This window comes from Citrobacter sp. XT1-2-2 (assembly GCF_023516235.1).
Classification (GTDB): domain Bacteria; phylum Pseudomonadota; class Gammaproteobacteria; order Enterobacterales; family Enterobacteriaceae; genus Citrobacter; species Citrobacter werkmanii.
In genome coordinates this window covers 3,330,168-3,387,838 of the sequence record NZ_CP097324.1, presented here as the reverse complement: position 1 = coordinate 3,387,838, position 57,671 = coordinate 3,330,168, and the positions used below count along the sequence as shown (strand labels likewise).

At 53.3% G+C, this 57,671-nt stretch carries 53 protein-coding genes and 1 pseudogene (2 of these 54 cut by a window edge); 25 read left to right on the top strand and 29 right to left on the bottom strand.

What is annotated here, in order from left to right; genetic code table 11:
* From M4I31_RS16215 to ybfF, 8 genes are all read right to left on the bottom strand, one after another.
* On the bottom strand, positions 1-695 hold the 5' portion of the coding sequence (locus tag M4I31_RS16215) for an MFS transporter (protein ID WP_038638812.1). 601 nt of this gene lie to the left of the window's left edge; the window shows 695 of its 1,296 coding nt (coding positions 1-695); it begins with the start codon at positions 693-695; its stop codon lies off the left edge, out of view.
* Positions 696-748: 53 nt separating this feature from the next.
* The gene (gene tcuB / locus M4I31_RS16210; RefSeq protein ID WP_085047507.1) at positions 749-1,888 is read right to left on the bottom strand and encodes a tricarballylate utilization 4Fe-4S protein TcuB; all 1,140 of its coding nucleotides are present in this window, start codon (positions 1,886-1,888) and stop codon (positions 749-751) included.
* Positions 1,875-3,278 carry an FAD-dependent tricarballylate dehydrogenase TcuA gene (tcuA, locus tag M4I31_RS16205; RefSeq protein ID WP_085047506.1) on the bottom strand — a complete coding sequence of 468 codons (1,404 nt, stop codon included), beginning with the start codon at positions 3,276-3,278 and terminating at the stop codon, positions 1,875-1,877. Before tcuA ends, tcuB begins: the two co-directional genes overlap by 14 nt.
* Positions 3,279-3,375: 97 nt before the next feature.
* Positions 3,376-4,302, bottom strand: coding sequence for a tricarballylate utilization LysR family transcriptional regulator TcuR (tcuR, locus tag M4I31_RS16200; RefSeq protein WP_069323165.1), 927 nt, complete (start codon positions 4,300-4,302; stop codon positions 3,376-3,378).
* Between the two features lie 127 nt (positions 4,303-4,429).
* Complete coding sequence (fur, locus tag M4I31_RS16195) at positions 4,430-4,876, bottom strand: ferric iron uptake transcriptional regulator (protein ID WP_003022836.1); 447 nt, start codon at positions 4,874-4,876, stop codon at positions 4,430-4,432.
* 289 nt (positions 4,877-5,165) lie between these two features.
* On the bottom strand, positions 5,166-5,696 hold the full coding sequence (gene fldA, locus M4I31_RS16190; protein ID WP_003022839.1) for a flavodoxin FldA: 531 nt from the start codon (positions 5,694-5,696) through the stop codon (positions 5,166-5,168).
* 155 nt (positions 5,697-5,851) lie between these two features.
* Positions 5,852-6,139 (bottom strand): LexA regulated protein, encoded by a 288-nt coding sequence (ybfE, locus tag M4I31_RS16185; RefSeq protein ID WP_042310165.1) that lies wholly within the window; start codon positions 6,137-6,139, stop codon positions 5,852-5,854.
* Positions 6,140-6,267: 128 nt separating this feature from the next.
* The gene (ybfF, locus tag M4I31_RS16180) at positions 6,268-7,041 is read right to left on the bottom strand and encodes an esterase (RefSeq protein WP_250856809.1); all 774 of its coding nucleotides are present in this window, start codon (positions 7,039-7,041) and stop codon (positions 6,268-6,270) included.
* Positions 7,042-7,234: 193 nt separating this feature from the next.
* On the opposite strand from ybfF, the gene seqA reads away from it, so the two are divergent.
* Both seqA and pgm read left to right on the top strand, forming a co-directional pair.
* Entirely contained in the window at positions 7,235-7,777 is a 543-nt protein-coding gene (gene seqA / locus M4I31_RS16175; RefSeq protein WP_038638828.1) for a replication initiation negative regulator SeqA, read from the top strand.
* 24 nt (positions 7,778-7,801) lie between these two features.
* Positions 7,802-9,442: a phosphoglucomutase (alpha-D-glucose-1,6-bisphosphate-dependent) gene (gene pgm / locus M4I31_RS16170; protein WP_139815544.1), complete on the top strand. Its 1,641-nt coding sequence runs from the start codon at positions 7,802-7,804 to the stop codon at positions 9,440-9,442.
* A gap of 95 nt (positions 9,443-9,537) precedes the next feature.
* Here the strand turns inward: pgm and kdpE are convergent, their stop codons facing one another.
* From kdpE to kdpF, 6 genes are read right to left on the bottom strand one after another with little or no spacing between them, the layout of a single operon-like run.
* Complete coding sequence (gene kdpE, locus M4I31_RS16165; RefSeq protein WP_006685492.1) at positions 9,538-10,215, bottom strand: two-component system response regulator KdpE; 678 nt, start codon at positions 10,213-10,215, stop codon at positions 9,538-9,540.
* On the bottom strand, positions 10,212-12,896 hold the full coding sequence (gene kdpD, locus M4I31_RS16160; protein WP_085047504.1) for a two-component system sensor histidine kinase KdpD: 2,685 nt from the start codon (positions 12,894-12,896) through the stop codon (positions 10,212-10,214). Before kdpD ends, kdpE begins: the two co-directional genes overlap by 4 nt.
* A gap of 10 nt (positions 12,897-12,906) precedes the next feature.
* A complete protein-coding gene (gene kdpC, locus M4I31_RS16155) occupies positions 12,907-13,473 on the bottom strand; it encodes a potassium-transporting ATPase subunit KdpC (protein WP_038638841.1) in 567 nt (188 codons plus the stop codon).
* 8 nt (positions 13,474-13,481) lie between these two features.
* On the bottom strand, positions 13,482-15,530 hold the full coding sequence (gene kdpB, locus M4I31_RS16150; RefSeq protein WP_085047503.1) for a potassium-transporting ATPase subunit KdpB: 2,049 nt from the start codon (positions 15,528-15,530) through the stop codon (positions 13,482-13,484).
* 20 nt (positions 15,531-15,550) lie between these two features.
* Positions 15,551-17,230: a potassium-transporting ATPase subunit KdpA gene (gene kdpA / locus M4I31_RS16145; protein ID WP_085047502.1), complete on the bottom strand. Its 1,680-nt coding sequence runs from the start codon at positions 17,228-17,230 to the stop codon at positions 15,551-15,553.
* Positions 17,230-17,319: a K(+)-transporting ATPase subunit F gene (kdpF, locus tag M4I31_RS16140; RefSeq protein ID WP_077949339.1), complete on the bottom strand. Its 90-nt coding sequence runs from the start codon at positions 17,317-17,319 to the stop codon at positions 17,230-17,232. The genes kdpA and kdpF overlap by 1 nt, the downstream gene beginning before the upstream one ends.
* A gap of 308 nt (positions 17,320-17,627) precedes the next feature.
* Here kdpF and M4I31_RS16135 point away from each other — a divergent pair, with 308 nt between their 5' ends.
* The 4 genes from M4I31_RS16135 to M4I31_RS16120 all read left to right on the top strand — a co-directional run bounded on the left by M4I31_RS16135 (position 17,628) and on the right by M4I31_RS16120 (position 20,868).
* On the top strand, positions 17,628-17,834 hold the full coding sequence (locus tag M4I31_RS16135; RefSeq protein ID WP_003022870.1) for a YbfA family protein: 207 nt from the start codon (positions 17,628-17,630) through the stop codon (positions 17,832-17,834).
* A gap of 87 nt (positions 17,835-17,921) precedes the next feature.
* Complete coding sequence (locus M4I31_RS16130) at positions 17,922-18,353, top strand: DUF523 and DUF1722 domain-containing protein (protein WP_085047501.1); 432 nt, start codon at positions 17,922-17,924, stop codon at positions 18,351-18,353.
* A 20-nt stretch (positions 18,354-18,373) separates the two neighbouring features.
* Positions 18,374-19,792, top strand: a complete 1,419-nt coding sequence (gene phrB, locus M4I31_RS16125; protein ID WP_085047500.1) for a deoxyribodipyrimidine photo-lyase — start codon at positions 18,374-18,376, stop codon at positions 19,790-19,792.
* A 161-nt stretch (positions 19,793-19,953) separates the two neighbouring features.
* Positions 19,954-20,868: an Rpn family recombination-promoting nuclease/putative transposase gene (locus M4I31_RS16120; protein WP_085047499.1), complete on the top strand. Its 915-nt coding sequence runs from the start codon at positions 19,954-19,956 to the stop codon at positions 20,866-20,868.
* A 50-nt stretch (positions 20,869-20,918) separates the two neighbouring features.
* Here the strand turns inward: M4I31_RS16120 and dtpD are convergent, their stop codons facing one another.
* Positions 20,919-22,400, bottom strand: coding sequence for a dipeptide permease DtpD (gene dtpD, locus M4I31_RS16115; RefSeq protein ID WP_085047498.1), 1,482 nt, complete (start codon positions 22,398-22,400; stop codon positions 20,919-20,921).
* A 289-nt stretch (positions 22,401-22,689) separates the two neighbouring features.
* Between dtpD and ybgI the strand changes: the two genes are divergently transcribed.
* The 8 genes from ybgI to nei are packed head-to-tail and all read left to right on the top strand — an operon-like array spanning position 22,690 to position 28,982.
* Positions 22,690-23,433 (top strand): radiation resistance protein YbgI, encoded by a 744-nt coding sequence (ybgI, locus tag M4I31_RS16110; protein WP_016152273.1) that lies wholly within the window; start codon positions 22,690-22,692, stop codon positions 23,431-23,433.
* 15 nt (positions 23,434-23,448) lie between these two features.
* Positions 23,449-24,105, top strand: coding sequence for a 5-oxoprolinase subunit PxpB (gene pxpB, locus M4I31_RS16105; protein ID WP_085047497.1), 657 nt, complete (start codon positions 23,449-23,451; stop codon positions 24,103-24,105).
* Positions 24,099-25,031: a 5-oxoprolinase subunit PxpC gene (gene pxpC / locus M4I31_RS16100; RefSeq protein WP_038638865.1), complete on the top strand. Its 933-nt coding sequence runs from the start codon at positions 24,099-24,101 to the stop codon at positions 25,029-25,031. Before pxpB ends, pxpC begins: the two co-directional genes overlap by 7 nt.
* A complete protein-coding gene (pxpA, locus tag M4I31_RS16095) occupies positions 25,021-25,755 on the top strand; it encodes a 5-oxoprolinase subunit PxpA (protein WP_085047496.1) in 735 nt (244 codons plus the stop codon). Before pxpC ends, pxpA begins: the two co-directional genes overlap by 11 nt.
* A gap of 52 nt (positions 25,756-25,807) precedes the next feature.
* Positions 25,808-26,530 (top strand): DUF969 domain-containing protein, encoded by a 723-nt coding sequence (locus M4I31_RS16090; RefSeq protein ID WP_003831395.1) that lies wholly within the window; start codon positions 25,808-25,810, stop codon positions 26,528-26,530.
* Positions 26,527-27,522 (top strand): DUF979 domain-containing protein, encoded by a 996-nt coding sequence (locus tag M4I31_RS16085; RefSeq protein WP_038638872.1) that lies wholly within the window; start codon positions 26,527-26,529, stop codon positions 27,520-27,522. The genes M4I31_RS16090 and M4I31_RS16085 overlap by 4 nt, the downstream gene beginning before the upstream one ends.
* Positions 27,523-27,531: 9 nt before the next feature.
* Positions 27,532-28,176, top strand: a complete 645-nt coding sequence (pcp, locus tag M4I31_RS16080; RefSeq protein ID WP_038638875.1) for a pyroglutamyl-peptidase I — start codon at positions 27,532-27,534, stop codon at positions 28,174-28,176.
* Positions 28,177-28,190: 14 nt separating this feature from the next.
* Entirely contained in the window at positions 28,191-28,982 is a 792-nt protein-coding gene (gene nei / locus M4I31_RS16075) for an endonuclease VIII (RefSeq protein WP_085047495.1), read from the top strand.
* Here the strand turns inward: nei and M4I31_RS16070 are convergent.
* From M4I31_RS16070 to M4I31_RS16060, 3 genes and pseudogenes are all read right to left on the bottom strand, one after another.
* The gene (locus tag M4I31_RS16070) at positions 28,979-30,025 is read right to left on the bottom strand and encodes an AbrB family transcriptional regulator (RefSeq protein WP_085047494.1); all 1,047 of its coding nucleotides are present in this window, start codon (positions 30,023-30,025) and stop codon (positions 28,979-28,981) included. The genes nei and M4I31_RS16070 overlap by 4 nt on opposite strands.
* Positions 30,026-30,199: 174 nt before the next feature.
* Entirely contained in the window at positions 30,200-31,483 is a 1,284-nt protein-coding gene (locus M4I31_RS16065) for a citrate synthase (RefSeq protein ID WP_006685463.1), read from the bottom strand.
* Between the two features lie 203 nt (positions 31,484-31,686).
* Positions 31,687-31,797, bottom strand: a pseudogene (locus tag M4I31_RS16060) (hypothetical protein).
* A 382-nt stretch (positions 31,798-32,179) separates the two neighbouring features.
* On the opposite strand from M4I31_RS16060, the gene sdhC reads away from it, so the two are divergent.
* The 9 genes from sdhC (at position 32,180) to M4I31_RS16015 (ending at position 42,967) form a co-directional block, all read left to right on the top strand.
* On the top strand, positions 32,180-32,584 hold the full coding sequence (sdhC, locus tag M4I31_RS16055; protein ID WP_042309715.1) for a succinate dehydrogenase cytochrome b556 subunit: 405 nt from the start codon (positions 32,180-32,182) through the stop codon (positions 32,582-32,584).
* Positions 32,578-32,925 carry a succinate dehydrogenase membrane anchor subunit gene (gene sdhD / locus M4I31_RS16050; protein WP_005122550.1) on the top strand — a complete coding sequence of 116 codons (348 nt, stop codon included), beginning with the start codon at positions 32,578-32,580 and terminating at the stop codon, positions 32,923-32,925. The genes sdhC and sdhD overlap by 7 nt, the downstream gene beginning before the upstream one ends.
* Positions 32,925-34,691: a succinate dehydrogenase flavoprotein subunit gene (gene sdhA, locus M4I31_RS16045; protein ID WP_038638885.1), complete on the top strand. Its 1,767-nt coding sequence runs from the start codon at positions 32,925-32,927 to the stop codon at positions 34,689-34,691. The genes sdhD and sdhA overlap by 1 nt, the downstream gene beginning before the upstream one ends.
* Positions 34,692-34,706: 15 nt before the next feature.
* A complete protein-coding gene (gene sdhB, locus M4I31_RS16040) occupies positions 34,707-35,423 on the top strand; it encodes a succinate dehydrogenase iron-sulfur subunit SdhB (RefSeq protein ID WP_038638888.1) in 717 nt (238 codons plus the stop codon).
* A gap of 260 nt (positions 35,424-35,683) precedes the next feature.
* Complete coding sequence (sucA, locus tag M4I31_RS16035; RefSeq protein ID WP_085047493.1) at positions 35,684-38,485, top strand: 2-oxoglutarate dehydrogenase E1 component; 2,802 nt, start codon at positions 35,684-35,686, stop codon at positions 38,483-38,485.
* A gap of 14 nt (positions 38,486-38,499) precedes the next feature.
* Positions 38,500-39,723: a 2-oxoglutarate dehydrogenase complex dihydrolipoyllysine-residue succinyltransferase gene (odhB, locus tag M4I31_RS16030; protein WP_038638894.1), complete on the top strand. Its 1,224-nt coding sequence runs from the start codon at positions 38,500-38,502 to the stop codon at positions 39,721-39,723.
* 91 nt (positions 39,724-39,814) lie between these two features.
* Positions 39,815-40,981, top strand: coding sequence for an ADP-forming succinate--CoA ligase subunit beta (gene sucC, locus M4I31_RS16025; RefSeq protein ID WP_038638897.1), 1,167 nt, complete (start codon positions 39,815-39,817; stop codon positions 40,979-40,981).
* The gene (gene sucD, locus M4I31_RS16020; protein ID WP_003022929.1) at positions 40,981-41,850 is read left to right on the top strand and encodes a succinate--CoA ligase subunit alpha; all 870 of its coding nucleotides are present in this window, start codon (positions 40,981-40,983) and stop codon (positions 41,848-41,850) included. The genes sucC and sucD overlap by 1 nt, the downstream gene beginning before the upstream one ends.
* A 226-nt stretch (positions 41,851-42,076) precedes the next feature.
* A complete protein-coding gene (locus M4I31_RS16015; protein WP_085047492.1) occupies positions 42,077-42,967 on the top strand; it encodes a PocR ligand-binding domain-containing protein in 891 nt (296 codons plus the stop codon).
* On the opposite strand, the gene cobA is transcribed toward M4I31_RS16015, so the two are convergent.
* A complete protein-coding gene (gene cobA, locus M4I31_RS16010; RefSeq protein ID WP_085047491.1) occupies positions 42,946-43,734 on the bottom strand; it encodes a uroporphyrinogen-III C-methyltransferase in 789 nt (262 codons plus the stop codon). The two genes, M4I31_RS16015 and cobA, sit on opposite strands and share 22 nt — an antisense overlap.
* A 405-nt stretch (positions 43,735-44,139) precedes the next feature.
* On the opposite strand from cobA, the gene M4I31_RS16005 reads away from it, so the two are divergent.
* Positions 44,140-45,042 carry a LysR family transcriptional regulator gene (locus M4I31_RS16005; RefSeq protein ID WP_038638907.1) on the top strand — a complete coding sequence of 301 codons (903 nt, stop codon included), beginning with the start codon at positions 44,140-44,142 and terminating at the stop codon, positions 45,040-45,042.
* 82 nt (positions 45,043-45,124) lie between these two features.
* On the opposite strand, the gene cobO is transcribed toward M4I31_RS16005, so the two are convergent.
* The 10 genes from cobO to glmS form a co-directional block, all read right to left on the bottom strand.
* The gene (gene cobO, locus M4I31_RS16000; protein ID WP_085047490.1) at positions 45,125-45,727 is read right to left on the bottom strand and encodes a cob(I)yrinic acid a,c-diamide adenosyltransferase; all 603 of its coding nucleotides are present in this window, start codon (positions 45,725-45,727) and stop codon (positions 45,125-45,127) included.
* A gap of 9 nt (positions 45,728-45,736) precedes the next feature.
* Positions 45,737-47,389, bottom strand: a complete 1,653-nt coding sequence (locus tag M4I31_RS15995; protein ID WP_085047489.1) for a class I fumarate hydratase — start codon at positions 47,387-47,389, stop codon at positions 45,737-45,739.
* 62 nt (positions 47,390-47,451) lie between these two features.
* Positions 47,452-48,453 (bottom strand): glutaminase A, encoded by a 1,002-nt coding sequence (gene glsA, locus M4I31_RS15990; protein ID WP_085047488.1) that lies wholly within the window; start codon positions 48,451-48,453, stop codon positions 47,452-47,454.
* A gap of 70 nt (positions 48,454-48,523) precedes the next feature.
* A complete protein-coding gene (locus M4I31_RS15985; RefSeq protein WP_038638921.1) occupies positions 48,524-49,831 on the bottom strand; it encodes a dicarboxylate/amino acid:cation symporter in 1,308 nt (435 codons plus the stop codon).
* Between the two features lie 168 nt (positions 49,832-49,999).
* Positions 50,000-50,317: a DUF4387 domain-containing protein gene (locus M4I31_RS15980; protein ID WP_006685446.1), complete on the bottom strand. Its 318-nt coding sequence runs from the start codon at positions 50,315-50,317 to the stop codon at positions 50,000-50,002.
* Entirely contained in the window at positions 50,314-51,684 is a 1,371-nt protein-coding gene (locus M4I31_RS15975) for an acyclic terpene utilization AtuA family protein (protein ID WP_038638923.1), read from the bottom strand. The genes M4I31_RS15980 and M4I31_RS15975 overlap by 4 nt, the downstream gene beginning before the upstream one ends.
* A gap of 3 nt (positions 51,685-51,687) precedes the next feature.
* The gene (locus M4I31_RS15970) at positions 51,688-52,929 is read right to left on the bottom strand and encodes a methylaspartate ammonia-lyase (protein WP_038638925.1); all 1,242 of its coding nucleotides are present in this window, start codon (positions 52,927-52,929) and stop codon (positions 51,688-51,690) included.
* The gene (locus M4I31_RS15965; RefSeq protein ID WP_038638927.1) at positions 52,929-54,374 is read right to left on the bottom strand and encodes a methylaspartate mutase subunit E; all 1,446 of its coding nucleotides are present in this window, start codon (positions 54,372-54,374) and stop codon (positions 52,929-52,931) included. Before M4I31_RS15965 ends, M4I31_RS15970 begins: the two co-directional genes overlap by 1 nt.
* Before the next feature lie 12 nt (positions 54,375-54,386).
* A complete protein-coding gene (gene glmL / locus M4I31_RS15960) occupies positions 54,387-55,781 on the bottom strand; it encodes a methylaspartate mutase accessory protein GlmL (protein WP_038638930.1) in 1,395 nt (464 codons plus the stop codon).
* Positions 55,781-56,230, bottom strand: coding sequence for a methylaspartate mutase subunit S (gene glmS / locus M4I31_RS15955; RefSeq protein ID WP_038638933.1), 450 nt, complete (start codon positions 56,228-56,230; stop codon positions 55,781-55,783). Before glmS ends, glmL begins: the two co-directional genes overlap by 1 nt.
* 1,219 nt (positions 56,231-57,449) lie before the next feature.
* On the opposite strand from glmS, the gene cydA reads away from it, so the two are divergent.
* A protein-coding gene (cydA, locus tag M4I31_RS15950; protein ID WP_038638936.1) for a cytochrome ubiquinol oxidase subunit I crosses the window boundary here: on the top strand, positions 57,450-57,671 show its 5' end (the start). It continues 1,347 nt past the right edge of the window; only the first 222 of its 1,569 coding nucleotides appear in the window; its start codon is at positions 57,450-57,452; its stop codon lies off the right edge, out of view.

Genomic DNA, 57,671 nt, shown 5'->3' with positions numbered 1-57,671 from the left:
TTGATGATAGTGGTGAAAATTTCCCTGGTGTCGGGACGGTGCGTACGTTGTAAAAATGCGTCTGTTTCCTGAAGCGAACGGCGCAGGACGAAGATCAACGGAATAATCATACAACCAATAAAAAACGGAATGCGCCAGCCCCATTCAGAGATCTCATCGTGCCCCAGTGTGGCATTCAGAGCGTAGCCAATCAGCGCCGCCACCACAATGGCGACCTGTTGGCTGGCGGACTGCCAACTGGTGTAGAAACCTTTATTGCCAGGCGTGGCGATTTCAGAAAGATAAACCGAAACGCCTCCCAGCTCTACGCCCGCAGAGAAGCCTTGCAATAATCGACCGACTAATACCAGCACAGGGGCCAGCAGGCCAATGCTTTGATAACCGGGAACCAGGGCAATCAGCAGGGTACCGCAGCCCATGATCGCCAGCGTCACCATCAGTCCTTTACGGCGACCAATTCTGTCGATGTAAGCACCCAGCACGATTGCGCCAACGGGCCGCATTAAAAAACCCGAACCGAAAACCGCAAAGGTCAACATGAGCCCGGCAAATTCACTCTCCGCGGGGAAGAACGTCTTTGCGATATAGGTGGCGTAAAACCCGAACAGAAAAAAGTCGAACTGTTCGAGAAAATTACCGCTGGTTACCCGCAGTATTGCGCCGAAAGTTCCGGCGCGCGATGGTTGTTGTGTCATTGGGTTTGCTCCACTGTCTTATCATAATATTTATAGAGGTAAGAGTTTGCGGGTTAGTCGCCTGTGACCCCCGCTTGTTTGCCGCGCCGTTTCTCAATCGCCCACTTGAGTAAGGCTGCGCAGCGGTAAAATCCGTGGGCAAATTTTCCGTAAGGAATGGTCAGAAAAAGCGCCATGACCACGCCGAGATGAATGGCCAGTAAAATAGCCATCCATGAGGTGTCTCTTCCCGCCAGCAGCGCCAGACCGGTCAGACTGGTCAGCAGCAGCAGCAAAATAAAACCGCGATCCATCGGTTTTTGCCGTGCGTCGCCGTGTAGCGGTGAGCGTTTAAGATTCAGCCATAGTAAGCCAGCCGGGCCGACAACCAGACCAATGCCGCCCAGCGTGCCCAGCATCACCGGAACGCTGAAGAACGGGTAGGGCGCTTCTATGCCTGCAAAGTAGTGATAGCCTGTTGCCACCACGGTGGCGGCAAAGCAGAGCATAAAACCGTAGAAGGTAAAGTGGTGGAAACGGCGGCGCATCAGGGTGAAAGCATCATCCGCTTCGTTACAACCTTTGCCGTGGCCACCATCGAGATATTTCAGCGTCAGCGCATCGTGTGAGGCTTCAGCAATCTCGGCGGAACGCGGCATACCCGGAGAGATCTCGCGCCAGAAGCGGATCACGCCCGCCATCAGCAAACCGATCGCCAGAATAAAGACCGAACCAAACATCCAGGCCAGCAGATTATGCGGGAAAATTTGATAGAAATCCCCGGCCAGCGGAGGATGGTATAGTGAACCTTTAAAAACTATAGCGAGGAGTAAAAACAGGATCAGACCGAAAACCAGCGCCAGCGTCACGGTTACGCCCGCGCGACGATAAAGCGCGCCAAAGGCGGCGGGTTGCGCATAATGCTGATAGGTTTCGAGCCGGACCTCCGCCATCGCCTTCGGTACGTTGATGGCAAATTCATGAGGCGGGGCATACTGACACGCGTGCAGGCAAGCGCCGCAGTTATGGCACAAGTTCGCCAGATAGTTGATATCCGCTTTACCGAATTCCAGACGTTGCGTCATCGCCGGGAATACGGCGCAAAAGCCTTCACAATAGCGACAGGCATTGCACACCTGCATCACACGTTCAACTTCAGCTTCCGGTTCGGTGATAATTTGCGCTTCGATGATCAGTTTCTCAAGCTGCTTCATGACGTGTCTCCTTACGTGCGGCCAGCGCGGCTTCTTTTCCGGCAATGCGGCCAAAGGTGGTGCCGATCGACATCCCCACGCCTGCGGTGTAGCCCTTGCCCAACACGTTGCCCGCCATCATCTCTCCGGCGACGAACAGGTTACGGCTTGGAAGCCCGGCAAAATGCACAGCGGCGTGTTCGTTCACTTTTAACCCAAGATAAGTGAAGGTGATCCCTGGCCGCAGGGCATAGCCGTAGAATGGCGGCTGGTCCAGTGGTCGCGCCCAGTGCGTTTTCGCGGGTAGCAAATCTTTGGTGGCGCAGTTATCCAGAACGGTGTGGTCGAACTGACCTGGCTGGCAGGCGTTGTTGTATTGCGTCACGGTGTGGGTAAAACGTTCGGCATCCAGTCCTAACTGAAGAGCCAGCTCTGCCAACGTATTGGCCTGCGCGCCGGGAAAAACCGGCGGCATAAAGTGGCCAATAGCTTTACTGTCGATGATGGAGTAGCCAATCTGCCCTGGCTGTTGAGCGACCAGACGTCCCCAGATGGCGTAGCGTTTGGGCCAGAAATCTTCACCTTCATCATAAAAGCGCTCAGCGTCCCGGTTCACCACTATACCGAGCGAGACGCAGTCCACGCGGGTGCAAATCCCGCCGTCATATAATGGCGCTCTGGCATCAATGGCCACGCAGTGTGACTGGGAAGGATCGCCGATAATGTCGGCTCCGGCATCCATCATAAATTTGAGCAGTACGCCCTGGTTAAAGCGCGTGCCGCGAATCAGGAAGTTATCCGCTGGCCATTCGCCGCGCTCGTTCTCTCCCCATGCTTCTCGTAGCCATTCGCGGTTAGACTCAAAACCGCCAGCGGCAAGCACGCAGGATTTAGCGGTGATGCGCTCTTCGCCTGCCAGCGCCGCCACGAACTCGCCATTACGCAGTTCAAGCGCCTGAACCGGGGTGTTATAGCGGATCTGCACTCCCAGCTTTTCTGCGCTGCGATAATAGGCATTCACAAGGGCCTTTCCACCGCCCATAAAAAAGGCGTTGGTTCGCGCCACGTGTAAAGCGCCAGAGAGAGGAGGCTGAAAGTTAACGCCGTGCTGGCGCATCCAGTCGCGGCATTGTGAAGAGGTACGGATCACCAGACGCGCCAGCGCTTCGTTGGTATTCCCTTCCGTGACGCGCCACAGATCTTGCCAGAATTCTTCTTCAGGATAGCTGTCCACCAGCACATCCTGCGGCGCATCATGCATACAACGTAAATTACGCGTGTGTTGGGAGTTTCCTCCGCGCCATTCCCGGGGGGCCGCTTCGAGCAGGAGTACCGAAGCTCCTTGCTCCCGGGCGGTCAAGGCAGCACATAACGCGGCATTACCACCACCAATCACCAGTACATCAACCATCGTATACTCCATTACCATTTAACTATTTGTTAAATTTGTAATTGAAATGTATACGCACAGCTTGTACGGGCGCTATGATGTGGTGCTAAACGGTACTTTAGTTATTGTAAAGAGTAGCGCCAGGCCAGCTTCCTGCTTCTACCAGTTGATGCATAACTTTCGTCAGCACCACACGGGCGGCAAGGCCTGCCGGGGTAAGTTCATCGTCAGAGAGGCTGACCAGAAAGTTAGGGCGGCTAAGTATCGGATTATAGACGCCGATCACTCTTAGAGTTTCTTTATCGAGATGGGAGATCGCCGCACCGGGCTGAAGAGTGGCGCCAATGCCACTGCGTACGGCGCGCATCAGTAACGCCAGACCATCAATTTCAGTAGCGATCTCAATATTTAGCGCGTGTTCCTGGCAGATGGCATCCAGCCTGCCGCGCAGACCGTGTCCTGGGCTTGGCATGATCAATGGAATATTTGCCAACTGGGCTGGAGCAATATTGTCGTCGACAATATCAGCCAGTAGGGCATGGGTCCCAATCAAAAACAGCCGTTCTTCAAGAATCGGTCTGGCGCTCCAGCGCAGGATCTTTTCTTTTTGAAACACGACAGCCAGATCAATCTGGCGGGTATTAATCATTCGTTCCAGGTTGCCAGAGAGACTTTCCACCACATGCAGGCGAACATCAGCATAGCTTTCCCGCATGGCGTGAATAAATGGCATGCCGAGAACGGAAGCGGTACTGGGGGCCATACCGACGCTGACGTGTCCGGAAAGTCGGGCCTCGCGCGCGGCGAGGATTGCATCGTCTGCATGCCGGAGCGCCAGCTGCGCCTGGGAGTAAAAAGCCAGTCCGGCGCTGGTGGGTGTCACACCGCGCGAGGTGCGTTGAAGCAGGCGAATAGCAAGTTCGTTTTCCAGGCGCGTCATTTGCTGACTGAGTGCCGAAACACCGATATTGAGATCGATCGCCGCGCTACCCATGCTGCCGGTTTCTACAATACGCACAAAATAACGTAGTTGACGAAGTTCCATTTCAACTCTCCGAATGGCAATTGATTTTTACATTAAAGCAACATTGACGTAGAAGGAAGAGGGGGATGGTCAAATTTGGCCCATAAAAAAAGCCAACCGGATGGTTGGCTTTTCAGAAATCGTCACATTATTTGCCGTCGTGCGCATGCTCATCTTCGCGGCAATCGCCTTCGGCGCAGTGGCCATAAAGATAGAGGCTATGGTTGGTTAAGCGAATACCATGTTTAGCCGCAATCTCACGCTGACGCGCTTCAATGGAATCATCGCTGAACTCGACCACTTTGCCGCAGTCGAGGCAAATGAGGTGATCGTGGTGATGCTGTTGAGTCAGTTCGAAGACGGATTTACCACCTTCAAAATTGTGGCGGGTCACGATACCGGCATCATCAAACTGGTTCAGCACACGATACACGGTCGCCAGACCAATTTCTTCACCCATATCGATCAGGCGTTTGTATAAGTCTTCCGCACTGACGTGATGGTTATCCGGTTCCTGAAGAACTTCCAGAATTTTTAAACGAGGAAGCGTTACTTTCAGGCCAGCCTTCTTTAATGCGGTATTGTTGTCAGTCATGCGGAATCTGTCCTGTAGCTAAACGATTCACTTCATTAACAGAAGTGACAGAAATTGCACTTGAGAAATTGCGTATCATTATAGAACTGCCATGGTTAAATGAAAACAGCAAGTCTCTGGCATATATTGTTAATCAAAACGTGGTATCGCCGACAAACACACTGTGCAACACCCGATTGGCATCCAGCCATTGTACAGGGTCAGACGGAAAAGTTACAAATTTGTAGCAATTATTTTGATTGGTTTTATCTATTGATGCGGCGCAGATGAGGATCTGCGCCGCGCGAAATCAGGCATTGATGATTTCGTCGAGGTGCAGTTCTTCTGAGATCTGCTTAACCCATTTTTCTACGCGTTCAGCGGTCAGCTCCGGCTGGCGATCTTCATCGATAGCCAGACCGACAAAGTGGTCGTCGTCAGCCAGGCCTTTGGACGCTTCAAAGTGATAACCCGCCGTTGGCCAGTGACCGACGATGGTGGCGCCGCGTGGCTCAATGATGTCGCGAATTGTGCCTAACGCATCGCAGAAATATTCTGCGTAATCTTCCTGGTCGCCGCAGCCGAACAATGCAACCAGTTTGCCGTTAAAATCAATGTCTTCGAGGGTAGGGAAGAAATCGTCCCAGTCACACTGCGCTTCACCGTAGTACCAGGTTGGAATGCCGAGCAGCAGAATGTCATACCCTTCCAGGTCTTCTTTGCTGCTTTTTGCAATGTCATGTACATCGGCAACGTCTTTACCAAGCTGTTTTTGAATCATTTTTGCGATGTTTTCGGTATTACCGGTGTCGCTGCCGAAAAAGATGCCAGTGATTGCCATGAGTAAAATAACCTCTTGAAACTTATTGAAATGGTGGTGGCGCATTGCCCACGGATAAGGGCAATCATAGCAGAACAGTCAGGCATGCGGAAACAGCAAACACGCGGGACTGCACTCTGTGCTACACGATTTATGATTTAGAGCAGAAATTCAGACTATGCCTGACCGCGCAATGCGGTGAGTTGGGTCATCAGCATCTCTTCGATGAGTTCACTGCGACTCATGTTGCGCGCCTCGGCCAGCTCGTTTAACGCGTCAACGGCATCAGCGTTCAGTTTCAGTTCGACACGCTTAAGCCCGCGAACTTTGTCACGTTTAAGCTGATTACGTTTATTTATACGTAACTGTTCATCACGCGAGAGCGGATTAGTTTTGGGTCGTCCCGGGCGACGCTCCTGCGCGAACAGATCTAATGTCGTACGGTCCGTTTGTTCTTTGGCCATGATCTTGGTGACTTCGGGGAAACAATCAGCCAGGCGTCCGCCCGGATGGATAGCGCGCCATAATACATCAGCAGGAGAGGCACGCCAACGCCCACGCGCGTAATCGCGCACGGACGCTGAGTTTTTAATCAGTTAGCCGGTTCGTTCAGATAACGACGGATGGCCCGCAGCACTGCTTCAGGTTTTTCCGCATGTACCCAATGCCCCGCGCCTGCGATAACGTGCGCCCGAGCCTGCGGGAATTGTGCCAGCAGTTGCTCGCGATACGCTTCGGTGACATAAGGGGAGTTACCGCCTGGAATAAACAATGCCGGGTGCTCCCATGCCGGGAGGGTGTGCCAACCGACGATATTGGGATATTGATCCCATAATACGGGAACGTTAAAGCGCCACTCGCCGTCAACAAAGGATTTCAGCAGAAACTGAATAACACCCTCTTCTTGCAGATGCTGGCGCATGACGCTTGCCGCTTGCTGGCGCGAGGACGCTTGTGCCTCGGTTACGGCATTGATTGCCGCAAAAATCTCATCGTGACGGCGCACATGATAGTCAACCGGCGCAATATCAATAGCCACCAGCCGATCAATACGATCAGGGGCTAACGCGGTTAACGCCATGACGGCTTTTCCCCCCATAGAGTGACCAATAAAGATCGCTTTTTCGATCTGTCGATCGTCCAGCGCATCCACCAGGTCTTGCGCCATGGCCGCATAATTCATCTCAGGCGATCGGGGCGAGAGGCCATGATTTCGCATATCGACCTGGATGATATCGTGATCGGCCACCAGGGAGCGTGCCAGGATCCCCAGGTTATCCAGGCTACCAAACAGGCCGTGAACCAGGACGATGGGAGAATTATTGTGCAGGTTTTGCGCAGATTGCGCTCGGATATTCAATTTCATGGCAAAGTTCTTTTTTTCACACTCACGGGTTAGGGTATCATGTTGACCATTCTGCCACAGGGCTGCAACAACTACGGTTACTCCGAGTTTTATCAGCCACCAGGCTTGACGCTATCCGCTGTTGGGATTTGCCTTTACACTACGCGTGTTAACCCAACAACTTGTATTCAGCTAAACACTGCACTGGATTAAGATGAAAACGATTGAAGTTGATGATGAACTCTATAGCTATATTGCCAGCCATACCAAGCATATCGGCGAGAGCGCATCCGACATTTTACGGCGTATGTTGAAATTTTCCGCCGCAGCACAGCCTGTCACTCCGGTAGTAAAAGAAGTCCGCGCTGTGCAACCTGTCGTGGAAGCTAAGCCGGTTAACCCCGTAAAAGATAAAGTGCGCGCGATGCGTGAACTGCTGTTGTCCGATGAATATGCGGAACAGAAGAAAGCAGTAAATCGCTTTATGCTGGTGCTGTCTACACTCTATTCTCTGGATCAAAACGCATTCGCCGAAGCAACGGATTCGTTGCATGGCCGGACGCGCGTTTATTTTGCGGCAGATGAACAGACGCTGCTGAAAAATGGTAATCAAACCAAACCGAAACACGTGCCAGGCACGCCGTACTGGGTGATCACCAATACCAACACCGGCCGTAAATGCAGCATGGTGGAGCACATCATGCAGTCAATGCAATTCCCTGCGGAATTGATTGAAAAGGTTTGCGGAACAATTTAATCCTTGCATTAGAAGGACCAGGCAATGGCAATCCACAACCGTGCAGGTCAACCTGCGCAACAGAGTGATTTGATTAACGTCGCCCAACTGACGGCACAGTACTATGTACTGAAACCAACGGCAGGGAACGCTGAGCACGCCGTAAAGTTCGGTACATCCGGGCATCGCGGCAGTGCAGGTCGTCATAGTTTTAACGAGCCGCATATTCTGGCTATCGCCCAGGCGATTGCTGAAGAACGTGCGAAAAACGGGATTACTGGCCCGTGCTATGTGGGCAAGGATACCCACGCGCTGTCTGAACCGGCTTTTATCTCTGTGCTGGAAGTGCTGGCGGCGAATGGTGTTGACGTCATCGTGCAGGAAAACAACGGCTTTACGCCAACCCCTGCCGTGTCGAATGCCATCCTGGTCCACAACAAAAAAGGCGGCCCGCTGGCTGATGGCATTGTGATCACGCCGTCCCACAACCCGCCGGAAGATGGTGGCATTAAATACAACCCGCCAAACGGTGGTCCGGCAGATACCAACGTCACCAAAGTGGTGGAAGACAGGGCTAACGCGTTGCTGGCTGACGGTCTGCAAGGCGTGAAGCGTATGTCGCTGGACGCGGCGCTGGCATCGGGTCATGTGAAAGAGCAGGACCTGGTTCAACAGTTTGTGGAAGGACTGGCGGATATCGTCGACATGGCGGCGATCCAGAAAGCGGGTCTGACGCTGGGTGTTGATCCGTTGGGCGGTTCCGGTATCGAATACTGGAAGCGTATTGCGAAGCACTACAACCTGAACCTGACTATCGTTAACGACCACGTTGATCAGACTTTCCGCTTTATGCATCTCGATAAAGACGGCGCAATCCGTATGGACTGCTCCTCCGAGTGCGCGATGGCGGGTCTGCTGGCGCTGCGTGACAAGTTCGATCTGGCCTTTGCCAACGATCCGGACTATGACCGTCACGGTATCGTCACCCCGGCGGGGCTGATGAACCCGAACCACTACCTGGCGGTGGCGATCAACTACCTGTTCCAGCATCGCCCGCAGTGGGGCAAAGATGTTGCCGTCGGTAAGACGCTGGTTTCCTCGGCAATGATTGACCGCGTGGTCAACGATCTGGGTCGTAAGCTGGTGGAAGTGCCGGTCGGTTTTAAATGGTTTGTTGACGGTCTGTTCGATGGCAGCTTTGGCTTTGGTGGTGAAGAGAGCGCGGGCGCTTCTTTCCTGCGTTTCGACGGTACACCGTGGTCGACCGACAAAGACGGCATCATCATGTGCCTGCTGGCGGCAGAAATTACCGCTGTGACCGGTAAGAACCCGCAAGAACACTACAACGAACTGGCTGCTCGCTTCGGCGCGCCGAGCTACAATCGTTTGCAGGCGAGCGCGACCTCCGCGCAGAAAGCGGCGCTGTCTAAGCTGTCTCCGGAAATGGTAAGCGCCAGCACGCTGGCGGGCGACCCGATCACCGCACGTCTGACCGCGGCACCTGGCAATGGTGCTTCCATTGGCGGTCTGAAAGTGATGACTGACAACGGCTGGTTTGCCGCGCGTCCGTCAGGCACAGAAGACGCTTACAAGATCTATTGCGAAAGCTTCCTCGGCGAAGAACACCGCAAACAGATCGAAAAAGAAGCGGTTGAGATCGTCAGCGAAGTGTTGAAAAACGCGTAAACCCCAGGCCGGATAAGACGCTAACGTCACCATCCGGCATGAATACAAAAGCCGGATAGCATGTATGCTGATCCGGCTTTTTTATTCGACTAGACTTACGGCATAAACCGATAGCCAATCCCGGTTTCGGTCAGAAAATGACGTGGACGAGCCGGGTCCAGCTCCAGTTTCTGGCGCAGGTGTCCCATATAAATTCGCAGATAGTGGCTGTGCTCAACGGCGTTCGGCCCCCAGACCTGATTTAACAGCTGGCGTTGCGTCAGTACCTTCCCGGCATTATTCAGCAGTACCGCTAACAGGCGAAACTCAATCGGCGTCAGATGGATTTCCTCGTCACCACGGTGTACGAGGCGGGCGGCGATATCCACTTTTACGTTGGAAAAATGCACCACCGGTTCGGGAGACGCGCCGCTGGCGTGGCGACGCAATGCCACGCGCAATCGCGCCTGTAGCTCGCCAATACCGAAGGGTTTACTGAGATAGTCATCGGCGCCGGCATCCAGTGCGGCGATTTTATCGCTCTCTTCGCTGCGGGCTGAAAGCACAATTACCGGGATTGCGCTCCATTGTCGCAGGTCGCGAATAAAATCAATGCCGTCGCCGTCTGGCAGGCCGAGATCGAGAATGATGAGATCGGGTTTTCGCGTGGCGGCTTCCAGCAAACCACGTTGTAGCGTTTCCGCTTCATATACACGCAGGCCATCGGCTTCCAGCGCAGTGCGCAGAAAGCGGCGAATGGCCTGTTCATCTTCAACAATCAGTACGTTTGTCACATATCCTCATGAAAATCTTCAAGTTCAGGGGGGATCTCCTGGGGTAGTGTAACACGGAAACATGCCCCCCCCTGGGCACGATTATGGGCGGAAATGGTACCGCCGTGCACGTCCACAATCGCCTGACAAATGGCCAGTCCCAACCCCACGCCGGGTACCGATGACTCTTTGTTTCCTCTGGAAAATTTGTCAAAAACGCGCTGTTCCATACCCGACGGAATACCCGGTCCATTATCCCAGACGTCCAGTAGCAGGTGCTCGCCATCGACGCTGGCGTCAATGCCGATTTGTGCCTGCGGACCCGCGTATTTTACGGCGTTCTCCAACAGATTAATTAACACCCGTTCAAAAAGCGGGCCATCGACATGGATCAGCGTCAACGGTTCGGGTAACGACAGATTAATCGGGGCGGAGAGTCCCGGCTCCAGCATCTGCAGGGCGCTACCCACCACCTCTTCCAGCGTTAACCACTCCTTCTTAAGATTAAAGCCGCCAGACTGAATTCGCGCCATATCTAACAGATTATTGACCAGCCGGGTGGTATTCAGCACGTGCTGGCGAATTTCACTGGCCTGACGCGCATGCGGCGAACCTTCACTGGCCAGATCCAGCGTTAAAATCTCAGCCTGACCGAACAGCACCGTCAACGGCGTGCGCAAATCGTGGGACAGGGCGGCAAGCAGCGCATTGCGAATACTTTCGCGTTCACTGGCAAACCGGGCCTGCTCTTCGCTGGCGGTCAGGGTCAGACGTTCCAGCGCACTGGCGACCAACAGGGTAAAGGTTTCCAGCAGGCGCTGCTGCTCGGGAATCATCAACTGACGCAGATTTCCCGGTTCCACTACCAGTAGCCCATGCGTTTTATCGGCACTTTTTAGCGGTAAGATTTGGTACGGTACGCCCGGTAAGGTATCCGTGCCCGCGCCAGCCGGTTGCCCTTTGTCAAAACTCCATTGGGCAATGGCATCGTCCCATGGCGTTATGCCCTGTTGATGGGTGAGGGGAGCCAGCTTACCGTTTTCATCAAGTAATAAAACCTGACTGCGGGCCTGAAACGTTGAGGCGATAAACTGTTCGCTGGTCGCGGCGATAGCCTGCTGGCTCCGTCCAACGGCTAACGCTTTCGACATCTCATACAGATGACGCGTACGCTGTTCCCGATAGCGCGCCACCCGCGCCTGATAACGGACGCCGGCGGTCAGATTACCGATAACCAGCCCGACCGTTAGCATTACGGCAAAAGTAAGCAGGTACTGGACGTCGGAAACGGCCAGCGTCCCACGCGGGGCAATAAAGAAGAGATCGAAGCTGGCGACGTTAATAAAGGTTGCCAGTACGGATGGCCAGCGTCCATAGAAGAGGGCGATAACCACCACACCCAGCAAATAGAGCATTACCAGGTTAGCGGCATCAAAAGCCATCAGCCACTGCATCGCGATCAGCGTAATGATGGCGCATAGCGCGACGGCAACCACACAACCCTGAATTTGTACCCGCCATTTATCTTTAAAGGTGCGGTTATCCGTAGTGGGTAGCGTCGGGCGTGAAGGCGGTTCGTCCAGCGCGACAATCATCAGATCGAGATCCGGTGCGCGATGGGCCAGTTTGTCGGCAAAGGAATCGCTGCGCCACCAGCGACGCGTTGTCGGACGCCCGAGCACAATTTTTCCCAGATTATGCTCGCGGGCGTAGCGGATTACCGCTTTATCTTCAGCAGGATCGGAAAGCGTGGCGGTTTCCGCGCCCAGCTCCTGGGCTAATCGCAGTGCGCTTAAGATCGCGCGCCGCTGTTTTTCGGGGAGTCGGTGCAGTGCCGGCGTTTCGACATACACAGCATGCCAGACGCTACCGAGACGCGCCGCCAGTCGCGCGGCGGCGCGCACCAGTTTTTCGCTGCCGGTGTTGTGCCCAATGCACAGCAAAACGGCGTCGCGGGTATGCCAGACTTTTTCTTCCCCTGGACGCCCGCGCCAGGCGCGCATTTGATCGTCCACCCGATCGGCCGTGCGGCGCAAGGCCAGCTCGCGCAGCGCGATCAAATTACCTTTGCGAAAGAAATGCTCGATGGCTCTTTCCGCCTGACCAGCGATATAGACCTTGCCTTCGTTCAGGCGCTGGCGCAAATCATCGGGGGGAAGATCGACCAGCACCACATCGTCAGCGGCATCGAAGAAAGGATCAGGGACGGTTTCGCGCACCTGAATACCAGTGACGCCGCTGACCACATCATTGAGACTTTCCAGATGCTGGACGTTAACGGTGGTAAAGACGTCGATACCGGCTTCCAGCAACTCTTCAATATCCTGCCAGCGCTTTGGATGGCGTGAGCCTGGCGCATTACTGTGCGCCAGTTCATCCATTAAAATGAGCGCCGGACGGCGGGCCAGCGCGGCATCAAGATCGAACTCGCTGATGTGACGACCATGACGCGCGTGTCGCTTTAGCGGCAGGATACTGAGACCGTCCAGCAGCGCGGCGGTCTCTTTGCGTCCGTGGGTTTCCACCACGCCAATCAGCACATCTAACCCCTGCGCCCGCAGCCGCTGGGCTTCCGTTAGCATGGCCCAGGTTTTCCCGACGCCCGCGCAGGCGCCGAAGAATATTTTTAGTTTTCCGCGGTGCGGGGCGGTGGTCTGCTCCAACAGGCGATCGGGGTCGGGACGTAAGGGTTCGCTATGCATGTCCTTTTTCTCAGTGCTTATCCAGCGCTAAATTAAGTTCCACCAGGTTCACCACCGGCTGGCCGATAAAACTGACCAGCGGCTTTTGCGTGTATTGTGCAACCAGGCGCGACACCTCTTCAACGCTGAGGTTGCGGGCCTGCGCCACGCGAGGAATTTGCCAGGCCACCGCGGCGGGCGTCAGGTTGTTATCCAGCCCGCTGGCAGACGCGGTTACCAGCTCTAGCGGAACGGCTGGATTAGCCTGTGGATTGGCAGCACGCAGCGCGGCAATCCGGCTTTGCAACTGTTTATCCAGTTCCGGGTTGCTGACGGCCAGGTTACTGCCGCCAGAAGCCATGGGATTATAGGGCATTTCCGCCGTCGCAGACGGACGCCCCTGAAAATAACCGGCGGCGGTAAAATGTTGCCCAATAAGCTCAGAGCCGCGAACAACCTGATCTTCGCGGATCAACGAGCCGTTAGCCTGGTGGGGAAACCACCACTGCCCCAGCGCGGTGGTCAGCAGCGGGTAAGCCCCGCCGGTAATAAGCATCAGGAAAATCAATGTTGATAATGCAGGACGTAATCCACTCATCTGAAACCTCACACCAGACCCAACAGGGTCAGCAGTAAATCAATCGCTTTAATACCAATAAATGGCACCACCAGACCGCCCAGACCGTAGATCCACAAATTACGGCGCAACATTGCAGATGCGGATAACGGCTTGTAGCTCACGCCTTTAAGCGCCAGTGGGATCAGAAAAACGATGATTAGCGCATTAAAGATAACCGCGCTGAGGATCGCTGAATCCGGCGAATGCAGTCCCATGACGTTAAGCGCATTGAGCTGCGGATAGGTGGCGGCGAACGCGGCCGGGATAATGGCGAAATACTTTGCCACGTCATTGGCGATACTGAAGGTGGTCAGCGAGCCGCGCGTCATCAGCATCTGTTTCCCAATGTGCACCACTTCAATCAGTTTGGTGGGGTTGGAATCGAGATCCACCATGTTGCCAGCTTCCTTCGCCGCCTGGGTCCCGGAGTTCATAGCGACCGCGACATCCGCCTGCGCCAGTGCCGGGGCGTCGTTGGTTCCGTCGCCGGTCATCGCCACCAGACGGCCTTCCGCCTGATACTGACGAATCAGCGCCAGCTTGGCTTCCGGCGTGGCCTCCGCTAAGAAATCATCCACCCCGGCTTCTGCGGCGATCGCGGCGGCGGTCAGGCGGTTATCGCCGGTTATCATCACCGTTTTGATCCCCATTTTGCGCAGTTGGGCAAAACGTTCTTTGATCCCGCCTTTCACAATATCTTTCAGGGCTATCACGCCCAGTACGCGGGAGCCTTCGGCTACCACCAGCGGCGTAGCGCCAAGGCGAGCGACGTTGTCGACCTTCTGCTCGACATCGGCGGGGAAGTGACCGCCGTTGGCTTCAACGTGACGACGAATGGCATCGACCGAACCTTTGCGGATCATACGGTTGTCGATGTTGATACCGCTCATCCGGCTTTGCGCGGTAAACGGCACAAAGGTCGCGTGCAGCGATTGCACGTCGCGAATACGCAGATTAAAGCGCTGTTTTGCCAGAATAACGATGCTGCGGCCTTCCGGTGTTTCATCGGCCAGCGATGAAAGCTGTGCGGCATCGGCCAGCGTTTTTTCGTCCACGCCCTGGGCAGGCAGAAAATCTGAAGCCTGACGGTTACCCAGCGTAATAGTGCCGGTTTTATCCAGCAGCAGGACGTCCACGTCCCCCGCGGCTTCGACCGCACGTCCGCTGGTGGCAATGACGTTCGCGCCCAGCATACGGCTCATCCCGGCCACGCCAATGGCAGAAAGCAGACCGCCGATGGTGGTGGGGATCAGACAAACGAGCAGGGCAACCAGTACCGTGACGCTGACCGCGCTGCCGCCCCAGGCGGAAAACGGCCATAGCGTGGCGGTCGCTAGCAGAAAGACGATAGTCAGGGCAATCAGCAGGATCGTCAGGGCGATTTCATTGGGGGTTTTACGCCGCTGCGCACCTTCGACCATGGCGATCATCCGGTCGAGGAATGTTTCGCCGGGGTTTACGCTGCATTCAATCACCAGCCAGTCGGAGAGGATGCGAGTCCCGCCGGTGACCGAGGCAAAATCGCCACCGGATTCACGAATGACCGGCGCAGACTCACCGGTAATCGCGCTTTCGTCTACCGATGCGCCACCTTCTATCACCTCGCCGTCACACGGGATAATATCGCCAGCTTCCACCAGCACAATATCGCCTTTACGGAGATCATCGGCAGGGACGTGATCCATGGCCGAGCCGTATTTTGGTTCGCGAAGTTTGCGGGCAAAGGCGGTTTTTTTCACCCCTTTCAGGCTGTTCGCCTGTGCTTTACTGCGCCCCTCAGCCAGCGCTTCGGCAAAGTTAGCGAACAGGACGGTAACCCACAGCCACAGACTAATCGCGCCGGTAAACCACGGATTGCCTGGCATATAACCTGTTGCCATCGCCAGCGTTAACAGCGTGGTCAGCAGGCTGCCCAGCCAGACGAGAAACATCACCGGATTACGCCATTGGGTATGTGGGCTTAATTTTTTCACGGCATCCATCAGCGCCTGTGCGACCAGAGAAGGTTCGAACAGCGCCAGTTGCTTGCGACTCATAGTAATGTGCTCCGCATCACTCAGTGTAATGACAGGTATTCTGCGACCGGGCCAAGGGCCAGGGCAGGAACAAAGGTGAGAGCGCCAACCAGTAACACCGTACCGATTAACAACCCGACAAACAGCGCGCCGTGGGTAGGTAGCGTGCCAGGGCTGGCAGGCTGGATCTTTTTACTGACCAGCGACCCGGCAATAGCCATCACGGGTACGATCACGCCGAAGCGACCGAAGAACATGCACAGCGCCAGCAGGCAATTCCAGAACGGGCTATTGGCGCTTAATCCGGCAAAGGCGCTACCGTTGTTGTTCGCGGCAGATGACACGGCATACAGCACTTCACTAAAACCATGTGGACCCGGGTTGAGCATGGCGCTGCGCCCGGCATCGGTCATCATTGCTATTGCTGTGCCGAGCAGGACCAGCGCAGGTGTGACCAGAATCGCCAGCGCGGTCATTTTCATTTCGCGCACGTCGATTTTCTTACCCAGGTATTCCGGTGTTCGGCCAATCATCAGCCCGGCGATGAACACAGCCAGCAATACGAACAGCAGCATGCCGTACAGACCTGAACCCACACCGCCGAAGACCACTTCGCCAATTTGCATCAGCCACATCGGCACCATTCCGCCGAGTGCGGTAAAAGAGTCATGCATCGCAATCACTGCGCCACAGGATGCCGCCGTTGTGACGACCGCAAACAGACTGCTGACCAGTACGCCAAAGCGGCTCTCTTTGCCTTCCATGTTGATATTGCTGTCTGCACCTAACTGCATCAGATGCGGGTTGCCCTGAACTTCGGCCCACATCACGACGGTTACGCAGATGACAAAAATGAGCGACATGGCCCATAACAGGGTCCGGCCCTGACGACGATCGCCCACCACATCGCCAAATGCAAAACACAGCGCGGTAGGAATTAAGAAAATAGCCAGCATCTGTACCAGGTTGGTCAGTGCGGTTGGGTTTTCAAACGGATGTGCTGAGTTAGCGTTAAAGAAACCGCCTCCGTTGGTGCCGAGCATCTTAATCGCTTCCTGCGAAGCGACAGGTCCCATCGGCAGCAACTGTTTCACCCCTTCAAGCGTCGTGATGGGCTGATAGGGCAATACGTTTTGCAGCGCGCCTTGTTGAATAAAAAACAGGGCGATGAGCAGCGCGATCGGCACGAGGATCCACAGCGTAATACGAACCAGATCAACCCAGGCATTACCCAGCGTATCCATATTCTGGCGCGTAAAGGCACGCGTCAGGGCAAAAATCACCGCAATCCCGGTCGCCGCGGACAGGAAGTTCTGCACGGTCAACCCAGCCATCTGGCTGAAGTAGCTTAAAGTGGTTTCACCGGCATAAGATTGCCAGTTGGTATTGGTGACAAAACTCACTGCCGTGTTGAGCGCCAGATGCCATGAAAGTCCTGGAAGCTGCTGAGGATTCAGCGGCAGCAGGTTTTGCGCCATCAGCATCGAAAACAGGACCAGCAGGCCCAGTACATTGAGCGCGAGGATTGCCAGCAGATACTGCCGCCAGTTCATCTCCTGTTGCGAAATGCCCAGACCACGCCAGAGCACACTCTCCACGCCAGCGAGGCCCGGTAGGGACGTATTATTGATGAGTCGGGCCAGTCCAAACCCCAGCGGTCTGGCGATGACAAACAGCACCAGCAAGAAACTGGCAATGAGTAAAAAACCTTGAGCCGCCATCAGAACGCCTCCGCATTAATCAGGGCATACACAAGGTAACCTAATAATAAAAAGACCAGCCCAATGCCGGTTATCACGCCTGCACTCACAGTGCACCTCCAGTGGCATAAATGTGATAACCAGAGCGTAGGTTTTTGCTTGCAAAGATTTCGCAAAAATCGGCGGGCGGGGTGTAAAAAAAGTATAAAAATGGCAAAAACCATTATTTAACTAATGGTTAGTATTAATTTAACTTTTATGTAACTTAATTACGGTTTTAAGCTAAACGGGGCATAAATAGATAAAAATAAGTGGTCGGATGAGTAGTAAAATTACACACAAGGCGGTATTATTTTCATCAGTTAACCAACTTTATTTTTCCGGTGCGATTCACCGAACAGTTATATGGGAGAGGATTATGGACTTTTATAAAGAATATCCAGCACACATTGTTTTCTTACGCCGTACCTTTGCCGTAGTGGCGGGCGTACTGGCGCTGCCGGTCATGCTGTTCTGGAAAGACCGTGCCCGTTTTTACAGCTACCTGCATCGCGTCTGGTCTAAAACCAGTGATAAGCCGGTGTGGATGGAGCAGGCTGAAAAAGCCACCTGCGATTTCTATTGATAATTTATGAATCCTAAAAGCCGCTGATATCAGCGGCTTTTTTGCTCATGATAGCTACACTTATCTCAGGAATGAAAAGGAGCGATCATGAGCGAGAAAATCCCTGTTGGTATCAGTGCCTGTCTGTTGGGGGAAGCGGTTCGCTATGATGGTGGGCATAAGCGCCTGGCCTTTGCTGTGGAAGAACTGTCGCCGTGGGTCGCGTTTGAACCCGTATGCCCTGAAATGGGGATCGGGTTACCGGTCCCACGACCTGCGCTGCATCTGGTCAAAGAGGGTGAGGCTGTCTCCCTGCGTTTTAGTGATAAGCGCGAGGGGTATTTTCGTACGCAATTAAATTCTCGTCAGCGACAAGAGCTGGCCTCTCTCATTGACGGCTATCGACGTGCGACTCAACCGCTGCTTGCGCCAATAACATTACTCAAACACTATATGGCGGAATACCCGGATGCTTATCTTTCCGGGCAGCGCTATTTCAATCCCTGGCCAGAGGCTCTGCGTTTGCGCTACGGGCGTTAATTTTTTTCTTCAGGAGTGTTATGACCACCCATTTGGTCTGGTTTCGGCGTGATTTACGTCTGCACGACAACCTCGCGCTGGCGGCGGCTTGTCGGGATCGTTCTGCGCAGGTGCTGGCGTTATATATATCTACCCCCGGGCAGTGGAAGGCCCACGATATGGCCCCGCGTCAGGCGGCATTTGTCAACGCGCAGTTGAATGCGTTACAAGCGGCGCTGGCAGAAAAAGGCATCCCTTTACTGTTTCATGAAGTGGCTGATTTTGCGGCCAGCGTGGACACCGTCAAACGTGTCTGCCTGCAGTATGACGTCAGTCGATTATTTTATAACTATCAATATGAAATAAACGAACGACAGCGTGATGTAAACGTAGAGAAATCATTACCCCAGGTGGTGTGCGAAGGGTTTGATGACAGCGTGATCCTGCCTCCTGGAGCGGTGATGACCGGCAATCATGAGATGTATAAAGTGTTCACGCCCTTTAAAAATGCCTGGCTGAAGCGGATTAAAGACGGTATTCCAGAATGTGTGAGCGCGCCAAAAATGAGAGAAAGCGGCGCTCTTGACGCACCGTTAACATCAATAACGCTGAGCTATCCGCAGCAAGATTTTGATGCCCAAAGGTTTGTGGCAGAGGAAAAATTGGCCATCGCGCAATTACGCCAGTTTTGCCAGCAGGCTGCGGGAAAATACGAACAGCAGCGTGATTTTCCCGCGATTGACGGGACCAGTCGATTATCCGCAAGCCTGGCGACAGGCGGGTTATCGCCGCGCCAATGCCTGAATCGACTGCTCGCAGAGCAGCCGCAGGCGCTTGAGGGCGGGGCGGGCAGCGTCTGGCTGAACGAGCTTATCTGGCGTGAATTTTATCGTCATCTGATGACGTATCATCCGGCGCTGTGTCGGTATCAACCCTTTATCCGCTGGACCGATCGCGTGCAATGGCAGAATAACCCGACGCATTTGCAGGCCTGGCAAACGGGTCAAACGGGTTACCCGATTGTGGATGCGGCGATGCGTCAGCTCAACGCCACGGGCTGGATGCATAATCGTTTACGCATGATTACGGCCAGTTTTTTAGTAAAAGACCTGCTGATCGACTGGCGTAAAGGGGAGCAGTATTTCATGTCGCAACTGATCGATGGCGACCTGGCGGCCAATAACGGCGGCTGGCAGTGGGCCGCATCCACCGGAACCGATGCCGCACCGTATTTCCGCATATTTAACCCCACGACGCAGGGCGAAAAATTTGACCGTGACGGTGAGTTTATCCGCCAGTGGCTGCCGGAATTGCGCGATGTGCCGGGTAAAGCCATCCATGAGCCGTGGTCGTGGGCGGAAAAAGCGCAGGTGACGCTCAACTATCCTCGCCCGATTGTCGATCATAAGCAGGCCAGACTGGCTACGCTGGCGGCATATGAGGCGGCGCGAAAAGGGTAAAGGCAGGGTGGATTTCTGCGTAATGCCTTCCAGCAAAATGAATTTGTTGCAGTTGGGCGCGTTTAGCGCTGAAGCGTGCGCGCAAGGTTGTTAATGCCCTGATGCAGATGCTTTTATCTGGCAGTAAAGTTCCGTCATCTTCATTCGGGTGATGGAACTTGATGACAATGCCAACAACCTCCACACCGCACGATGCGGTATTTAAAACGTTTTTACATCATCCCGAAACGGCGCGGGATTTTCTCGACATTCACCTGCCAGCTGAACTGCGGATGCTTTGCGATTTGAATTCGCTGAAGCTGGAGTCAGAAAGCTTTATTGAAGCGGATTTACGTTCGCGCTACTCCGACGTGCTCTGGTCTTTGCACACACGCAACGGTGACGGTTATGTCTATGTGGTGATAGAGCATCAAAGTTCAGCTGAGCCGCATATGGCTTTTCGTCTGTTGCGTTATGCGATGGCGGCGATGCAGCGTCATCTGGACGCAGGGCATAAGGAACTGCCTCTGGTGATACCGATGCTCTTTTATCATGGCTGCCGAAGCCCCTATCCGTACTCATTGTGCTGGCTGGATGCCTTTGCTGACCCCGTGGCGGCAAGACAGCTTTATTCCAGCGCATTTCCGTTGGTAGACATAACGGTGGTACCCGATGATGAGATCATGGCTCACAGACGAATGGCGCTGCTGGAATTAATGCAAAAACATATCCGTCAGCGGGATTTGCTGGGGCTGGTAGAGCAACTGGCCACGCTGCTACTTACTGGATGCGCTAATGACACGCAATTACAGGCGATGTTTAATTACATCCTACAATCTGGCGACGAATCTCGTTTTAATGAATTTATGCAGGAGATAGCGCAACGGATCCCCCAACATAAGGAGAGGCTGATGACTATTGCAGAGCGGTTACGGTTAGATGGATTACAGGAAGGGTTACAGCAGGGATTACAGCAGGGTAAACAAGAGGCCGCATTACGTATAGCGCAAACCATGCTGGAACAAGGTATAGATCGCACAATGGTGCTACTGGTTACAGGTCTTACTGAAGAGGAACTCGCAGCAATTGATGCATAATTACCTGAAAAAACAGGCCCGAATCTTATCACATCATCGGGCCTGTGCATTCAGGACTCTACCGCTAACGCACGGTTTCTGAATTTCAGCGACTGGTACAGCCAAATCAGCAGCACCAGTACCACACAGGCCAGTGCGCCCCAGGTAATTTCGCTAAAGACGTCGATATAGGCATTGATGGAATAGTTGATGGCGCCGGCAGCGTCAAACGAACCTTGTGACGTCTGGTCGGCGATCACCCCAGCCAGGTAGTTGGCGATTGCGCCGGAAAGCAGCATATAAATGCCGGTTAATACACCGGTTACTCCGGGGATCTCAATGCGGGTAATTTGTGACATTGCCACCGGGTCGATAAACAGTTCCGCAAAGCCCATGACCGCCAGCCCCAATACCATCAGCGGCATGGAAGAGTGGCCGTAAGCGGCGGACCAGCGGGCACTTAAGGTCAGAATACAAAAACCGGCGCTCATTAAACCGAGACCAAGGGCAAATTTGCCCCAGATGCGTACGGTGCGATTGCCGCCTGCGCTCTCTTTGACCACCCATGCCAGCACGATACCGCACAGCATAACCGCAAAGGCGTTAACTGACTGGAACATCGCGGTGGGTACGGAATACCCCATAATGTCGCGATTAACAAAGCGGTCGATATACAGGCTGATTGAGCTACCGCCCTGTTGAGCAAAGGCCCAGAACAGCAGGCTAAAGAAGGTCAGCGTGACGATGAGCCCCAGCTCTTTGCGCTGCTTCTGGGTTTGCGCCTGGCGGTAAATCTTCGCCAGAACCGCCAGACCGATAACAGTAGCAACGATCAGGGCGTACACGGACCACTCTTTCCAGAACAAGACAGTAATCAGCAGTGGGGCGGCAACCAGCAGAACTAACAACCAGGCCCAGTTCGGCAACATGTATTTTTTCGCGCGCAGAACAGCCTTATTGACGCCGGTGGTATGGGCGAAATGGCGATTACCACATAAGAAAATCACCAGCCCTGCCAGCATGCCGATAGCGGCCAGCGCAAACCCCATCGCCCAGCTGTACTCTTCCTGCACATAGCCACAGGCTATCGGGGCAATGATTGAGCCGATGTTGCCGGCGGCGTAGAGCAGAGAGAACCCACCGTCGCGGCGGGGATCTTCAGGCTGATACAGTTCACCCAGCAGGCAACTGACGTTGGATTTAAACAGACCGTAGCCACAGACGATAATCGCTAGGGATAAATAAAGGAATGCCGGGGCCATTTCGCTGGCGCCCAACACCAGATGCCCCACCGCCATCAAAAATGCGCCGATCATCACCGCCATCCGGTTGCCGAGCACTTTATCTGCCAGATACCCTCCGAGAATGGGCGTGACGTAGACCAACGAGCAGTAGGCGCTGAACAGTTCGTAGGCGTGATTATCGTCGTACTTAAGCTGGTTAGTGAGATACAGAATCAGCAGCGCACGCATACCGTAAAAACTGAAATATTCCCAAATTTGTAGCGCGACAACGTAATAAATCGCCCGCGGTTGAGATGCTTGTTTATTCATTGTTTTCTCGAAGTAAATGTCTCGCAACAGGTTGAATGTGCTGTGCGAGCGTGTTTCCTTAAAGTTGTAACTTTGATACAGATCTGATTATTTTTGCAATATGCTGTCTGATTGCATAAATATACATGAATTAGATCATGTGGTGGTATGCAAATTACGTTCTACAGTGGTGTGATTGTTTCTTAATGTGTCAGTGAAATGACTATCGACGAACGCAGGCGAGGACGCTATTTTAACCTAAGCTGTGTTGCTGATTGGGCAGGCAGAACTTATGACAACGAGGACGATGATGAAAAACACCGAACTGGAACAACTGATCAATGACAAACTGAACAGCGCCGCCATTAGCGACTATGCGCCGAACGGTTTGCAGGTTGAGGGCAAAGAGACGGTGCATAAAATCGTGACCGGCGTGACCGCAAGCCAGGCGCTGCTGGACGAGGCAGTGCGCCTGCAGGCCGATGCGGTCATCGTTCATCACGGTTATTTCTGGAAAGGCGAATCTCCGGTGATTCGCGGCATGAAGCGCCATCGTCTGAAAACGCTGTTGGAAAATGATATTAACCTGTATGGCTGGCATCTGCCGCTGGATGCCCATCCGGAACTGGGCAATAACGCGCAGCTTGCCGCGCTATTGGGGATTACCGTGATGGGGGAAATTGAGCCGCTGGTACCGTGGGGTGAACTCTCTATGCCGGTTCCGGGGCTAGAGCTGGCGTCGTGGATTGAAGCGCGTCTGGGCCGTAAACCGTTATGGTGCGGTGATACCGGGCCGGAAAAGGTGCAACGCGTCGCGTGGTGTACGGGGGGCGGTCAAAGCTTCATTGATAGCGCAGCCCGGTTTGGCGTCGATGCCTTTATCACCGGTGAAGTCTCAGAGCAAACCATTCACTCTGCCCGCGAACAGGGGCTGCATTTTTATGCTGCCGGTCACCATGCGACCGAACGCGGCGGGATTCGCGCATTAAGCGAATGGCTGAATGAAAATACCGATCTGGATGTCACTTTTATTGATATTCCTAACCCAGCGTAATAAAGAGGGACGAAAGTGCAGCGAGCGCGTTGTTATCTGTTAGGTGAGACTGCGGTAGTTCTGGAACTGGAGCCGCCCATTACGCTGGCGACTCAAAAACGTATCTGGCGTCTGGCCCAGCGTCTGGTTGATGCTCCGAATGTACGTGAAGCGATTCCAGGAATGAACAATATCACGGTGATCTTGCGTGACCCACAAACGCTGGCGCTGGATGCGATTGAACGCCTGCAGCGCTGGTGGGAAGAGAGCGAAGCGCTGGAACCGGATTCGCGTTTTATTGAAATTCCCGTGACTTATGGCGGTGAGTTTGGCCCCGATCTGGCAGAGGTCGCCCGGCACAGTGGATTAAGCGACAAGCAGGTTGTTGAACTTCATGCGTCAGTCGACTATGTGGTGTGGTTTATTGGCTTTCAGCCAGGGTTCCCCTATCTGGGGAGCTTACCTGAACCACTCCATACCCCCAGACGGTCAGAACCGCGTCTGCTTGTTCCGGCAGGTTCTGTAGGTATCGGTGGATCGCAAACGGGGGTCTATCCGCTTGCCACGCCCGGCGGATGGCAATTGATTGGGCGTACCTCCGAGTCGTTATTTGATCCAAAACGAGAAGAGCCGATCCTGTTGCGCGCTGGGGATACCGTGCGTTTTGTTCCGCAGAAGGAGGGGGTATGTTAAACATCATTCGTGCGGGCATGTACACCTCGGTCCAGGACGGCGGACGCCACAATTTTCGTCAATCCGGCATCAGCCACTGCGGCGCGCTGGATAAACCGGCGTTAAACGTTGCTAACCTGCTGGTGGGAAATGATGCGAATGCCGCTGCGCTGGAAATCACGCTGGGGCAACTGGTAGTCGAATTTGAAGCCGATGGTTGGTTTGCCCTGACCGGCGCCGGATGCGAAGCGCATCTGGATCGTGCTCCTGTGTGGAGTGGGTGGCGATTGCCGGTGAAAGCGGGACAGCGACTGACGCTAAAACGTCCACATCATGGTATGCGTAGTTATCTGGCGGTTGCGGGCGGATTTGATGTTCCCGAAGTCATGGGCTCGCGCAGCACCGATCTTAAAGTCGGCATTGGCGGGCTGGAGGGGCGTCTGCTGCGTGATGGCGATCGGCTGGCGATTGGGGCATCTACCCGGCAATTCAGCGGACCTCAGGGGGTAAAACAGCTGATGTGGGGAAACCACATTCGCGCGCTGCCCGGGCCTGAATACCAGGAATTTGACGAGGTCTCGCAGGCGTCTTTCTGGCGTTCGCCGTGGCAGCTTAGCCCGCAAAGCAACCGGATGGGCTATCGCCTGCAGGGGCAGCCGTTGACGCGTATGACCGATCGCGAGTTGCTGTCGCATGGCTTACTCCCCGGCGTGGTGCAGGTTCCGCATAATGGTCAACCGATCGTGCTGATGAACGATGCCCAGACGACGGGCGGCTATCCGCGCATCGCCTGTATCATCGAAGCGGATATGTACCATCTGGCGCAGATCCCGCTCGGTCAGCCGATTCATTTTGTGCAGTGTTCGCTGGAGGAAGCGCTTAAGGCGCGCCACGATCAGCAGCGTTACCTGCAACAGTTAACATGGCGACTTAATAATGAAAATTGATCTCAACGCAGACCTCGGTGAGGGCTGTGCTAACGATGCATCGCTGCTGCAACTGGTGTCGTCAGCTAATATCGCCTGTGGATTTCACGCCGGTGATGCGCAAACCATGCTTTTAAGCGTGCGTGAAGCGCTAAAAAATGGCGTGGCGGTAGGCGCACATCCGAGCTTTCCGGATCGGGAGAATTTTGGCCGTAGCGCCATGACTCTGCCTGTGGAAACGGTTTATGCGCAGACGCTGTATCAAATTGGCGCGCTGGCAGCCATTACGCGCGCGGAAGGCGGCGTGATGCGCCATGTGAAACCCCACGGTATGCTTTATAACCAGGCGGCAAAAGATCCACAGTTGGCGGATGCGATTGCGAAAGCGGTGCATGCCTGCGATCCTTCGCTGGTTCTGGTGGGGCTGGCGGGAAGCGAACTGATTCGCGCCGGGGAACATTATGGCCTGGTGACGCGTCAGGAGGTTTTTGCCGATCGGGGTTATCAGGCTGACGGCAGTCTGGTTCCGCGTAGCCAGCCTGGTGCATTGATTGAGGATGAAGAGCAGGCGCTGGCGCAAACGCTAGAAATGGTGCAATCCGGTAGAGTAAAAAGCCAGAGCGGAACATGGGCGAACGTGATAGCCCAAACGGTATGCATTCATGGGGATGGCGAGCACGCACTCGCTTTTGCCCGTCGCTTGCGCAGCGCATTCGAAGCATGCAATATTCAAATTAGCGCATAAATTTTTCATAAAAAACAATAATATATTACACAACAACATAAGGGATTTAATTATGGGAGAGGTCATTTCTCTCTGGCCATTGACGGGTATCGCCGTCATTGTGGTCGGATTTCTTTTACGTTTTAACCCGGTATTGGTGGTCATTATTGCCGGGATCGTCACCGGACTGGCGGCGCATATGCCAATCGCTACCATTCTGGAAAAGCTGGGTGAGGGATTTCTCAACACCCGCAACCTGCCGTTTATCCTGCTGATCCCCCTGGCGGTTATTGGTCTGCTGGAGCGTCACGGACTCAAAGAGCGCGCTCAGGCGTGGATTGCCAAAATCCGCAGCGCCACCAGCGGCCGTCTGCTCATTGTCTATCTGTTTATTCGTGAGGCGACCGCCGCCTTAGGGCTGACCAGCCTGGGGGGACATCCGCAGATGGTGCGTCCGCTGCTGGCGCCAATGGCGGAAGGGGCCGCCGAGAAAAACCACGGTGAGATACCGGGCGCGGTTCGTTATCGTCTGCGCGCCATGTCTGCCGCGACTGATAACGTTGGGCTGTTTTTCGGTGAAGATATCTTTGTTGCCTTCGGTGCCATCATATTCATGCACAATTTTATGCTGGAATCGGGCGGGATCCAGACCGAACCGCTGCATATCGCCCTGTGGGGGATCCCGACGGCAATTTGCGCCTTCCTGATCCACGGCACGCGTCTGTGGCGGCTGGATAGCTATTTGCAGCGTGAAGTAGCGAAAGCGAATGCCGCAGCGAAAGGGGAAGCGAAATGAATTTTCAGCAAAGCTATCTCTACTGGCTGGCAGGCGCGGTATTACTGATTGTGGCGCTGATGTCCTGGCGGGATAAGGCTAACCCGCGTCGCTTAACCACCGGTCTGTTTTGGGGCCTGTACGGCGTTCTCTTTCTGCTTGGCGACTGGACATACTCGCTGTTTGGCGATAAACGCGCGGTGCATATTGCTGTCGGCGTCGCGGTGGTCATACTGGCCCTGATCGCCGGTTTCGGCGGCGTAAAGCTGGGAAGCTACCATCAACGAACGCAGCAACAGCGCGAAGAGAGCGCCAGTCGTCTGGGTAATCGCCTGTTTTTTCCGGCGCTGGCGATCCCGGTGGTAACCGTTATCGGCGTGCTGATGTTCAACCATATTCCGGGTTTACAGGATGCGCTGTTTGGGCCGGGTAATCATGCCACGCTGGTGACGCTCTTTTCGATGACCGCAGGTTCGTTGATTGGTCTGGCGATGGCGATAAAAATGACCCATGAGCGGGTGCATCAGCCGATTCAGGAGGCACGCCGACTGCTGGACTCCATCGGGTGGGCATTCATCCTGCCGCAGATCCTGGCCACGCTCGGACTGTTGTTTACTGCGGCGGGCGTCGGCAGCGGCATTTCATATCTGACCCAGGAATATCTGGCGGTGGATAGCCGTTTTATCGCGGTGGCGGTGTACACCATTGGTATGGCCTTGTTGACGATGGTGATGGGCAATGCGTTTGCCGCTTTCCCGATCGTGACCGCGGGAATCGGTATTCCGATCCTCGTACTGCAACACGGTGGTAACCCGGCGGTGATGGCGGCGATTGGTATGTTCTCCGGCTATTGCGGAACATTGATGACGCCAATGGCGGCGAACTTCAATATTGTGCCTGCGGCGCTGCTGGAGCTACCAGACAAAAACGCGGTGATTAAAGCGCAGGTGCCAACCGGCATACTGCTGCTGTTGGTTAACGTTTTCCTGATGTATTTCCTGATGTTCCTGTAAGGAGGAAGGATGAAAACAGTACTCATCACGGGATTTGAACCCTTTGGCGGCGAGTCAGTTAACCCTTCCTGGGAAGTGGTCTCGGGTCTCGACAATGCTATCATCGATGGATGCCGTGTCGTTGCTCGCCAGTTGCCGTGCGTCTTTGGCGAGTCTCTCTCCGTACTCAATGCCGCGATTGACGCATTGTCGCCATCGCTGGTGCTGGCGGTGGGGCAGGCGGGTGGCAGAACGGATATCACCGTGGAGCGCGTGGCGATCAATGTTGACGATGCGCGTATTGCGGATAATCAGGGGCAACAGCCGATTGATGTACCGATTGTGGCCGATGGCCCTGCGGCGTGGTTCAGCACATTGCCGATCAAAGCGATGGTTGTCGCCATGCGCAACGCGGGAATTCCGGCCTCGGTTTCTCAGACGGCGGGTACCTTCGTGTGTAACCACGTGATGTATGGCCTGCTGCATAAATTACGCGACGTGCCGGCAGTGAAGGGCGGTTTTATTCATATTCCTTATCTGCCACAACAGGCCGCGCAGCACCCCGGTGCGCCAAGTATGGCGGCGGAAACAGTACGTCGGGCGCTGGAGGTCGCGATTGCCACCGCATTGCAGTTGGAAAGCGATATCGCGGTAACAGGCGGCGCAACACATTAACAAAGGACAGTATTATGCCTGAAGGCCCGGAGATCCGCCGCGCGGCGGATACCCTGGAGGCGGCAGTCAAAGGTAAACCCCTGACGGATGTCTGGTTTGCCTTTGAGCAGTTAAAACCGTATCAATCCCAACTCATCGGGCAGAGTGTTACCCAGCTTGAAACGCGGGGTAAAGCCTTGCTGACCCATTTTTCCAATGGCCTGACGCTGTATAGCCACAATCAGCTTTACGGCGTGTGGCGAGTGGTCGATACCGGCAACATTCCGCAAACCACGCGGGTGCTGCGCGTCAGGCTGCAAACCGAGGATAAAACTATCCTGCTGTATAGCGCGTCTGACATCGAAATGCTGACGCCAGAGCAGCTCACCACCCATCCATTTCTGCAACGGGTTGGACCGGACGTGCTGGATTTGCGTTTAACGGCCGCAGAGGTAAAAACGCGTCTGCTGTCATCCCGTTTTCGCAATCGCCAGTTTTCCGGGCTGCTGTTGGATCAGGCATTTCTGGCGGGATTAGGTAACTATCTGCGGGTAGAAATTCTCTGGCATGTGGGGTTGACCGGTCAGCATAAAGCGTCACAGCTTAGCGATGAACAGTTGGATGCGCTGGCGCAAGCGCTACTTGATATTCCACGTCTGTCGTATAACACTCGCGGCCAGGTCGATGACAATAAACACCACGGCGCGCTGTTTCGCTTTAAGGTCTTTCATCGGGATGGCGAAGCCTGTGAGCGCTGTGGCGGCATCATCGAGAAAACGACTCTTTCCTCGCGACCCTTTTACTGGTGTCCGGGCTGCCAGCATTAGGTGGACTGTCTTGGCGCATGCGCTGAAATAAAACGTGCCACCGCCGGACCGGTCAATAAAATACTGAACAGCCGCAGGGTTTGCATCGCCATGATTAGCGCTATATCGGCGTGGCTGCCAGCGGCAATTACCGCGATGGAATCCACTCCGCCAGGGCTGGTCGCCAGATAGGCGGTGAGAAAGTCGATTTGCATATAATGCGCCAGCCCCCAGGCCATCGCGGCACAAATCGCCATCAGTGAAAAAATGGACAACAATATTTGCGGCAGTGGCCGCAGCGCCATTAAAAAGATCTGTTTGTCAAAGCCAAGACCGATTTGCCAGCCAATCGCCATATACGCTATCGCCAGTAACCATTCCGGCAGTTCAATGACCATTATACCGCCTGCGTTTAGCAATGCGCCCGCCAGCATGGGCAGTAACATCACGCCGGAGGGGATACGCAGTAAGCGCCCGGCTACACCGGCAACTGCGGCCAGCAGTATGGTACTTAACAGACTAAGACTCAGCGGTGGAAACCAGACGATTTGCTGGCCGACCGTTTGTGCCTGTTCGCCCATGACAAATCGGGTGACCAGCGCGGCAGCGCCGACCACCAACAGTACGCGCAAATACTGCATAAACGCCACCAGGCGGATGTCAGCGCCATAATCCTGCGCCATCGCAACCATCGCGGCTGCCCCGCCAGGTGATGACCCCCACGCGCCGGTGTTCCCCGGTAGATTGCTGTAGCGAACCAGCAGCCAGCCGATCACCGCGCTGCTAATCAGGGTTGCCAGCAGGATGACAATCACCATCGGCCAGTGTGCCGCAAGTGTCGTTAAAATGGATCCAGTGAGGTTTTGCGCAATCATGCAGCCGAGAATGGCCTGAGCGGCAAGAAATGTGCAGCGGGGAGGGTGCAGGGAGATCCCGCGCATACTGAAAATGATACCGACAATCATCGAGCCGAGCAGCAATGCGCCTGGAAGATGTATCAACAGAAAGAACAGGGAAAGAAGGAGTGATAGCAGAAATAGCAGGCTCCACTGCAAAACAGGCATCCCATGCTCCTGAGTGAAATGAGGAAGATCTCAGTAAATCATAGAGAAAACGTGATGAGAATAAAATAATGTGGGTCAAGAATAAACAGACCGGACAGCGGCATTAACACCCTGTCCGGCCTGGAAGATACAAGGGAGTAGGCCGGACAGGCGAGAGCGCTATCCGGCAGACAATTAACGCTTAATATCAGACTTAAAGTCGCGCTTGTCGTAGCCGGTATACAGCTGACGAGGACGGGCGATTTTCATGCCGTCGGTGTGCATTTCGTTCCAGTGTGCAATCCAGCCAACGGTACGCGCCATAGCGAAGATCACAGTGAACATGGAGGACGGAATGCCCATCGCTTTCAGAATGATGCCAGAGTAGAAGTCGACGTTCGGGTAGAGTTTCTTCTCGATGAAGTACGGGTCGTTGAGCGCAATGTGCTCAAGCTCCATTGCCACTTCCAGCAGATCATCTTTGGTGCCCAGCTCTTTCAGCACTTCATGGCAGGTTTCACGCATCACGGTGGCGCGCGGGTCATAGTTTTTGTAAACACGGTGACCAAAGCCCATCAGGCGGAAAGAATCATTCTTGTCTTTCGCGCGGCGAACAAATTCCGGAATGTGTTTAACTGAGCTGATTTCTTCCAGCATTTTCAGCGCAGCTTCGTTGGCGCCGCCGTGTGCCGGTCCCCACAGGGAAGCAATACCAGCCGCGATGCAGGCAAACGGGTTCGCGCCAGAAGAACCTGCGGTACGTACGGTAGAGGTCGAGGCGTTCTGTTCGTGGTCAGCGTGCAGGATCAGGATACGGTCCATGGCGCGTTCCAGGATTGGATTAACTTCGTATTTTTCGCACGGCGTGGAGAACATCATGTTCAGGAAGTTACCGGCGTAGGAGAGATCATTGCGCGGGTAAACGAACGGCTGGCCGATGGAGTATTTGTAACACATCGCTGCCATGGTCGGCATTTTGGACAGCAGACGGAAAGCGGCGATTTCACGGTGACGCGCATTATTTACGTCCAGCGAATCGTGATAGAACGCAGCCAGCGCCCCGGTGACACCGCACATAACGGCCATCGGGTGAGAGTCGCGGCGGAAACCGTGGAACAGACGCGTGATCTGCTCGTGAATCATGGTATGGCGAGTGACCGTGGTTTTGAACTCGTCGTACTCCTCCTGCGTCGGTTTTTCGCCGTACAGCAGGATATAACACACTTCCAGATAGTTGGACTCGGTCGCCAACTGGTCAATCGGGAAGCCGCGATGCAGCAAAATGCCTTCATCACCATCGATGAACGTAATTTTGGATTCGCAGGATGCGGTAGAGGTGAAACCTGGGTCAAAAGTAAACATCCCCTTTGAGCCAAGGCTACGAATATCAATAACATCTTGACCGAGCGTACCTTTCAGCACATCCAGTTCAATAGCAGCGTCACCATTTAGAGTGATTTTTGCTTTAGTATCAGCCATTTACGGTCTCCTTAGCGCCTTATTACTTAAGACTGCGGAAGTCAGACTTGTTTTCGATACATCAATCAACCGTTACCAGTTTTTTATTCGGCTCGCCGCTCTGCGATAGAGGCGAAAACCAGGGTACAGAGCAATGGGCGCTTGCAGGTAAATCAGTTAACTCATGGTGAAATAGTAACAAATCAACAACTTAGCAATCCGAATTATTTAACCTGTCTATCACTAATAACTGTCCTGAAGGTATTGGTCAATACTTCCACACTGTTACATAACTAAATCTCCGGTGAAAGAGTGACCCCATAACTTTTACGCATTATATGCTTTTTCTGGTGTCGTTTGTAACAACTTTGTTTAATGATTGTCAAATCAGATGATTAAAAATTAAAATAATGTTGTTATCGTGACCTATGTCACTGTTCGGGATAAAACCCGACAAACTATATGTAGGTTAATTGTAATGATTTTGTGAACGTCCTATACTGCCGCCAGGTCTCCGGAATACCCTGCAATCCCGAGCCAACCAGCGTTGTAACGTGTCGTTTTAGCAACTGGAAGCAGTGTTTTATATGACGCGTAGTTATAGTAAGGACGCTGTCTGACCCGCAAGCAGACCGGAGGAAGGAAATCCCGGCGTCTTTCAGACTACAGAAGTCTTATCTTCTGTGCCCGAAGTCCAAAGGGAATAATAAGAACAGCATGTGGGCGTTATTCATGATAAGAAATGTGAAAAAACAAAGACCTGTCAATCTGGATCTGCAAACGATCCGGTTCCCAATCACGGCGATAGCGTCCATTCTCCATCGCGTTTCCGGAGTGATCACCTTCGTGGCGGTCGGGATTCTGTTGTGGTTATTGGGTACCAGCCTTTCCTCCCCTGAAGGTTTCCTCACGGCTTCATCCATTATGAATAACTTCTTTGTGGAGTTAATCATGTGGGGGATCCTGATTGCGCTGGCCTATCACGCCGTAATGGGCATTCGCCATCTGTTGATGGATTTTGGCTATATCGAAGAAACCCTCGAAGCAGGGACACGCTCCGCCAAAATTTGTTTCGTTATCATTGTCGTGCTTTCACTTCTCGCAGGAGTCCTCGTATGGTAAGCAACGCCTCCGCATTAGGACGCAACGGCGTACATGACTTCATTCTGGTCCGTGCTACCGCTATCGTTCTGACGTTATACATCATCTATATGGTCGGCTTCTTCGCCACCAGCGGCGAGTTGACCTTTGAAGTCTGGACCGGTTTCTTCTCATCGGCATTCACCAAAGTCTTCACCCTGCTGGCGCTTTTTTCCATCTTGATTCATGCCTGGATTGGCATGTGGCAGGTGTTGACCGACTACGTTAAACCGCTGGCTGTACGCCTGATTCTGCAACTGGCTATCGTCGTTGCGCTGGTGGTTTACGTCATTTATGGATTTGTTGTGGTGTGGGGTGTGTAATGAAACTGCCAGTCAGAGAATTTGATGCTGTTGTGATTGGTGCCGGTGGCGCAGGTATGCGCGCGGCGCTGCAAATTTCCCAGAGCGGACAGACCTGTGCGCTGCTCTCCAAAGTCTTTCCAACCCGTTCCCATACCGTATCCGCGCAGGGTGGCATCACCGTGGCGCTCGGTAATACCCATGAAGATAACTGGGAATGGCACATGTACGACACCGTCAAAGGGTCGGACTACATTGGCGATCAGGACGCAATTGAATATATGTGTAAAACCGGCCCGGAAGCGATTCTGGAGCTGGACCATATGGGCCTGCCGTTCTCTCGTCTCGATAATGGCACCATTTATCAACGTCCGTTTGGCGGTCAGTCGAAAAACTTCGGCGGCGAGCAGGCGGCTCGTACCGCCGCAGCGGCAGACCGTACCGGCCACGCGCTACTGCATACCCTGTATCAGCAGAACCTGAAAAACCACACCACCATCTTTTCTGAGTGGTATGCGTTGGACCTGGTAAAGAACGCTGACGGCGCGATTGTCGGTTGTACCGCACTGTGTATCGAAACCGGTGAAGTGGTTTACTTTAAAGCCCGCGCAACCGTACTGGCCACCGGCGGCGCAGGCCGTATTTATCAATCCACTACTAACGCCCACATCAATACCGGTGACGGCGTCGGTATGGCTATCCGCGCTGGCGTGCCCGTGCAGGATATGGAGATGTGGCAGTTCCACCCCACCGGTATCGCCGGCGCGGGCGTGCTGGTCACAGAAGGCTGCCGCGGTGAAGGCGGCTATCTGCTGAACAAACACGGCGAGCGCTTCATGGAGCGTTATGCCCCGAATGCGAAAGATCTGGCGGGTCGTGACGTGGTGGCGCGTTCCATCATGATCGAAATCCGTGAAGGCCGCGGCTGCGACGGCCCGTGGGGGCCGCACGCCAAGCTGAAACTCGATCATCTGGGTAAAGAAGTGCTGGAATCCCGTCTGCCGGGTATCCTCGAACTGTCACGTACGTTTGCCCACGTTGACCCGGTGAAAGAGCCGATCCCGGTAATTCCTACCTGCCACTACATGATGGGCGGTATCCCGACCAAAGTAACCGGCCAGGCGCTGACCGTAAACGAGCAGGGCGAAGATGTGGTGATTCCGGGGCTGTTTGCGGTAGGCGAAATCGCCTGCGTATCGGTTCACGGCGCCAACCGTCTGGGCGGCAACTCGCTGCTGGATCTGGTGGTCTTTGGTCGTGCGGTGGGTCTGCATCTGCAGGAATCTATCGCGGAACAGGGCGACCTGCTGGATGCGACGGAAGACGAGATCGATGCTTCTCTGGCCCGTCTGAATCGCTGGAACGGCAACCGTAACGGCGAAGATCCAGTGGCCATTCGCAAAGCGCTGCAGGAATGTATGCAGCATAACTTCTCGGTATTCCGCGAAGGCGATGCGATGGCGAAAGGACTGGAAGAGCTGAAAGCGATTCGTGAGCGTCTGAAAAACGCCCGTCTGGATGATACCTCCAGTGAATTTAACACTCAGCGCGTTGAGTGTCTGGAGCTGGATAACCTGATGGAAACCGCTTACGCCACCGCAGTCTCTGCAAACTTCCGTACCGAAAGCCGTGGCGCGCATAGCCGCTTCGACTTCCCGGAACGTGATGATGAAAACTGGCTGTGCCATTCCCTGTATCTGCCAGAGTCGGAAACCATGACGCGACGTCAAGTCAATATGGAACCGAAGCTGCGCCCGGCATTCCCGCCGAAGATTCGTACTTATTAATGCGGAGACAGGACAATGAAACTCGAGTTTTCAGTTTATCGCTATAACCCGGATGTTGACGATGCTCCGCGTATGCAGGATTACACCCTGGAGGCGGAAGAAGGGCGCGACATGATGCTGCTGGATGCGTTAATGCAGCTGAAAGAAAAAGATCCGTCGCTGTCGTTTCGTCGTTCCTGCCGTGAAGGGGTCTGCGGCTCTGACGGTCTGAACATGAACGGCAAAAATGGACTGGCCTGTATCACACCTGTTTCTGCGCTGAATCAGCCGGGCAAGAAGATTGTCATTCGCCCGCTGCCGGGTTTACCGGTTGTGCGCGATTTGGTGGTAGACATGGGACAATTCTACGCACAGTATGAGAAGATTAAGCCTTACTTGTTGAATAATGGGAAAAATCCACCGGCTCGTGAGCATTTACAAATGCCAGAGCAGCGTGAGAAGCTCGATGGGCTGTATGAGTGTATTTTGTGTGCATGCTGCTCAACGTCCTGCCCATCATTCTGGTGGAATCCGGACAAGTTCATCGGTCCGGCAGGTCTGCTGGCCGCGTATCGCTTCCTGATTGACAGCCGCGATACCGAGACTGACAGCCGCCTGGAAGGTTTAAGTGATGCTTTCAGCGTATTCCGCTGTCACAGCATCATGAACTGCGTCAGCGTATGTCCTAAGGGGCTAAACCCTACGCGCGCCATCGGCCATATTAAGTCGATGCTGCTCAAGCGTAGTGCGTAAGTTGTTGTAGTGGTTGCCGGATGGCGACGTAAACGTCTTATCCGGCCTACAGGTACAATCCCGTAGGCCTGATAAGTGAAGCGCCATCAGGCAAATTGTTAATGTAGGAAACCTCTAAAAACTGCCACATGATTAGACAGTTTTTAAAGGTTCCTTCGCGAGCCAAACAAAAAGAGCTCGCAAGTGAACCCCGGCACGCACATCGGTGTGCGTGGTAGTATCCACGGCGAAGTAAGCATACAAATGCTTAAGGGATCACGATGCAGAACAGCGCTTTGAAAGCCTGGTTGGACTCTTCTTACCTCTCTGGCTCGAACCAGAGCTGGATAGAACAGCTCTATGAAGACTTCTTAACCGACCCTGACTCGGTAGATGCTAACTGGCGTTCGACGTTCCAGCAGTTACCTGGCACCGGAGTCAAACCGGATCAACTCCACTCAAAAACACGTGATTATTTCCGTCGGCAGGCGTTGATTACCCCACGTTACTCTTCTTCTATTTCCGACCCTGATGCCAATGTGAAGCAGGTTAAAGTCCTGCAGCTCATTAACGCCTACCGTTTCCGCGGTCATCAACATGCGAATCTCGATCCGCTGGGACTGTGGCAGCAAGAGAAAGTGGCCGATCTGGATCCGTCTTTCCACGATCTGACCGATGCGGATTTTCAGGAAAGCTTTAACGTAGGTTCTTTTGCCGGCGGCAAAGACACTATGAAGCTGAGCGACCTGGTTGTTGCGCTGAAACAAACCTACTGCGGTCCGATTGGTGCCGAGTATATGCACATCACCAGCACCGAAGAAAAACGCTGGCTTCAGCAGCGCATCGAGTCTGGCCGTGCCGCGTTCAGTAGCGAAGAGAAAAAACGCTTCCTCAGCGAACTGACCGCTGCGGAAGGCCTGGAACGCTACCTGGGCGCGAAGTTCCCGGGCGCGAAACGCTTCTCGCTGGAAGGCGGTGATGCGTTAATCCCGATGCTCAAAGAGATGATCCGCCACGCGGGCAACAGCGGTACGCGTGAAGTGGTGCTGGGCATGGCGCACCGTGGTCGTCTGAACGTACTGGTCAACGTGCTGGGTAAAAAGCCGCAGGACCTGTTCGACGAATTCGCGGGCAAACATAAAGAACACCTCGGCACTGGCGACGTGAAGTACCACATGGGCTTCTCATCGGATATCGAAACCGAAGGCGGTCTGGTACACCTGGCGCTGGCGTTTAACCCGTCGCACCTGGAAATTGTTAGCCCGGTGGTAATCGGTTCCGTCCGTGCGCGTCTGGATCGTCTGGATGAGCCGAGCAGCAATAAAGTCCTGCCTATCACCATTCACGGCGATGCGGCAGTCACCGGGCAGGGCGTGGTTCAGGAAACCCTGAACATGTCGAAAGCGCGTGGTTACGAAGTGGGCGGTACCGTTCGCATCGTTATCAACAACCAGGTGGGCTTCACCACCTCTAACCCGTTGGATGCGCGTTCTACCCCATACTGCACCGACATCGGTAAGATGGTTCAGGCGCCGATTTTCCACGTCAACGCGGATGACCCGGAAGCGGTCGCTTTCGTCACGCGTCTGGCGCTGGACTTCCGTAATACCTTCAAACGCGATGTCTTCATCGATCTGGTGTGCTACCGCCGTCACGGCCACAACGAAGCCGACGAGCCGAGCGCAACCCAGCCGCTGATGTATCAGAAAATCAAAAAGCATCCGACGCCGCGCAAAATCTACGCCGACAAGCTGGAAGCGGACAAAGTCGCCACGCTGGAAGATGCGACCGAAATGGTCAACCTGTATCGCGATGCGCTGGATGCTGGCGAGTGTGTAGTGAAAGAGTGGCGTCCAATGAACATGCACTCCTTCACCTGGTCGCCATATCTCAACCACGAATGGGACGAAAGCTACCCGAACAAAGTTGAGATGAAGCGTCTGCAGGAGCTGGCTAAACGCATCAGCACCGTCCCTGAAGCGGTTGAAATGCAGTCGCGCGTTGCCAAAATTTACGGCGATCGTCAGGCCATGGCCGCAGGCGAGAAGCTGTTCGACTGGGGGGGCGCAGAGAATCTGGCCTACGCCACGCTGGTTGACGAAGGCATTCCGGTTCGTCTGTCGGGTGAAGACTCCGGTCGCGGAACCTTCTTCCACCGTCACGCGGTGATTCATAACCAGGCAAACGGTTCAACCTACACGCCGCTGCAGCATGTGCATAACGGCCAGGGCACGTTCCGCGTATGGGACTCCGTACTGTCTGAAGAAGCAGTGCTGGCGTTTGAATACGGCTATGCCACGGCGGAACCGCGCACGCTGACCATCTGGGAAGCGCAGTTCGGTGACTTCGCCAACGGTGCTCAGGTCGTTATCGACCAGTTCATCTCTTCCGGCGAACAGAAATGGGGTCGTATGTGCGGTCTGGTTATGCTGCTGCCGCACGGCTACGAAGGTCAGGGTCCGGAGCACTCCTCCGCGCGTCTGGAACGTTATCTGCAACTTTGCGCTGAGCAAAACATGCAGGTTTGCGTCCCGTCTACCCCGGCACAGGTGTACCACATGCTGCGTCGTCAGGCGCTGCGCGGTATGCGCCGTCCACTGGTGGTGATGTCGCCGAAGTCGCTGCTGCGCCATCCGCTGGCGGTCTCTACGCTGGATGAACTGGCAAATGGCACCTTCCTGCCGGCCATTGGCGAAGTCGATGAACTTGATCCGAAAGGCGTGAAGCGTGTCGTGATGTGTTCTGGTAAGGTTTATTACGACCTGCTGGAGCAACGCCGCAAGAATGATCAAAAAGATGTTGCCATTGTGCGCATCGAACAGCTCTATCCGTTCCCGCATAAAGCGGTTCAGGAAGCGCTGAAACCGTTCGCTCACGTACATGATTTTGTCTGGTGCCAGGAAGAGCCGCTCAACCAGGGCGCATGGTACTGCAGTCAGCATCATTTCCGTGAAGTGATTCCATTTGGGGCCGCTCTGCGTTATGCAGGTCGCCCGGCCTCTGCCTCTCCGGCAGTAGGGTATATGTCCGTTCACCAGAAACAGCAACAAGATCTGGTTAATGACGCGCTGAACGTCGATTAAATAAAGGATAAATAATGAGTAGCGTAGATATTCTTGTTCCCGACCTGCCTGAATCCGTAGCGGATGCAACGGTTGCAACCTGGCACAAAAAACCGGGCGATGCAGTACGTCGTGATGAAGTACTGGTAGAAATCGAAACTGACAAAGTGGTACTGGAAGTACCGGCATCAGCGGACGGTATCCTTGATGCGGTTCTGGAAGATGAAGGGACAACTGTCACTTCTCGCCAGATCCTCGGTCGCCTGCGTGAAGGCAACAGCGCGGGTAAAGAGACCAGCGCCAAGTCTGAAGAGAAAGATTCGACTCCGGCACAGCGCCAGCAGGCGTCGCTTACTGAGCAGAACAACGATGCCCTGAGCCCGGCGATCCGTCGCCTGCTCGGTGAACATAACCTCGAAGCCAGCGCCATCAAAGGCACTGGCGTCGGTGGCCGCATTACCCGCGAAGATGTGGAAAAGCATCTGGCCAAAGCGCCGGCAGCAACAGCCGAAGCCAAAGCACCAGCCGCCGCGCCTGCGCCTCAGCCTCAACTGGGTGCGCGTGGCGAAAAACGTGTTCCGATGACTCGTCTGCGCAAACGCGTAGCCGAACGTCTGCTGGAAGCGAAAAACTCCACCGCCATGCTGACGACGTTCAACGAAGTCAACATGAAGCCGATTATGGACCTGCGTAAGCAGTACGGCGACGCGTTCGAGAAACGCCACGGTATCCGTCTGGGCTTTATGTCTTTCTACGTGAAAGCGGTGGTTGAAGCGCTGAAACGCTATCCGGAAGTCAACGCCTCTATCGATGGCGATGACGTGGTGTACCACAACTACTTTGATGTCAGCATGGCGGTCTCTACGCCGCGCGGCCTGGTAACGCCGGTCCTGCGTGATGTGGATCTGCTGGGTATGGCTGACATTGAGAAGAACATTAAAGAGCTGGCAGTAAAAGGTCGCGACGGCAAGTTGACGGTTGAAGATCTGACGGGCGGTAACTTCACCATCACTAATGGCGGTGTGTTCGGTTCCCTGATGTCTACGCCGATTATCAACCCACCGCAGAGCGCCATCCTGGGTATGCATGCCATCAAAGATCGTCCGATGGCGGTAGACGGCAAGGTTGAAATCCTGCCGATGATGTATCTGGCGCTGTCTTACGATCACCGTCTGATCGATGGTCGTGAGTCAGTAGGCTTCCTGGTAACCATTAAAGAGTTGCTGGAAGATCCAACGCGTCTGCTGCTGGACGTGTAACGAAAAAGAGTATCACCTGCCCCGTAGGTCTGGACGCCTTATCAGGCCTACGGGTAAAAGATAACGATTACCTGAAGGATGGACAGAACACATGAACTTACATGAATATCAGGCAAAACAACTTTTTGCCCGCTATGGCTTACCGGCACCGGTGGGTTATGCCTGTAATACTCCGCGTGAAGCTGAAGAAGCCGCATCTAAAATCGGCGCAGGCCCGTGGGTAGTGAAATGTCAGGTTCACGCTGGTGGCCGTGGTAAAGCGGGCGGTGTGAAGGTTGTTAACAGCAAAGAAGACATTCGCGCTTTTGCTGAGCACTGGCTGGGGAAACGTCTGGTGACTTACCAGACAGACGCGAATGGCCAACCGGTAAATCAGATCCTGGTTGAAGCGGCGACCGATATCGGTAAAGAACTTTACCTCGGCGCAGTGGTTGACCGTAGCTCCCGTCGCGTGGTCTTTATGGCCTCTACCGAAGGCGGCGTGGAAATTGAAAAAGTGGCGGAAGAAACCCCACACCTGATCCACAAAGTGGCACTGGATCCACTGGCAGGCCCGATGCCTTACCAGGGACGCGAGCTGGCGTTCAAACTGGGTCTGGAAGGTAAACAGGTTCAGCAGTTCACCAAGATCTTCATGGGTCTGGCGACTATCTTCCTGGAGCGCGACCTGGCGCTGATCGAAATCAACCCGCTGGTAGTGACCAAACAGGGCGACCTGATCTGCCTCGACGGCAAACTGGGCGCTGACGGCAACGCGCTGTTCCGCCAGGCTGACCTGCGTGAAATGCGCGACCAGTCTCAGGAAGATCCGCGTGAAGCGCAGGCGGCACAGTGGGAACTGAACTACGTTGCGCTGGACGGCAACATCGGCTGTATGGTTAACGGCGCGGGCCTGGCAATGGGCACCATGGATATCGTTAAACTGCACGGCGGCGAACCGGCTAACTTCCTCGACGTGGGCGGCGGCGCGACCAAAGAGCGCGTGACCGAAGCGTTCAAAATCATCCTCTCCGATGACAATGTAAAAGCCGTACTGGTTAACATCTTCGGCGGTATCGTACGTTGCGACCTGATCGCTGACGGTATCATCGGCGCGGTAGCGGAAGTGGGCGTTAACGTTCCGGTTGTCGTTCGTCTGGAAGGCAACAACGCCGAACTCGGCGCGAAAAAACTGGCTGATAGCGGCCTGAATATTATTGCAGCGAAAAGTCTGACGGATGCAGCTCAGCAGGTTGTTGCCGCAGTGGAGGGGAAATAATGTCAGTTTTAATTAATAAAGATACCAAGGTTATCTGCCAGGGCTTCACCGGTAGCCAGGGGACATTCCACTCCGAACAGGCGATTGCTTACGGTACGCAGATGGTTGGCGGCGTAACGCCAGGCAAAGGCGGCACCACTCACCTGGGTCTGCCGGTGTTTAACACCGTGCGTGAAGCGGTAGAAGCGACTGGCGCAACCGCCACTGTGATCTACGTTCCGGCGCCGTTCTGCAAAGACTCCATCCTGGAAGCAATTGATGCAGGCATCAAACTGATTATCACCATCACCGAAGGTATCCCGACGCTGGATATGCTGACCGTGAAGGTGAAGCTGGACGAAGCGGGCGTGCGCATGATCGGCCCGAACTGCCCAGGCGTGATCACCCCGGGCGAATGCAAAATCGGCATCATGCCGGGTCACATTCACAAGCCGGGTAAAGTGGGTATCGTTTCCCGTTCCGGTACGCTGACCTATGAAGCGGTTAAGCAGACCACCGACTACGGTTTCGGCCAGTCCACCTGTGTCGGTATCGGCGGCGACCCGATTCCAGGCTCTAACTTCATCGACATTCTGAAGCTGTTCCAGGAAGATCCGCAGACTGAAGCGATCGTGATGATCGGCGAGATCGGCGGTAGCGCGGAAGAAGAAGCGGCGGCATACATTAAAGATCACGTCACCAAGCCGGTTGTCGGCTACATCGCGGGCGTCACCGCGCCGAAAGGAAAACGTATGGGCCACGCCGGTGCGATCATCGCCGGTGGTAAGGGTACCGCGGACGAGAAATTCGCGGCTCTGGAAGCTGCCGGCGTGAAAACCGTTCGCAGCCTGGCCGATATCGGCGAAGCGCTGAAAACCGTTATTAAGTAAGAAGTAAAAAAACAGCCCTGACTATCTGCATGGTCAAGGGCTGGTCCCGTTTCGACATGGTTGGCCATCTGATGATGGCCTTTTTTGTTTTCTGCCGTCTATTCTCTTGCGATTCGATCATAATCATATTCATAAATGAGATTATTTTTTGCGGTCAGCATCATTCTTTCTCTTGATTAAATTCTGCATATTACCGGCTTTAATATCATGAGTGCCGGAGGAGAGCGTGCCGCTGAAAATCAAGAATGACTATTTACACGTTTTTTTCTCGATAGCCGAAGTATTCTCTCGCGCGACCGGGTTAGCCGCGGTCGTGATTGATATTCACGGCAAGGCACTGTCGGATTGTCATAATTTTAATTCGTTCTGCACATTAATGCGGGCGGATGAGCGGTATCGTGTAGGTTGCGAAAAATGCGATAAGCAGTGCGCTTTTGAGGGGCTAAAACAGCTTAAACCCAGAATACTCACCTGTCATGCAGGGTTAAGTTTGTTCTCGATGCCAATAATTAATGAAGGGCATCTTTATGGTTTTATTGTTTGCGGGCAGGTCCGGTCAAAGTATCAGGAATATAAAACCATCGTAATTAATAATAAATTTTCATGGATGGATGACCCAAAAATAAAAGCTGAATGGGGTCAGGTTGCGGTAGTGGATAATAATACGCTGGTGGCATCGGCTAATTTGTTAAGTTTTATTGTTGATAACTTTGAGCAAGAGCGACAATCCGATCAGATATTCGCCCCGCCGACCCGTTACGTTCGTCATTATTTCACTGAACCTTCTCGTCATGAGAAAAAACTTCTGGCGGCGCTGCGTTATATTGATGAAAATTTGTATGGTGAATTATCCCTGGAATCCGTAGCGGCGCATGTGTGCTTAAGCGCGAACTATTTCAGCCGATTTTTTAAGAAGCGGCAGGGCGTTAATTTTAAAACCTGGGTGAATCAGAAAAAAATGCAAAAAGCGGGGGAGTTGTTGCACGATCCCGTGTACTCAATAGACAGTATTGCCCGGAAACTTCAATACGCGCAGACCAGCTACTTTTGCCGCGTTTTCAGGGCGGCGCATCAAACGTCGCCCCAGTCTTTTCGTCATGCCAGACTTTCGCAGTAAAGATCTTCTGCCACGGTGATGGCTTCCGGTATAAAAGAGAGTCGATCGCTCAGGGTCACCACCTCGCCAATAACAATCAGCGCAGGCGGAGCAATGTTAGCCTCCTGCGCTTTGCTCAGTAATGAACCGAGCGTACAGGTTAGTCGGCGTTGATTCTCCCGGGTGGCGGACATAATTAGCGCAGCGGGTGTATCTGCTGATTTACCGCCCATCAACAGCTCTTCGCAAATAAACGCCAGATTGGCGATTCCCATGACGATAACCAGCGTGCCATTTAGCTTCGCCAGTTGACGCCAGTCCTGCTGCTGGTTGCCTTCCCGCGTATGGCCTGTCACCACGTGAAAACCGGAGGCGAAATCGCGATGCGTCACCGGGATCCCGGCATAGGCCAGGCCGCCGATGGTAGAACTGATACCCGGCACAACTTCAAATGGGATACCCGCTTCAACAAGATCTTCAACTTCTTCGGCCCCACGACCAAACACATAAGGATCGCCCCCTTTCAGGCGTACGATGTTGTTATGTGTTTGGGCATACTGGACCAGTAATGCGTTAATTTCATCCTGCGGAACACAATGAAAGCCGGGATTTTTGCCGACATTGATAAGCAGGCAATCAGGTAATGCCCATTCCAAAATTTTGGGATTGACCAGCCGATCGTAAATAATGACATCAGCCTGTTTAATGCACATCATCGCTTTGAGGGTGAGTAATGAAATATCACCGGGACCTGCTCCAACGAGCCAGACCTTTCCGAAAGTTTTCACATTGTGTCCTTTATCACGTCTAACAAAAAAAGGCAGAAACTACATCAAGGAATGATTAAAAGCAGTCGTTTGCCCGTAAGTTATAACGTGAAATTATCTAAAATTATCGCATGGATAATATTGATTAATCTCGCAAAGTTTTTTCTGCAATAAACAAGTTAACTTGAAAAATTATTAAGAACTTATTGGCACTATTTGCATAGGTTTAACCTTATTTAAATTGTGTTTATTGTTGTGCTTGAGTATTATTGGTTAATATTTATCCGCCATCTGTATGAGTAAATCATGGATTGGATCAATGACATCAATGGATGAAATAAAATATAACTCTCGATGCTTATCTGGGTGTCTTGAATTATTTTTTATAAATTAAACTATTTTTGTACGCTGCATATGGAAGAGGTTATGAGAGGAAAAATACCGAAGACGGAGTTGCTGGTAACTTTTGAAGTTGTTGCGCGTCACGAAAGTTATACCCGGGCTGCTGAAGAGCTGGCTTTAACACAAAGTGCTGTTTTCCGTCAGGTGAATGCACTGGAGGATTTTCTGAATACCTCGCTATTTAATCATGCCAAGAAACGCATTTTTTTAAATGCGGCGGGCAAACATTATTTAAGTATCGTTAAAGAAACGTTAAATAAACTTGAGCGAGATACGACGACGATTATGACCTGGCAGCCGACGGTGCAGGTTATTGAGCTGGCAGTGAATCCGACCTTCAGCACGCATTGGCTGATCCCGAATCTGCGCGAGTTCAACAAACTCAATCCTGATATTATCGTGAATATCCATTCGCTGGCGAATATTGGTGATTTTCTCAATCGGGAGTATGACGCGGCAATCATGCGTGAAGATTTCTACTCGCCATGGTCGGGCGTTGAGTACCTGTTTGAAGAGGAAATCCTGCCGGTCTGCAGCCGCTGCTTGCTGGCTGAGCCGGAGCGGAAACTGGCGGTCGAGGAGTTGCTGAATGAATTCCCGCTTTTACACCAAAGCACGCGTATCAAAGGCTGGCAGGAATGGTTTGCGCTGTCAGACGTCAGCAGCCCGTTAGTCAATAAAGGTCCAAGATTTGATCTGCTGTCGATGCTGATTGCGGCGGTTCGCTCTAATCTGGGCGTGGCATTGCTTCCTCGTTTTGCCATTCAGCACGATCTGGACAGTGGTGATATGGTCATTCCTTGCGATGTCCCGATGCGAACCGGGAACCGTTTCATCATGACGTGGCGTGAAGAGAAAGCGGAATCTGTGCATTTACAGATCTTCCGGGACTGGCTGTTGAATAAATCTGTGGTATCGCCTGCTTGATGGTACCGTGTGCCTTGTCAGGCCTGCAAAGAACGGTAGGCCGGATAAGACGCCAGGGCGTCGTTATCCGGCAAAAGAATGGCTACCAGTCGATTCCCACCTGCGCCTGAATACCGCTGTCAAACGCGTGCTTGACCGGGCGAATTTCGCTGACCGTATCGGCCAGTTCCAGCAACAGTGCGTGGCATCCGCGCCCGGTGACGATAACACTCTGACCGACAGGGCGATTTTCGATGGCGCTGAGAACCTCCTGGGTATCCAGGTAGTGGTAAGCCAGCATGTAAGTCAGTTCATCCAGCACCACCAGATCGTAATGCGCATCAGCCAGCATGCGCTTACTTTCTTGCCAGACTAAAGTGGCCGCCTCGATATCCGCTTGCCGGTTTTGGGTTTCCCAGGTAAATCCGGTGCCCATAATATGGAATTCAACGCCGAGCGGCTGCAGGGTGTTGTACTCGCCATTATCCCACTGACCTTTGATAAACTGCGCGATGCCAACGGTTTTTCCGTGACCAACCGCGCGCGTTGCTGTGCCAAAGGCTGCGGTGGATTTCCCTTTACCGTTACCGGTGAAGACAATCAGGATCCCTTTCTTCTCCGTTGCCGCCGCCACGCGGGTATCAACCTGTTCTTTCAGTTTCTGCTGACGTTGGCGGTGTCTGTCATTATTGGCTCGCGCTTCCATTACGTCTCCTTAATGTCCTGCCGGACAGGTTGCGCAGCGATGTTGCTGCTCAAACTGACTAAAGAAGTTATTACCTTTGTCGTCGACTAACACGAAGGCCGGCATATTTTTAACTTCCATCATCCAGACCGCTTCCATTCCCAGTTCGGGATATTCCAGGCAATGCAGGCTTTTCACGTACTGTTGGGCAAGCAGGGCCGCGGCGCCGCCGATGCTACCGAGGCTAAATCCACCGTGTTTATGGCAGGCATCAGTGACCTGTTGGCTGCGGTTACCTTTGGTGAGCATAATGAGACTACCGCCTTGTGCCTGGAAAGCATCGACATACCCATCCATGCGCCCGCCAGTGGTGGGACCCATTGAACCACAGGCCTGATTCTCCGGCGTTTTGGCGGGACCTGCGTAATAGACGATATGCTTTTTCATGTATTCCGGCATCGGTTCGCCGTTATCCAGGCGCGCTTTGATGTTAGCGTGGGCAATATCACGGGCGACAACAATTGGACCACTTAACGACAAACGAGTACCAATAGGCAGAGCGGACAGGTCGTGCAGAATCTCGCGTAGCGGGCGGTTGAGATCCAACTGTACGGTTTGGGCGCCATTTTCTACCTGTTGGGAATCAGGAATGAATTTGCCCGGGTTATGCTCCAGTTTCTCCAGCCAGATACCGTGTTTGTTAATTTTAGCCTTAATGTTGCGGTCGGCTGAGCAGGAGAGGGCCATGGCGATAGGGCAGGAACCACCGTGACGCGGCAGGCGAATCACGCGGATATCGTGGGCAAAGTACTTGCCGCCAAACTGCGCGCCGATACCAAACTCACGGCTGGCATTGAGCAACTCAGCTTCCAGGGCCGTATCGCGGAACGCCTGACCCAGTTCGTTCCCGCTGGTGGGCAGGTTGTCGTAATACTTGGTTGAAGCCAGCTTGGCGACTTTCAGCGCCTGGTCGGCCGACAAGCCTCCAACGACGAAAGCGATGTGATACGGCGGGCAGGCGGCTGTGCCCAGTGATTTCATTTTTTCGATCAGAAAGGCGGTGAGCTTTTCCGGTTGCAGAATGGATTTTGTTTCCTGGAACAGCGCCGCTTTATTGGCCGAGCCGCCGCCTTTGTTGACGAACAGGAAGCGATATTCATTGCCAGGTGTGGCGCTGATATCGATTTGTGCCGGCAGGTTAGTCTGAGTATTGACCTCGGTGTACATATCCAGCGGGGCATTTTGCGAATAACGCAGGTTGTTTTCGGTGAAGGTGGTATACACGCCTTTGCTTAACGCTTCTGCGTCATCGCCGCCGGTCCAGACATGCTGACCTTTGCAGGCCACAATCGTTGCCGTTCCGGTATCCTGACAGTTAGGTAGCACGCCTTTGGCCGAAACTTCAGCGTTGCGCAGCAGTTGCAATGCAACATACTTATCGTTACCGCTGGCCTGTGGATCGTGCAGAATGCTGGCGATCTGTTTCAAATGTCCGGCGCGCAGGAAGAATGAAGCCTCATAAAATGCCTGCTGTGCTAATAAGGTTAACGCTTCAGGCGCAACCTTAATCACTTCCTCTCCGTCTAACTCCGAAACTGTAACGTGCTGATTACTCAGTAATTCATATTCGGTACTATCTTTACCCTGAACAAAGAGTTCCTGCCAGACAAATGGTTTAGACATGTTTACTTCTCACCTCTTCGTGTTGTTTGCCGGATAAGCGAAGCGCCATCCGGCATAGAGTTTTATTTTGCTAAAAAGACATTCGCTTCGGTCGCTTCGGCGACATATTCGATCGTTTTCTGGGCACGAACGCTGTTACCGGCTTCATCCAGCGGCGGGGAATAGACGGCTATCGCATATTCGCCTGGCACAACGGCAACCATCCCACCGCCGACGCCGCTTTTCGCCGGGATGCCTACGGTGTACAGCCACTTACCACTACCGTCGTACAAGCCGGCAATGGCCATTTCAGCCAGTACCTGCGGGACATATTTTTCATTCAGCAATTGCTTACCGTTGAACGGTGATTTGCCTTTGTTCGCGAGTACCGCGCCCATTTTGGCCAGTTGCTCAACGGTGATATCGACGGAGCACTGACGGGTATAAATTTCGACAGCGTCGTCTGTGTTGCCATAGAAGCTGTTATAGGATTCCATCAGCTTCGCCAGCGCCTGGTTGTGCTGGTTGGTTTCCATCTCGGATTTGAAAACCGGCTCGTTCACGGTGAGTGTGGCATCAGCCCAGACGTTCAGGTTGTCGAGGATTTTGTTCCAGCGATCGGTTTTATCTTTGGCTTCGATCAGGCTAACGGTGCTCATCGCCCCGGCGTTTACCAGCGGGTTTTCCGGTGCGCCTTTAGTCAGTTCTACCGCCAAACCAGAATTGAATGGCATGCCGGTGGCATTGGCCCCAAGTTTCTCCAGGACGACCTGAGGGCCATGTTGTTCCATGGCGAGCGCCAGGGTGAAGACTTTACTCAGGGATTCCATTGGGAAGGGTTTGTTAACATCGCCCACCTGATAGATCTTGCCGTCCACCGTGGCAATGGTGATGGCAAAATTTTTCGGGCTGTAGGTCGCAAGGGCAGGGATGTAGTCGGCGACTTTGCCATCGTTGTTACTTTTATATTTCTGATGTGCCTGGTCGATAATCTTTGCGTAATCCGGCGCGGTTTGCGCGAGAGTCGTTGCGCTAAACAAAACGCTGAAGGAAAAAATACTCACGCCGATAAGGGTTTTATTCATGGTGTAATCCTGTTGGTTTATTCATCATCTTGCCGGATAAGCGCGAGCGCCATCCGGCAATCGCGTGCTATCAGGACATCGCAACTTCTGACGGTTCGGTCGCCGGACGTTCTTGTTCCGGTGTCTTCACTGGCGCAGTTCCGCGACAGCCCTGGCCGAAGTGTTCACCTTCCCAACGACCTACAATGGCAGCGCCCATGGCGTTACTCATGACGTTGGTAGCGGAACGACCCATATCGAGGAATGGATCCACACCCATTAGCAGGATCAGACCGGCTTCCGGAATGTTGAACTGGTTCAGGGTAGCGGCGATAACAACCATTGATGCACGCGGTACGCCCGCCATCCCTTTCGAGGTCAGCATCAGGATCAACAGCATGGTGATTTGCTCGCCCATGCTTAGTTCGATATTGCACGCCTGAGCAATAAATACGGTGGCAAAGGAGCAGTACGCCATCGAGCCGACCAGGTTAAAGGAGTAACCGATAGGCAGAACGAAACTGGCGATTTTTGAGGAAACGCCGAATTTTTCCAGTTTGTCCAGCGTGCCTGGGAAGGCGGCTTCAGAGCTGGAGGTGGTGAAGGCCAACAGTGCTGGTTCGAGGATTGATTTCGTTAAGCGCGCGATGCAAGGCCCGACGATCATGGTGGACAGACCGATCAGGATCGCCCACAGCATACCCAGCGTCAGGTAGAACTCACCCATAAAGATCCCGGCGCTGACCATTACTCCCAGACCACGTTCGGCAATCAGACCCGAGATAGCGGCAAACACGGTCAGTGGCGCAAACAGCATGACGTAGCCCGTCAGCTTCAGCATTACGTGCACCAGTGAGTCCAGAACCTTCACGATCGGCTCGGCTTTTTCACCAATCGCAGCCAGGCTGCAACCGAGGAAAATTGAGAAGACGACGATCTGCAGAATTTCGTTACGTGCCATCGCATCAACAATACTGGTTGGTACCGCGTGCGAGATAAATACTTTCAGCGTGAACGGTTCAGATTTAACGGCGGCAACGGCCCCGGCGTCATGCGGAACAAAGTTGATGCCAGCGCCTGGCTGGAAAATATTAACGATAACCAGGCCCAGCGCGATTGACAGCAGTGAGGCGCAAATAAACAGGAAGAAGGTTTTCGAAAATATACGTCCCAGCGTTTTGGCATCGCCCATTTTGGCAATACCCACAACCAGAGTTGAAATAACCAATGGCGCGATAATCATTTTCACCATGCGTAAGAATATGGTGGTAAAAATGGAAATATCTGCTGCATAAGATTTTGCCGTTTCAGCCGCGACCATATTATTTATGGCCACCCCGGCAATCATGCCGAGTATCAGACCTAATATGATCATCTTCGTTAAACTTATTTTCTTCATGTGTACTCCATCGGATAAAGGTTGGTAATTGGAATTGTGTAGGGCGGCGCGCGCCTGAACCTGGACAGCAGTTCAGACGCACGCCTGTTGTGACCAACCGCATGAATAATTCGAAGCACTGTGATACAGCTGAATTCTGTGCTCCAATGGCTGTTATTGTGTTTTTTACTACAGGTCGAACTCAATACTTAATAATGGCGCGTGTTGCTGCGCACCATAAACATCATTGTCACCAATGTTGCCGGAGATAATATCGCGCGGCATGACAATTTTTACGGCATTCGCTGGGTCAAACCAGACAATATTATGAATAAAGTCAGGTTTGACATTATACAAACCAGCAATAAGTTGTGGCGTTAATTGTTCTGAACGCTTCACTCGCTGATAATCTTCACGGGTTTTAAATAAAATATCTAAAACCAGTTCGTACGGCCCGGCATTTTTGGAACGAATGACTTGCGCCAGCGAACAAATTGAGTGTTTCATGCCTGAACTCCTTCTGGCGTCACCTGTTCAATATGGAAATCAAAACGCAGCGCATCGCTCGCTTCAATCAGGTGATAGATCGAGAACTCATACACCGGTCCACTCTGAATATCGGATGGCGAGAACGGGAAGGCGAGGTTGCCCGCGGTCGCAATGCGATTTTCATAACCGTAGTGCAGCAGGGTAGAGCGCACCAGCGAGCAAACGCTGTTGGCGATATCCTGCGTCGGCGCGACGACGTCCAGCAAAATTCCCAGTTCATGACCGGCGGTTTTCATCGGCTCATGGTTGCCCATCACACCGTTCTTACCGTACAGGTGGAACGTCATACGGATACTGTCGTCATTCAGCGAGAGGTTACGCTTAACGCTGGCCTGTACCTCTTCGAGAATAGTGTCAATTCCGGCAATCATGATCGGGTCGCGCGTTCCGGCGATGGTCAGGCAGCGGAAGCCAACCTGACGTGCGCCTTCCAGTTTCAACGCATACGGCGTTTCTTCATGACGTGAACCGCTGACATACACTTCGCCCTCGTTAACCTGGGTGAAGGTGCACGCTTTCAGGTTCAGCACGCCGCCTGGCCCCGGCAGGAAGTACGGATCGGACTTCTCATACAGGGTGTGCGCCGCCGCGGAAGTTTCAGTGAACTTACGCTTGGGATTGAACGCTTTCAGCGTAAAGCCGTTGTCGTCAATGATCCCCATCGCACAATCTGAGCCAGAGCCAGGGGTGGCGGCAATGGCGGCACACTCAAGGATCTTACCGCAATGAAGCGCCAGACCTTCATCAAAGCCCTGCATAATCGGCAGCGCGGCGAAGCAGGCCGGATCGTAGGCTCGTCCGCCCAGTACCACCTGCGCACCGGCTTGCAGCGCGCGCTGGAATGGCTCGACGCCCATCTGCGCGACAATGTAGGTGCTGTCTTCAATTGCCTCGTGAGTCAGTTCAGGCACAAAATCGAGCGCGGTGATTTTGCCGTTATCCAGCGCCTGATGAACGATTTCTTTGTCAACATCAGACGGGATGAGCGCCATGGAGAAGGACAGTTTTTCTTCCTGGGCAATCTCATGGATTATCTGGCGACACCACTCCAGATGCGGAGCGGCGCCTGAACCACCGGCCGTGCCAATCACTACCGGGATGTTGTTCTTAACGCCTGCTACGATCATATAGCGCAGATCGCGTTTCACTCCGGCCCTGTCGGTAAAAGGTTTACCCGCCCCCAGGTAGTGAGGGCCAGGATCGGAGGAACCTGCGTCAACAGCAATAAGATCCGGTGACTCTTCCATGGCTTTACGAAAACTCTCTTCTGGGAAGCCATAACCCAGGATAGCCGTAGGCGATAAGATCTTAAATGTGCGTGCCATCTCTTAATCCTTAGTTTGCAACAGCGCGATGGTGCGGTTCATTTCGTTAAACACGATGTTGAGACCCTCATCGAAACCCATACCTGGTTTGACCAGCATGCGCATAGGACGCGCAGCCAGCGCGACGTGTACGCAGGTGCGAGCACTGATTTCCGTTTCGTTACAGGTACCGCCCTGATAGGCTTCCATCGCGTGTTTGTTGCAATACAGCACTGCGTCAACGATGTTGTGAATACCGCCCAGATCCGGGGTTTTGATCTGCACCATGTGGCAACTGCCCGCGTCGGTGAAGTCCACGATGTCCTGATAGGTGTTACACCACTCATCCGCAACGATTTTCACGCCGGAACCCAGACGGGTCAGTTCTTTGGTAATGGCGGTTAACATGCGGATCTGATCCGGCTTGTTACCGGCATCCACCGGACCTTCAATGTACAGCGGCAGGCCCTGAGCTTCCGCTTCCAGGCTGGCGATGTATTCAGCGCAGCGCACCGGATCCATATCGAAGATCAGACCGATAGTGCCATAGACATCAATGTGCAGCGTCGGGTGATAACGCTCGCTGGTGCGCAGGGTTAAGATGCGATTAGACAACCAGCGCACATACTCACGCAGCTTTTCACCTTTAAAGCCCAGCTTCTCTTCCACGTTGTTGATCAACGCGTGCGGCAGAACGTCCACGCCTTTAAGGATCATCTTGTCGACGGCGATATAACGGTCATCACCACTCTGACCAAATAATGGAATGGCTTCCGGGACGCATGGCAGTTGCCACTCGTCGCACACCACTTCAGTTTTCAGACGGCCGGTCGCCAGCGCCGCCGCGTCGAGCAGTGCCTGAGAAAGACCGTAACGGACGGCGGTATGCAGCAGATGGCCATCGATACGCAACTGATCAAAGAAGCGGGCGTTTGGCAGGAAAGCATCCACGTCACGGCCTTCCAGCAGCGGCTTGATATGATCGTTGAGGAAAGGAATAAAGTTTTCAGCCAGGAACAGCGGGTCGCGACCGCCTGCGCCTGAATATTGCACCGCAGCACAATCGCCTACCGCCACTGCGCCGTTTTCCAGAACCAACTGCACAGAAACGCATTCACCCGCCTGGCGGACAGAGGTAAAGCCAGGCGTTACCGGAGAGCCGGTATAGATAAACCCGTCATGACCGGCACCGTTTTTGATGGCCTGCTGATCGTCAAAATAAAATGAGGAGTAGCCAGCGGTGAAAAGGGCCTGTTTAATTTTCATTATGGTCTTCCTATTAATTTACTGTGGGATACGGCGTTGATGTCATCAATGACCATCTGGAAAGAAGGTTTACGGCCTTCGAAATGCGCGCGCTCTGCGACGTAGTCGTGGTGCAGGGCGAGAATGTCTTTCGGCAGCGGAACAGCGCCGGCTTCGAGAATACGGATGGCGCCTGTGTTATCGCGTACCGGCAGAATCTTCCCGGCGTTACAGGCGGCAGGGGCGAAAGGCACATCCAGCACGCCTGCTTCAAAGGCCAGCACCGTACCGCGTGCAATATCGCCATTGCCGAGTTCAAAGACTTTTTTCAGCACCGCGCGGACTTCGCTCTTGATCAGCTCGACTTCCTGTTCCACGGCTGCGCACTGCGGGAATTTCTGGTCGCTGACCATGTTGAGCATCTGGCGTGATGCTTTAAGACCCTGAGCGTTAGCGGCCGCTGTTGGGATACCGAACGCTTCGTGCGGGCTTTTGGTGATCACTTTTGTTGCGCCCGACATACCGGCAACCGCTGCGCCCCAGGCGATAACGGAGAAGGCTTTCGCTTCATCTTCCGGGAATCCGCCCATCCACTGATGGAAAACGGTGCTCAGCTCGTAATCGTCGAAGCCGTGGTTATGGAAATATTCGTGGGACAGCTCACGCAGCGCCTGAATAGCGGCGATATCCTGCGTCAGGCTACCGACCTGACCGTAGCCGACGGTGATTGACTTCACGCCCTGTTCCAGCGCCAGCAGACCTTCAATAATCGCAACCGAGTGGGACATAAATGGTGGGATCAGGGTGCCGGTCAGCGGACCAAACGGTTCGCGGTTGATGCGAATACCGTTCTCTTCATACAGACCCATCAGACGATCGCAGTACTGCCAGTCGCGGATGGATTTTTCCAGGGTGACGCGTTTGGCATAAGGGATGTTGTAAGAGATACCGCCGCCTTCGTAGCTGGTAAAGCCACTGGCCATGGCGATTTCTGCCAGCAGGCGCGCGTCCGGCGTACCGTGGCGAACCTGGATCGGTTTTTCCAGTGACTCAGTCATACGGCGGCAGGCAGCAACCCCGTGATTGACGACCGGTAAACCATTCAGCTTGGAAGTCCCTGCTTCGATGGATTTCTGGATCCCGACAGCGGCTTCTTCATAGCGGTTCAGACGGGTGTAGGCATCAATAGTACTTGGCAGGAGGTCGCACTCTTCCTGCAACGTTTTGAGCAGCGCAATATGCTCGTCCATTAACGCCACGCCTGCGCGCGGTTGGCTCAGGGTTCTACCTTCCTGATCGGCCTTCAGCAGGGCAAGGGAGAAGCGCTTTTTATCCGGAATAGATTGCTGGTACTTCACGCCATCTTCGAAGTTCTCAACGTCTTTACCGGTTTCCCAGGTTTGCAACACCTGATGCCTTTCGGTCATGAATTCGTCATGGGTCAATTTTTTATTTCGAAGTTCCATTCGTAGCTGCCTTTAGTTTTGTAGGGTTAAACACTGAATGCTGGTGCGAGCAGCGGCTTGCGGGTACAGCCTGGCGACATTTGCCAGTAGAGGGAGCAGGCCATTTGAATCGCGGTAATACTCAAACTGGTTCGGTAACAGAATTCTTTTACCCTGGTCGTCCAGCTCCCGGTATTTGAGCCAGTTATGGATATCGAACTGGCTGGCGCGAGAGAGCCATCCACCTGAACCGACGACTTTGCGTACGGTGGTGAGATCGCGACCCATCTGTAAATCCACGTTACCCACGCAGGTGCAAACCTGCTTTTTAGTGCCCGCGTGGCGCTCAGCGGCATAGCCCACGCATAAACCTGCCAGCAGAGTGTCGAAATATTTCTCCTCCTCGCTGAGTGGCAGGTAATCCGGCTGCCCAACCAAATGACGCAGGTAGCGGTAAAACGCTTCCTCGCGCTGCGGCTGTTGGGCGAAGATGACTTTCACCATTTCCTGTGTGCTTTCTCCCACCACGACGGCGGAAACGCGCATTCCCAGGTCGCCTTCAACGGTACGTTTGACGAAAGGTTCTGGAACGCCATGCAGGACGGTATCGGGGGAGAGGGTATTCGCGCTGGCCGAATAGACATCCGTGGTGGCTCCGCCCATATCAATCAGCATGAATTCCTTCCATGCGCTGTCGTAATCGCTAATGGCTTTGACTAACTCATATACCGTCCATGGCGTCGGCATTGGCTCTTCGCCTGTTTCACCGACAATGACATCCAGACCTTTGCCTTTCACAATGCGCGACAAAAACACATCACAAATCGCCTGGCGTGCGGCAAACGGATTCGGGTGATCGAGATCAGGCAGAATGTTGTCTACCGTGGTCAGATCCTTGTGTCCGAGAATCGTTTGTATTTCATCCTGAATGTCCCGGTTTCCTGCGTAGATAATGGCGCAATCCAGCTTCGAGTCTGCCAATGCACGCGCATTCGCCAGACCATAGCTTTCTTCTCCACCGTCTGTACCGCCGGTAAATAACAGGATGTCCGGTGGTGATGATTCCAGCTCCTGTATGTCATGACGGTTCAGCTTGTACGAATAATATTGCGCGATTTTCGCTCCTGCCGAATGGGCGGTAACTTTTGCCGATTCCAGCGTAATGGAGGGCACCAGCCCCATCGCTGCAACGGCGAGCCCACCTTTAGCCGAGGAGGAGTATTTCAACTGCACTTCACCACTTTTCAGTAACGGGCGAGCATCGGCAACATTCAGCACCTGATTCAGGCTGGCAAAAAAACCGTCTGCCAGATGATGTGTGGTGGTTGGGGTCAGGACATGGTTTACCAGGGTTAACTCCTCGCCTTCATGGGCGAAGAGGGCTGCCTTGGTCCAGGTCGAGCCGATATCGACAGAAACTGTTTGCATCAGATAGCCTCTTCCAGGCAACGCTGTTCGAGGCCATTGTGTTGGTGAATATCATTGGCGATAAGCGCGCAGACATCTTCCAGATCGTGGCTGGGGGCGAAGACGCGGTTAAATCCCATCTCTTTAAACTTCACTTCCACATCGGCGAAGTCATGTTTGCCTACAACCAGGTTGCCGCCGACGTACAGCAGAATGTCACCGAGTCCGCGTTCGATGCAGCGTTCACGTAACCCGAGGCAGTCAATGTCACCATGCCCGTAAATAGAGGACACCACGATGGCATCGGCGCCTGTTTCGATCGCGGCATCGATATATTCATCCTGACTCACCATCACCCCGAGGTTGATTACGTGAAAATCATGCGCAGTAAAAACGCGATCCAGAACTTTATTGCCTACTGCATGGCAGTCAGCACCGATAACGCCAATAACAAGTGTAGATTTTTTCATGGGTAATCCTCTGTAGGGCTGATGGTCAATAAGTGAAAATACTTTTCTAATATTCAGAGCTTGGATTGTGACAACCTTTTAATAGGGTTGGAGTTTCTGTGGAAGAGAAAAAGGAAGCAATTGATCTATTTTCAAAATATCCTGACAAAAATGATTGTTATATTTATTCTCATAAAAATGTGTTTGTAATCATATGGTTACTATGTGTTTTTTGTTCTGGTTTTAATTTTTTAGAAAATCGAGTAATAAATAACTTGCCATGTTTGTGATCAAAATCTTATTTTGTTGGGCGCGTCATTCAGGTAACAATTTTAATAATTTCAAAAATTCCCTTCACTAAATAACTTGTGAACAACCTAACGGTTTTTTATTTATTAATCTTATATGTCACAATTATTTCTTTGTTAAATTTAGGATAAAAATGATAATGAATTGTTTGTGTCATATTTAATCTTTGCCACAGAAGCGAAGACGCGACGTGAACGATAACTTATGGTGATGACAAAAGTGACAGGCGGACTTTCTGCGCCAGAACGCTCAATGCAATGCGTTGACCAATGGGGAGCGTTTCCGCTTCCGGTTGAGATAGTTACATCACGGTGTTAATTATAAGTAAAAATAAAATGAATAATTTGTATGAAATAACTATTCCACGCCTTGCTAAACAAAAAACTGTGAGCTACCCAGCAATAGTGACTCTTTATCTGCTGGCAATTTTATTTGCCTGGTCGGTTAAAAGACCGTGTAGATTTAAATAAATATCCTATCATTTATAGTAACGACAAATACTCATTGAAAAACATGTTGTTAACATGGTGTTCACTAGTCCTCGTAGTGTTAAACACCATTAACAACAAATTTGAAAATTGATTTAAATCAAAGTTTAAAACTTGGAAAACATCGTCAAAAGAGGTTAAATTGCTGCAGATCAAATTGGTCTGAAAGTGGTAAATTAGCTATAAATTGATCACTATCGAAAAATGCAAATTTGTCTCGATAAAAACCTGTTTATTGTAAGGATTTTACGGCGTAATATAATTGCGGGATCAATTTGAGTGTTTTATTAACATGTTTGTAACCTTTCATCATTGTCTTTTCTTCAAATGAGAAGAACGAACGGCGGCGGAAGGAAGCAGATAAATTTGTATTGGGGCATGCGTGTGACCCTTTCTAACGGGGTTCACTCTCGGAGTCTTCATGCGATGAGCAAGGAGTCATGATGTTAGATATAGTCGAACTGTCGCGCTTACAGTTTGCCTTGACCGCGATGTACCACTTCCTGTTTGTGCCACTGACGCTCGGTATGGCGTTCTTGCTGGCCATTATGGAAACGGTCTACGTCCTTTCCGGCAAACAGATTTATAAAGATATGACCAAGTTCTGGGGCAAGTTGTTTGGTATCAACTTCGCTCTGGGTGTGGCTACCGGTCTGACCATGGAG

Coding starts and splice junctions, on each gene's coding strand:
- tcuB (WP_085047507.1), bottom strand. CDS start 1,888: ATGAAGCAGCTTGAGAAACTGATCATCGAAGCGCAAATTATCACCGAA.
- tcuA (WP_085047506.1), bottom strand. CDS start 3,278: ATGGTTGATGTACTGGTGATTGGTGGTGGTAATGCCGCGTTATGTGCT.
- tcuR (WP_069323165.1), bottom strand. CDS start 4,302: ATGGAACTTCGTCAACTACGTTATTTTGTGCGTATTGTAGAAACCGGC.
- fur (WP_003022836.1), bottom strand. CDS start 4,876: ATGACTGACAACAATACCGCATTAAAGAAGGCTGGCCTGAAAGTAACG.
- fldA (WP_003022839.1), bottom strand. CDS start 5,696: ATGGCAATCACTGGCATCTTTTTCGGCAGCGACACCGGTAATACCGAA.
- ybfE (WP_042310165.1), bottom strand. CDS start 6,139: ATGGCCAAAGAACAAACGGACCGTACGACATTAGATCTGTTCGCGCAG.
- ybfF (WP_250856809.1), bottom strand. CDS start 7,041: ATGAAATTGAATATCCGAGCGCAATCTGCGCAAAACCTGCACAATAAT.
- seqA (WP_038638828.1), top strand. CDS start 7,235: ATGAAAACGATTGAAGTTGATGATGAACTCTATAGCTATATTGCCAGC.
- pgm (WP_139815544.1), top strand. CDS start 7,802: ATGGCAATCCACAACCGTGCAGGTCAACCTGCGCAACAGAGTGATTTG.
- kdpD (WP_085047504.1), bottom strand. CDS start 12,896: ATGCATAGCGAACCCTTACGTCCCGACCCCGATCGCCTGTTGGAGCAG.
- kdpC (WP_038638841.1), bottom strand. CDS start 13,473: ATGAGTGGATTACGTCCTGCATTATCAACATTGATTTTCCTGATGCTT.
- kdpB (WP_085047503.1), bottom strand. CDS start 15,530: ATGAGTCGCAAGCAACTGGCGCTGTTCGAACCTTCTCTGGTCGCACAG.
- kdpA (WP_085047502.1), bottom strand. CDS start 17,230: ATGGCGGCTCAAGGTTTTTTACTCATTGCCAGTTTCTTGCTGGTGCTG.
- M4I31_RS16135 (WP_003022870.1), top strand. CDS start 17,628: ATGGACTTTTATAAAGAATATCCAGCACACATTGTTTTCTTACGCCGT.
- M4I31_RS16130 (WP_085047501.1), top strand. CDS start 17,922: ATGAGCGAGAAAATCCCTGTTGGTATCAGTGCCTGTCTGTTGGGGGAA.
- phrB (WP_085047500.1), top strand. CDS start 18,374: ATGACCACCCATTTGGTCTGGTTTCGGCGTGATTTACGTCTGCACGAC.
- M4I31_RS16120 (WP_085047499.1), top strand. CDS start 19,954: ATGACAATGCCAACAACCTCCACACCGCACGATGCGGTATTTAAAACG.
- dtpD (WP_085047498.1), bottom strand. CDS start 22,400: ATGAATAAACAAGCATCTCAACCGCGGGCGATTTATTACGTTGTCGCG.
- ybgI (WP_016152273.1), top strand. CDS start 22,690: ATGAAAAACACCGAACTGGAACAACTGATCAATGACAAACTGAACAGC.
- pxpC (WP_038638865.1), top strand. CDS start 24,099: ATGTTAAACATCATTCGTGCGGGCATGTACACCTCGGTCCAGGACGGC.
- pxpA (WP_085047496.1), top strand. CDS start 25,021: ATGAAAATTGATCTCAACGCAGACCTCGGTGAGGGCTGTGCTAACGAT.
- M4I31_RS16090 (WP_003831395.1), top strand. CDS start 25,808: ATGGGAGAGGTCATTTCTCTCTGGCCATTGACGGGTATCGCCGTCATT.
- M4I31_RS16085 (WP_038638872.1), top strand. CDS start 26,527: ATGAATTTTCAGCAAAGCTATCTCTACTGGCTGGCAGGCGCGGTATTA.
- pcp (WP_038638875.1), top strand. CDS start 27,532: ATGAAAACAGTACTCATCACGGGATTTGAACCCTTTGGCGGCGAGTCA.
- nei (WP_085047495.1), top strand. CDS start 28,191: ATGCCTGAAGGCCCGGAGATCCGCCGCGCGGCGGATACCCTGGAGGCG.
- M4I31_RS16070 (WP_085047494.1), bottom strand. CDS start 30,025: ATGCCTGTTTTGCAGTGGAGCCTGCTATTTCTGCTATCACTCCTTCTT.
- M4I31_RS16065 (WP_006685463.1), bottom strand. CDS start 31,483: ATGGCTGATACTAAAGCAAAAATCACTCTAAATGGTGACGCTGCTATT.
- sdhC (WP_042309715.1), top strand. CDS start 32,180: ATGTGGGCGTTATTCATGATAAGAAATGTGAAAAAACAAAGACCTGTC.
- sdhD (WP_005122550.1), top strand. CDS start 32,578: ATGGTAAGCAACGCCTCCGCATTAGGACGCAACGGCGTACATGACTTC.
- sdhA (WP_038638885.1), top strand. CDS start 32,925: ATGAAACTGCCAGTCAGAGAATTTGATGCTGTTGTGATTGGTGCCGGT.
- sdhB (WP_038638888.1), top strand. CDS start 34,707: ATGAAACTCGAGTTTTCAGTTTATCGCTATAACCCGGATGTTGACGAT.
- sucA (WP_085047493.1), top strand. CDS start 35,684: ATGCAGAACAGCGCTTTGAAAGCCTGGTTGGACTCTTCTTACCTCTCT.
- odhB (WP_038638894.1), top strand. CDS start 38,500: ATGAGTAGCGTAGATATTCTTGTTCCCGACCTGCCTGAATCCGTAGCG.
- sucC (WP_038638897.1), top strand. CDS start 39,815: ATGAACTTACATGAATATCAGGCAAAACAACTTTTTGCCCGCTATGGC.
- sucD (WP_003022929.1), top strand. CDS start 40,981: ATGTCAGTTTTAATTAATAAAGATACCAAGGTTATCTGCCAGGGCTTC.
- M4I31_RS16005 (WP_038638907.1), top strand. CDS start 44,140: ATGAGAGGAAAAATACCGAAGACGGAGTTGCTGGTAACTTTTGAAGTT.
- cobO (WP_085047490.1), bottom strand. CDS start 45,727: ATGGAAGCGCGAGCCAATAATGACAGACACCGCCAACGTCAGCAGAAA.
- M4I31_RS15995 (WP_085047489.1), bottom strand. CDS start 47,389: ATGTCTAAACCATTTGTCTGGCAGGAACTCTTTGTTCAGGGTAAAGAT.
- glsA (WP_085047488.1), bottom strand. CDS start 48,453: ATGAATAAAACCCTTATCGGCGTGAGTATTTTTTCCTTCAGCGTTTTG.
- M4I31_RS15985 (WP_038638921.1), bottom strand. CDS start 49,831: ATGAAGAAAATAAGTTTAACGAAGATGATCATATTAGGTCTGATACTC.
- M4I31_RS15980 (WP_006685446.1), bottom strand. CDS start 50,317: ATGAAACACTCAATTTGTTCGCTGGCGCAAGTCATTCGTTCCAAAAAT.
- M4I31_RS15975 (WP_038638923.1), bottom strand. CDS start 51,684: ATGGCACGCACATTTAAGATCTTATCGCCTACGGCTATCCTGGGTTAT.
- M4I31_RS15970 (WP_038638925.1), bottom strand. CDS start 52,929: ATGAAAATTAAACAGGCCCTTTTCACCGCTGGCTACTCCTCATTTTAT.
- M4I31_RS15965 (WP_038638927.1), bottom strand. CDS start 54,374: ATGGAACTTCGAAATAAAAAATTGACCCATGACGAATTCATGACCGAA.
- glmL (WP_038638930.1), bottom strand. CDS start 55,781: ATGCAAACAGTTTCTGTCGATATCGGCTCGACCTGGACCAAGGCAGCC.
- glmS (WP_038638933.1), bottom strand. CDS start 56,230: ATGAAAAAATCTACACTTGTTATTGGCGTTATCGGTGCTGACTGCCAT.